The organism is Micromonospora sp. CPCC 205739, from assembly GCF_036906795.1.
Classification (GTDB): Bacteria; Actinomycetota; Actinomycetes; order Mycobacteriales; family Micromonosporaceae; genus Micromonospora.
Genome location: NZ_JBAKHS010000002.1, coordinates 226,819 through 283,700, shown reverse-complemented (window position 1 = coordinate 283,700; position 56,882 = coordinate 226,819). Strand labels below are relative to the sequence as shown.

Here is a 56,882-nt window from a genome sequence, read left to right as displayed (position 1 = left end):
TGTCCGCGCCGACCGCCGGCCAGGTCCGCGAGGAGATCCCGCCGTACGCGGCGGCGGCGCCGATCTCGTACGTGACCACGTGCGCGTCGGCGTCGCAGAGCAGCTCGTCGCCGGGGGGCACGACGAGCTGCAGGGCGATCTGGTTGGCCATCGAACCGGTCGGGGCGAACAGCGCCGCCTCGTGCCCGAAGAGCGCGGCGACCTCGGCCTCCAGCGCGGCGACGGTCGGGTCCTCGCCGTAGACGTCGTCGCCGACCTCGGCGGTGGCCATCGCCTCCCGCATCCCGGCGGTGGGCCGGGTCACCGTGTCGGACCGTAGATCAACGATCATGTCTTCGCTCGCGACTGCGGGGCTCGCAAGCTCACTCCTCACGCTCGCACCCTCAGCCACGCAGCATCTCCGCCACCAGGAAGGCCAGCTCCAGCGACTGCTGGGTGTTCAGTCGCGGGTCGCAGGCGGTCTCGTACCGATCGGGCAGGTCGAGGTCCTCGATGCCCTGGGCGCCGCCGAGGCACTCGGTGACGTCCTCGCCGGTCAACTCGACGTGCAGGCCGCCCGGGTGGGTGTCCAGGCCGCGGTGCACCTCGAAGTAGCCGAGCACCTCGTCGACGATCCGGTCGAAGTGCCGGGTCTTGTAGCCGTTGGACGACTCGTGGGTGTTGCCGTGCATCGGGTCGCACTGCCAGACGACCTTGGCGCCGGCGGCGGTCACCTTGGCCACGATCGGCGGCAGCGCGTCGCGGACCTTGTGGTTGCCCATCCGGCTGATCAGCGTGAGCCGGCCGGGGACGTTGTCCGGGTTGAGCTTCTCGCAGAGCTCGATGGCCTCGTCCGGGCTGGTGGTCGGGCCGAGCTTCACGCCGATCGGGTTGGCGATGCGGGAGATGAAGTCGATGTGCGCCCCGTCGATCTGCCGGGTCCGCTCGCCGATCCAGAGGAAGTGCCCGGACAGGCCGTACGCCCGGCGGTCGGAGACCCGGGTGAGCGCCCGGTCGTACTCCAGGGCCAGGGCCTCGTGGGAGCAGTAGAGGGTGACGGTGCGCAGCGCCTCGTCCTCGGTCATCCCGCAGGCGCGGATGAAGGCCAGCGCCCGGTCGATCTCCCGGGCGATCGCCTCGTAGCGCTCCCCGGCCGGAGAGTTCTTGACGAAGCCCTTGTTCCAGTCGTGCACGGCGTGCAGGTCGGCCAGCCCGCCGGCCAGGTACGCGCGGAGCATGTTCATCGCGGCGGCCGAGTTCGCGTACGCCCGGATCATGCGCTGCGGGTCGGCGATCCGCGCCTCCGGCGTGGCCTCCAGCGCGTTGATCATGTCGCCGCGGTACGCGGGCAGGCCGCGGGCGTCGGTCGGCAGGGACCGGGGCTTGGTGTACTGGCCGGCGACCCGGGCGACCTTGACCACCGGCAGGGACGCGCCGTAGGTCAGCACGATCGCCATCTGGAGCAGGGTGCGGGCGTTGGCCAGCAGGTGGCTCTCGGTGTTGTCGGCGAAGGTCTCGGCGCAGTCGCCGCCCTGCAGGAGGAAGGCCTTGCCCTCGCAGACCAGCGCGAGGCGCTGCCGGAGCTGGTCGACCTCGTAGGGCGCGACCACCGAGGGAACGACGTCGAGCACCTTGCAGACCTCGGCCACCTGGGCCGGGTCGGGCCAGGGCGGGGTCTGCGCCCGGGGCAGTTCCCGCCAGCGGTCCAGGCCGAGGGCCGCGTCCTCGGCGGAGTCGACGGTGGGTCGGCTGGTCTGCAGCCCGGGGCTGCTCACGGCGGGGTAGCTCAGCTGATGCCACTCATGGCGCATGAGAGAAAGCGTACGGCGACGGCCGGGGCGACCCGCCGTCGAGGGTGACGGTTCCGGCAGATGGGAGGGTCAGGGGCTGACCGACGGCTCCGGGGTGTTCCCGCCGGGCGCTTCGCCCGAGATGCACCAGTCGGCGCCGCTGCGGGTGACGGTGAACAGCAGCGGCCGGGTCAGGTCCCGCGTGCCGACCGAAACGGTCACGGAGGCGCTGACCTCCTGCCCGCGCGGGCCGGAGCGCACGTCGGTGATGGTCGCCTTGGGCACCTCGAAGTGGTCGGCGAAGTCACCGTTCGGGCCGGTGGCCGCCGCGTCGAAGGCCTCCTGCATCGGGGCGCAGAGCTGGCTGCGGCCGGCGGCGACGTCCTTGGCGGTCATCGCGTCGAGGTAGGCCTGCACCCGCTCGCGGGACTTGCTGGCCGCCTCCTCGGCGGGGGCGCGCCCGACGGCGGGGCCGGAGCCCGCGTCGTCGTCCCCGCCGATCCCGCAGCCGAGCAGGGACAGCGGCAGCAGTGCCAGCGCGGCGACGCCGGCGGCGCGGTGCCTCGGGCGCATGGGTCCTCCCCTCGCTGCGGACATCGCAAGATGCCGAGCGGCGAGTCTGTCACATCGACGACGTTGCATAGCACGCCGTCATGCCCATGACCTCGGGCAACATCCTTCACAATTGTGGACGGGCGATGAAGCCGCCGCCCCTGGCAGCGCAGGAGGTGACCCCCATCCTTCCCGTGGCGTCGGTCGACACCGCGTGGCTGCCCTCGGCCGAACGGTTCGACTTCTGGCAGGACCTGGTCGCCCGGGAGTCGGTGCCGGCCCGGATCAGCAGTGACCACGCCGCCGACTTCGCCGCCTCGGCCCACCTGGTCGACCTGGGGGTGGTCCGGCTCGGGGTGTGGCGGTACCCCTCCCTGGAGCTGCACCGCACGCCCCGGATGATCCGCAGCACGGACCCCGAGCTGTACCAGCTCGCCCTGCCGCTGTCCGGGCACGGCGAGCTGGTACAGCAGCGCCGCCAGACGCCGTTCGCGCCCTCCGGCTTCGCCTTCGTCGACACCGTCCGCCCGCACGGGTCGTCGCACCGCCCGGACGGAGCCGCCGTCGGCCCCCTGCATACGGTGACAGCGCTGGTGCCCCACGCGGCGCTGCCGCTACCGGCGCACCGGATCGAGGAGCTGCTCACCACCGAGCTGCCCGCCGACACCGGGATGGGGCTGCTGCTGGCCCGCTTCCTGCGCCAGGTCACCGACCACCCCGAGCAGTACGCGTCGGCGGACGCCGCCCACCTCGACCAGGTGGCGCTGGCCCTGATCGCCGGCACCCTGGCCGACCGGCTCGACGACGCCCGCGCCCTGCCGGTGGACGTCCGGGCCACCGGCCTGCGTACCCGGATCGAGGCGTTCGTGCGGTCGCACCTGGCCGATCCGGAGCTGGACCCCGCCGCGGTGGCCGCGGCGCACCACCTGTCGCTGCGCGCGCTGCACCGGCTCTTCGAGGGCAGCGGCACCACGGTCGCCGGTCTCATCCGCGCCCGCCGCCTGGAGCGCTGCCTGCGCGACCTGGCCGATCCCCGGCTGCGCGACATGGCCGTGCACGAGGTGGCCGCGCGGTGGGGATTCCGCGATCGGGCCCACTTCAGCCGGGCCTTCCGCGCCCGGTACGGGATGTCGCCCCGCGAGCACCGGGAGCGGACCGCACGGCGGTGAGCGCACGCGGGGCGGGGAGGGACCGTGGGTGTCCCTCCCCGCCTTGTGGGTGGTGCGTCGGCGCTCGGCTCAGCCGAGACCGCCCTTGATGGCGCCGATCAGCTCGCCGTTGCCGGTGTCACCGGAGAGCTCCCAGAAGAAGGCGCCACCGAGGCCCTGGTTGTTCGCGTAGGTCATCTTGCCGCCGATGGTGGACGGGGTGTCGTAGCTCCACCAGTTGCTGCCGCACTTGGCGTACGCCGTGCCGGCGATGGTGCCGGTGGCCGGGCAGGTGTTCTTGAGGACCTTGTAGTCCTCGATGCCCGCCTCGTAGGTGCCCGGCGCGGCGCCGGTGGCCGTGCCGCCCGGTGCGGTCTGGGTGACCCCGGTCCAGCCCCGACCGTAGAAGCCGACGCCGAGCAGCAGCTTGCTGGCCGGGATGCCCTTGGCCTTGAGCTTCTGGATCGCGGCGTCGGAGTTGAAGCCCTGCTGCGGGATGCCGGTGTAGGAGTAGAGCGGGGAGTGCGGGGCGGTGGGGCCCTGCGCGTTGAAGGCGCCGAAGTAGTCGTACGTCATCGGCATGATCCAGTTGAGGTACGACGAGGCTCCGGCGTAGTCGGTGGCGTCGATCTTGCCGCCGTTGCTGCCGTCCGCGGTGATCGCGGCGGTGACCAGGGCCGACGAGCCGAACTTCGACCGCAGCGCGCTGACCACGTTCTTGAAGGCGTTCGGGCCGCTGGTGTCGCAGGTGAGACCGCAGGCGTTCGGGTACTCCCAGTCGACGTCGATGCCGTCGAAGACGTCCGCCCAGCGCGGGTCCTCGACGAGGGCGTGGCAGCTGTCGGCGAACGCGGCGGGGTTCTGCGCGGCCTGGGTGAAGCCACCCGACCAGGTCCAGCCGCCGAAGGACCAGATCACCTTGAGGTGCGGGTACATCTTCTTGAGCTTGCGCAGCTGGTTGAAGCTGCCGCGCAGCGGCTGGTCCCAGGTGTCCGCCACACCGTCCACACTGTCGGCCGCGGTGTACGCCTTGTCGTAGTCGGCGTAGCTGTCACCGATGGTGCAGCGCCCGCCGGTGGTGTTGCCGAAGGCGTACAGGATGTGGGTCAGCTTGGCCGCGGACCCGCTGGTGTGGATGTTCTTGACGTGGTAGTTGCGGCCGTAGACGCCCCACTCGGCGAAGTAGCCGACGATCTTCTTGCCCCCGGTCGGCGGGGTGGTGGGCGGCGGGGTGGTCGGCGGCGGCGTCGTCGGCGGAGTGGTGGTGGGCGGCGTCGTGGTCGGCGGCGCGGTGGTGGTCGGCGGCGGCGTGCCGCCCCCGCCGCACGGCGCACCGTTGATGGTGCAGTTCAGCGGCGCCTTGTACGCCCCGGTGCCGTTGTAGCCCCAGCTGAAGCTGGCGCCGGGGGCGAGCGGGCCCGCCCAGCTCTTCTTGACCGCGACGTAGTGGTTGCCGCTGCTGGTGACGTCGGCGTCCCAGGAGCTGCTGATGGTGGTGCCCGCCGGCAGGTCGAACTCGATGCGCCAGGTGTCGACGCCGGCGCTGGAGCCGTTGGCGACGGTCACCCGGGTCTCGTGGCCGGTCCCCCAGTCCTGCGCCTTGGCGAACGTGGCGGTCACGCTGCCGGCGCCGAACGCCGAGGTCACCGGCACCGCAGCGACGGTCAGCGCGACCACGGCGCCGGCCCAGAGGGCGCGGCGGAGCGATCTGTTCATGTGGCACCTCCTCCAACAGTTAGGAAACTTTCCAGAAGATGGGGAGACGCTACTCACGCTGTCATCACTTCGTCAAGATGTGCATTTATCGATTTGTCGTGGGCCGCGACGGGACGCCGGCCGGGACGCGTAGCCTCGCGGCATGACCGTCTTCGACATCGAGATCGACGCCCTGGCCGGCGGCCCGGCCGACCTGGCCGCGTACCGGGGCAAGGCGCTGCTGGTGGTGAACGTGGCCTCCCGCTGCGGCCTCACCCCGCAGTACGCCGGGCTCCAGGAGCTGTACACCACGTACGCCGACCGGGGTCTGGTCGTGCTCGGGGTGCCGTGCAACCAGTTCGCCGGGCAGGAGCCGGGCACGGCCGACGAGATCGGCGACTTCTGCCAGGTCAACTACGGCGTGACCTTCCCGCTGACCGAGAAGGTCGACGTCAACGGGCCGGCCCGGCACCCGCTCTACGCGGAGCTGGTCGCCACCCCCGACGCCGAGGGGCACACCGGGGACGTGCGGTGGAACTTCGAGAAGTTCCTCGTCGCGCCGGACGGCACGGTCGCCGCCCGGTTCGCCCCCACGGTCACCCCGGACTCCGCCGAGCTGCGGGCCGGCATCGAGAAGGTCCTGCCGGCCTGAGCCGCCCACCCGGCGGTGGCACCGGCCCGGGTCGCGTGGCACCGGCCACGGTGGTCAGCAGACGAGACCGCGCCGCCCACCGGTCGGTGGGCGGCGCGGCGCGGTCGACGAGGCGGTGACCCGTCAGCCGGCCGCCGAGCGGAACACCGGGTAGTAGCCGCCGGACTGGCCGGCCGCCGTCGGGTGGTACGAGATGCCGATGTTGACGTAGTTCAACGCGTGCAGCCACTTCTCCCCGTAGCTGCACAGCTGGTGCCCGACGAAGATCGACCGTACGTCGGCGAAGGTGAAGCCGGCGGCCACGGCGGTGTTGCGGGTGATGTCGTCGACGAGGTTGATGCCCTCGTTGATCTTCGCGCGGGAGGTCGCGCTGAGCCCGACGCAGAACGTGCCGAGCTGGTAGAAGACCGGGTAGCCGACGACCACCACCCGGGCCGAGGGAGCCCGGCTCCGGATTCCGTTGTAGACGGTGGTGAGCAGGCCGGCCAGTTGCGCGCGGGCCTTGTCCTCGGCGGCCTGCACCGCGGCCACGCACTGCGTCTCGCCCTGGAGCACGCAGGTGGTCATGATGTTGGCGAAGCCGACGTCGTTGCCGCCGACGGTGACGCTGACCAGCGTGGTGCTCGCCGAGAGCGCGGAGAGCTGGGTGTTCGTCACGCTCGTGGTGGTCGCCCCGGAGCAGGCCACCGAGCGGTACGAGGCGGGCTTGACGTTGGTGTTGTACAGCGCCGGGTACGCGTTGGTGCTGCGCTGGCAGGAACCGCTCTCGGCGGTGTAGTTCCCGGCGCCGACGCCGGAGGCGTACGAGTCGCCGAGGGCGACGTACTGGTCGCTGGGGGATGCCTGGGCGGGCACCGCGAGGCCGAGCGTGACGCCGAGGGACGCGGCGAGGCTCAGGGCGAGGGTCACGAGACGGGATCTCCGCACGTCGCACTCCTGGGGGTGGGAAGTGGTGGTGAGAGATAGATATCAACGGATGCATTCCCGTCGGAAGATCACCGATTGAGCGTCAGGCGCCCATAGATCCTTACTGATACAAATCCTTGCCGGTAAGCGCGATCGGCAGTGAAGGATTCCGCCACGACGAATGCGGCGCAGGTCCGCGCGGCACCGGCCGCCGCGCGCCGCTACGCCGACAGCTGATCGTCGACGCTGCACCCTGGGCGGTGCCGGGACCGGGGAGCACCGACGCCGGGGAGCCCGGTCAGGCCGGGGAGCGCCACTCGTCGGCGAGCACCGACCAGACCTCGATGTCGATCCGCCCGGCCGGCCCCGGGTAGAGCTGCCGCAGCGTGCCGTCCCGGCGCATGCCCAGCCGCCCGGCCACGGCGATGCTGCGCGCGTTCTCGGCGTTGGTGCGCCACTCCACCCGCCGGATGCCCCGCTCACCGACCGCCCAGTCGACGATCCGGCCGACCGCGCGGGTGACCAGCCCCCGCCCCTCGGCCGCCGGCTCCAGCCAGCAGCCCGCCTCGCAGACGCCGAGCGCGGCGTCGAACGACACGAACATCACCCCGCCGACCAGGACGCCGTCGGCCCAGATGCCCCAGATGCCGCCGGCGTCACGCGCCCACAGGTCGGCGTAGCGGCGCAGCACGGCACGGGCCGAGTCGAGGTCGGTGGCCACGAAGGACGCCCCCACCCAGGGCGAGATGTGCTCCCGGGCCCGGTCCAGATGGGCGAGGAACTCCTCGGCGTGCCAGGGCGACAGCGGCCGCAGCTCGGCGGTCGCGGTCAACGGCAGGGCGAACACGGGGACTCCTCAGGACGGGGCGGGCAGGCTCAGGCGCAGGGTGGGGCCCGGGGTGTCCCGGAAGCCGAGCGAGCGGTAGAGCGGCTCGCCCGCCACCGACGCCCGCAGGTCGATCTTGCGTACGCCCCGGTTTCGGTACCAGTCCAGCAGCCCGGCCAGGCAGGCCCGGGAGTAGCCGCGCCGCCGGTACTCCGCGTCGGTGACGACGTTGAAGACGTACCCGGTGAGTCCACTGGGGTTGCCGGGGCCGCCCAGGCGGCGGTCGATGGTGCCGGTCGCGCAGGCGGCGAGCACGCCGGGCCGGTCGGGAGCGTCCACCACGAACACGGCCATCGTCTCCGCCGGGTCGGCGAGCCGCTCGCGCAGCACCTCCCGGGCGGCCGGCTGCCACGGCCCGGGCGGCGGCTCCGCCCCGTCCATCGACGCCAGCATCACCCCGCGCAGCCGGACGATCTCCGCCGCGTCCCCCGGTCCGGCCCGCCGCACCTTGATCATCCTCGGACGGTACCGCACCGTGCCGGCGCGGCCCGGCAGCCGATCCCCATCGGTCGGACACGCGGCGACACGCCCGCCCATGGTTGCGCCGAGGTCCCGCCCGCGAGACTCTACGACCCGTTCCCTTACACCTCGGAGGCGACATGTACACGCTCCGTACCGTGCTCCGCCGGCTCGTCGCCGCCACCGGGGCGCTGCTGCTCGGCGCGGCGCTGACCGCCGCCGCCGCGCCGCCCGCCCGGGCCGCCGCCGGACCGGACGTCGGGTACGTACGCCTCGCGCACCTCTCCCCCGACACGCCCGCCGTGGACGTCTACCTCTCCGCGCCGGGCGCGGCCGAGCCCCGGGTCTTCCCCGCCGTCGGCTACGGCGTGGTCTCCGAGTACCTGACCCTGCCCGCCGGGCGCTACGCGGTCGCTATGCGCGAGGCGGGCGCCCCGGCCAGCCAGCCGCCGGTGCTCACCACCGAGGTCGCCGTCGATGCCGGCGCGGCGTACACGGTGGCCGGGGTGGGCCGGCACGCCGACCTCGGCCTGCGGGTGCTCGTCGACGACCTCAGCGCCCCGGCGCCCGGGCAGGCCAAGGTCCGCGTGGTGCAGGCGTCGGTCCGGGCGCCGGTGATCGACGTCGCGGCGACCGACGGGCCGGCCATCGCCGACGCGGTCCGCTTCGCCACCACCACCGACTACCGGGAGGTCGAGCCGGGACGCTGGCGGCTGCGGCTGGGCGGCGACAACGGCCCGACCACGAATACCGAGGTCACCCTCAGCGGCGGCCGGGTCTACTCGCTGCTGGTGCTGGACGCCGAGCGCGGCGGGCTCGCCACCGAGCTGCGCGAGGACGCCCGGGGCGGGGTGGTCACCCCGGCCGGCGGGGTGCCGGCCGGGGCCGGTGGTTTGGCCGGGCGCGGGCTCGGGGCGTACCCGATGATCGCCGGCGGCCTGCTCGCGGCGGCCGTGGTGGTCGGGGCGGCGCTGCTGGTGCGACGCCGGCGGCGGCTGGTCTGGTGATCACCCGGCCCGGCTTCGCGATCCGGCGGCACCGCGACCGCCGGGTGCCGCTGGCCGCGCTGGTCGCGGCCGGCGCGGCGGCCTGCCTCGCCGCCGGCACCGGGGTCGGGCTGGCCGGCGAGGCCCGGCCGGTGCCACCGGCGAGCTGGCGGCCCGGCTGCGCCGAGGGTTGCGCCACGACCGCCGCCCCGCCGCGCGCGCCGCACGGTCCACCCACCCGGGTACGCGTCGCGCGGATCGGGGTCGACGCCGAGCTGGCGGTGCTCGGGCTGGACGCGGCCGGCCAACTGGTACCGCCGGCCGACCACGATCGGGCCGGCTGGTACGGCGGCGGCCCCGCACCGGGCGACCCGGGACCGGCGGTGATCGCCGGCCACCTCGACTCCCGCCGCGGACCGGCCGTCTTCGCCCGCCTCGGCGAGCTGCGCGCGGGCGACCGGATCGAGGTCCGGCGCGGCGACCGGCCGGTGCTGTTCCGGGTCACCGGGTCGCTGCGCACCCGCAAGGACGCCTTCCCCACCGCGCGGGTCTACGGCCCCACCCCCGGCCCGGAGCTGCGCCTGGTCACCTGTGGTGGCGACTTCGACCGGCGCACCGGCCACTACCGGGACAACGTGGTGGTCTTCGCGGTCGCCGAGGCGGCGGGCGACCCGCTGCCCCGCTCGGCGGCCGGCTGAGCGTCCGACCGGCCCGGATCCTGTTCCGCCGATCAGGACTGCGGCGGCACAGAGCGGCGGGCCCGGACGAGTGTCAGACCGGCCGGCGGCCGGCGAAGCCGCACTCGGTCCGGTGGTACCAGCGCACGTCGGTGTCCCCCTCCAGCCAGCACCAGAGCACCGCCCGGCCGTCGCGTTCGCCGGGGAAGTCCAGCAGCACCGGGGCGATGCCCTTGACCTGGATGTCGTGGCCGTTCAGCTCCTCCAGCACGGCGTGCAGCCGGGCCTCCAGCGCCTTCACCTCGGCCCGGCCGCCCAGCGCCGAAACGCCCGAGCCCGCCAGGTCGGCGCGGAGTTCGGCGAGGTCGGCGCGGAGCCGGATCAGCTCGTCGACGCGGGGACGCAGGGTGGCCACCAGGTGCCGGGCCTGGGCGAGTGTGAACACCCGGCAAGTATGGGCCACCGGGACCGCTCCCGACCGACCTGAGACCGCAGCCAGCTGGCGTGCCCCGGCTGGCGGCGGGAACGGGCCGGCTCGCGCGCCCGGTAACTCCCGGCCGGTCTCAGTCGGCCTGGGCGGCCAGCTCGCGGGCCCGGTCCCGGGCCGCCTCGAGGGCGGCCAGCAGCGCCGCGCGCACGCCGTGCTTCTCCAGCTCCCGGATGGCGGAGATGGTGGTGCCGGCCGGCGAGGTCACCGCCTCGCGCAGCTTCACCGGGTGCTCCCCGGAGTCGCGCAGCATCACCGCGGAGCCGATCGCGGTCTGCACGATCAGCTCGTGCGCCACCTGCCGGGGCAGGCCGAGCAGGATGCCCGCGTCGATCATGGCCTCGACCAGCAGGTAGAAGTACGCGGGACCGGAACCGGAGAGCGCGGTGACCGCGTCCTGCTGGGACTCGGGCACCCGGATGGTGGCGCCGAGCGGGGTGAACATCTCCTCGGCCAGCGCCAGGTGCGCGCCGGTGGCGTGCACGCCGGCCGAGATGGCGGTCATCGCCTGGTCGACCAGGGCGGGGGTGTTGGTCATCACCCGGACCACCGGGGTGCCCTCGGGCAGCCGACGGGCGAAGAAGGTGGTGGGCAGGCCGGCGCAGAGCGAGATGACCAGCTTGTCCGGCGGGACCTTGGGGCCGATCTCGTCGAGCAGGGTCGCCGCGTCCTGCGGTTTGACCGAGACCGCCAGCACCGCCGCCTCCTCGACCGCGGTGAGGTTGTCGACCACCCGTACGCCGTACCGGGCGGTCAGCTCCTCGGCGCGGGCCGGACGCCGGGCGGTGGCCAGCAGCCGCTCCACCGGCCAGCCGGAGCGCAGCAGCCCGGAGAGCATCAACTCGCCGATCTTGCCGGCGCCGATCACCGCCACGGTGTGCCTAGCCGCCACCATCCCGGCCCTCCTCCCGCCCCGCCCGTCCGGCCCGCCGTCCCGTCCGGCCCGTCCGTCCGTCCGGCCCGTCCGTCCGTCCGTCGATCTAGGGCGAATCGTCGTCTAATGATCTTCATGAACAGCGACAAGCCCTAGATCGACGGGGACGTCGACGCCGGGGCGTGGCGGCGGCGCGGCAGGGGGCCGCGCCGCCGGTCCCGACGATCAGCTGCCGAAGAAGACCTCGGCCTCGGCGTACCGCTCCAGCGGCACGGTCTTCAGCTCAGCCGTGGCCTCGGCCAGCGGCACCCGGACGATGTCGGTGCTCTGCATCGCGACCATCTTGCCCCAGTCGCCCTCGTGCACGGCGTCGATCGCCTGGAGGCCCAGCCGGGTGGCGAGCACCCGGTCGAAGGCGGTCGGGGTGCCGCCGCGCTGGATGTGGCCGAGCACGACCGTGCGGGCCTCCTTGCCGGTCTTGGCCTCCAGCTGCTCGGCGAGCCACTGGCCGATGCCGCCGAGGCGGACGTGGCCGAACGAGTCGAGCTCCTGGTTGTGCAGGATCATCTGGCCGTCCAGCGGCTGGGCGCCCTCGGCGACCACCACGATCGGGGCGTACTGGTGCTGGAAGCGCTTCTCGACGTAGCCGGCGACCTGGTCGACGTCGAACTGCCGCTCCGGCAGCAGGATCACGTTGGCGCCGCCGGCGAGGCCGGCGTGCAGGGCGATCCAGCCGGCGTGCCGGCCCATGACCTCGACCACCAGGGTGCGGTGGTGGCTCTCGGCGGTGGTGTGCAGCCGGTCGATGGCCTCCATCGCGATGTTGACCGCGGTGTCGAAGCCGAAGGTGTAGTCGGTGGCGCCGAGGTCGTTGTCGATGGTCTTCGGCACGCCGATCACGTTGACGCCCAGCTCGTGCAGCTTGGTGGCCACGCCGAGGGTGTCCTCGCCGCCGATCGCGATCAGGGCGTCGACGCCCTGCGCGGCGAGGTTCTCCTTGATCCGCTCGACGCCGTTCTCGATCTTGAACGGGTTGGTCCGGGACGAGCCGAGGATGGTGCCGCCGCGCGGCAGGATGCCGCGGACCTCCGCGATGCCCAGCGGCCGGGACAGGCCCTCCAGCGGGCCCTTCCACCCGTCCTGGAAGCCCACGAACTCGTGACCGTAAGTGGCGACGCCCTTGCGGACCACCGCCCGAATGACCGCGTTGAGACCTGGGCAGTCGCCGCCGCCGGTGAGCACGCCGATACGCATGATCTGCTCATCCTCCTGGAGCATCAGGGTGAAGCCCGGATAAGCCCCAGGATATGTGTCAGATCAGACCATCGGCGCCGTTGCCGGCCCGGGGCGGGCCGTCAGTGCGCACTGTAGTCGGCGCGGGGGTCCGCCGACACCGCGCCCCGGCCCGTCCCACCCGCCGAACCGGCTACCCGTCAGTAGCTGACCTCGTGGTTCTCCCCCACCCTCGGCGGCCTGCCGGTGACCGCCGCCTTGGCGAACCCGAGCAGGTTGACCACCGCGCCGCCCGGTGAGTCCCAGTACTCGGCGGAGCCGGCGTGCACCTTGATCAGCGTCAGCCTGGGGGTGTCCAGGCCGTCCGGGAACCAGGTCTTCAGGACCGGGGTCCACAGCCGCTCGGCCCGGGCCCGGTCGTAGCCCTCCTGCGCGGTGCCGGAGAGCGACACCCAGGCGTGGTGCTTCTGGTCGGAGAAGGCGACGTTCACCTCCGGGTTGACCCGGATCTGGCGCACCTTGGCCGAGTCGGCGTAGGCGAAGAACCACAGATCGCCGTCGAACTCGGCCTCCTGCAGCCCCATCGGCCGGCTCACCAGCCGGCCGTCCACTCCGCTGGTGGTCAGCATGCAGATCCGGGCGCGGCGGATCAGCTCGGTCACCCGGCGGCGGGCGTCGGCGACATCGGTCGGGTCACTGGACATCGGACTCTCCCTCACATCGGCTCGTCGAACCGGTGCCCAGGACAGAACGGGTCAAACCCCCGGCAGCCTCACCGGCGCGTCATCGCCCGCCAGCGCGCCAGGTTGTGCCGGGCGTCGACCAGGGCGTCGTGCCGGTCGGCGTCGGCGTCGGGCAGCTTCGGCCGACCCCGGTCGTCCCAGAGCTGACGCAACTCCTTGGTGAACCGGGGGATCTCCCGGGGCAGCGCCGGCATCGCCCCCCAGAGCTGGGCCAGCACCACGTGGTCGTAGGCGGCGTACCAGGCCCAGAGTTCGAGCTGCTCGCCCGGGCGGTCGCGGATCGGTTCCATCAGGAAGTCGTACAGGTCGTCGCGGATGCGCTCCCGGGACCGCCAGGCGCGGTCCGCCGGCGAGGGCAGCTTGTCGAGCACGTTGCGCCGCACCCAGGGCACGGCGCGGGAGTCGTCGAACTCAGTGGAGACCGCGTAGAACTCGCGGCCGTACTCGTCGACGACACCGATCGACACGAGGTCGACGATGTGCCCGTCCTCGATGAATTCGCAGTCGTAGAAATAGCGGTAGACCATCGCGTCAATCCTCGCCTACGGCCGACGGCACCCGCCGCCCGGGTGGCGTTCCCGGCCGTTCCCGGCCACCGGCCGGCGGGCGAAACCGCACCTCAGCAGGGTGACCGGTGGCCACCGGCGGCGTCACGCAGACGATTTGAGGGGTGTACAGCAAGCGACTGGACCGTCATGATCTGATGTGTACCGCTACCGGACGCCGAACCCGGTGTCAGTTCACCTCTTCAGGGGCCGTCAGGTTCACCCGGTGAGCGAGTTGTGGTCCTTGACCGGGGAGGGGTTGGGCCGTGGAGATGCGCCTGCCGGAGCCGGGTGACGCCCTCACGGGCGTGGAGATGTTCGCCGGGCTGGAGCCGGAGGTGCGGCAACGGGTCATCGCCGCGGCGGTGCCACGCACGTACCGCAAAGGCCAACTGCTCTTCGTGGAGAACGACCCGGGCGAGTCGCTGATCGTGCTGCGCCGGGGGGCGGTGGCTGTCTTCCGTACCGCGCCGACCGGCGAGCGGGCGGTGCTGTCGGTGATCCGGCCGCCGGACGTGCTCGGCGAGGTCTCGCTGCTGGACGCCTCAACCCGCTCGGCCTCGGCCGAGGCGATCGAGGACTGCGCCGCGCTGGCCCTGTCCCGGCCCGCCTTCATGGAGCTGGTGCACTCCAACCCGCGCATCCTGGACGCGGTGATGCGCTCGCTGGGTGCCCTGATCCGCCGGCTGACCGAGCAGAACGCCGACCACGTGTTCCTGGACCTGCCGGGGCGGGTGGCCAAGACCCTGGTCCGGCTGGCCGGCGAGAGCCAGGCTCCGATGATCACCATCGAGCTCAACCAGAGTCAGCTGGCCGAGATGGCCGGCGGCTCGCGGCAGAGCGTCAACCAGGCGATCGGCTCCTTCGCCAGCCGGGGCTGGCTGCGTACCGAGGGTCGCCGGATCGTGGTCACCGACGTGTCGGCGCTGCGCCGCCGGGCGGGGATGAACGACCGCTGACCGCACGACGCGGCCGGGCGCTGCTGCGCCGGCCGCGTCGCTCACCGCCGCCGGCTCACGGGGTGGTGCTGGTCGGCCCCGCCCAGTTGGTGCCGGTCGGTCCGGCCCAGTCGGTGCCGTCCTTGCCGCCACCGGACTGCTCGCTGACGATCCCCTCAGCCTGGAGCACGGCCAGCGTGGCGGCGTCGACGTCGACCGACTCCCCCGCGGAGTGGGCGACGCCGTCACCGTCGGTCCAGTCGCTCTCGAGCTTGACGTACACCATGATCTCTCCCCTTGATCATTGATGGATTTCGGCCGCCTGAATGTAGCTCCCCCAACCGGCCGGAGGAGTGTCCACAAGCCAACAGCCCGGTACCCGACAGCGGCGGCAGCGGCGATACTCGCGGTGGACGCCGGACGACGACGACCGGCAGCACACCCATCCAGTGGAGGGCGTCATCTCCGCGCAGTGTGACCGTTGTGGACGTACCGCCGCCGACGGCGACCGCTTCTGCGGTGGCTGTGGGACGGAGCTGGGCGCGCTCTGCCCGCACTGCCTGCGGCCGCTCGCCGCCGACGCGGTCTTCTGCACCTCCTGCGGAGCGCCCCGCGCCGGATCGGGGCGGCCCGTCGCCACGCCTCAGGAGGACCGTCGCCGGGTCAGCGTCCTCTTCGTCGACCTGATCGACTTCACCCCGTACGTCGAACGCGCCGACCCCGAGCAGGTCCGCGGCATGCAGACCGGCTTCTTCTCCGCCGCGAAGCGGGTCGTCGGGCAGTACGGCGGCGTGGTCGAGAAGTACATCGGCGACGCGGTGATGGCGCTGTTCGGCGCCCCGGTGGCCACCGAGACCGACGCGCTGCGCTGCGTCCGGGCCGGGCTGGAGCTGCAACGGGTGCTCACCCGCTTCGCCCCCACCGGCGCCGACGAGCTGCGGTTCCGGGTGGGCGTGGCGACCGGCGAGGCGCTGGTCGACGTGGCCGCCGCCCGCGACGGCGGGCAGGCCATCGTGGCCGGTGACGTGGTCAACACCGCCTCCCGGATGCAGTCGGTCTCGCCGCCCGGCGGGGTGCTGGTCTGCGGCACCACCCACGCGCTGACCAAGGACGCCATCCGCTACGCCGAGCAGCCGCCGGTGACCCTGCGCGGCCGTTCCTCGCCCACCGAGGTCTGGCTGGCCCTGTCCCCGGTACGCCGGCAGCCGACCGACCGGGAGCCGGACACCACCCCGCTGATCGACCGCGAACACGAGCTGGGTCTGCTGGTCAACGCCCTGCACCGGTCGTTGCGGGACCGCCGCCCCCAGGTGGTGACGCTCTTCGGCCGGGCCGGCATCGGCAAGAGCCGGCTGATCCGTGAGCTGTACCAGCACGCCGGCCGGCTGGTCGACGAGCCGCTGAGCTGGCGTACCGGGCGCTGCCCGCCGTTCGGCGAGAACGTCACGTTCGCCGCGCTGGCCGACATCGTCAAGACCGAGGCCGGCATCCTGGACACCGACCCGGCGCCCACCGCGGCGCGCCGGCTGGCCGCGGCGGTGGCCGAGCTGGTCGGCCCCAGCGAGCGGGAGCGCCTGGTCGACGCGCTGCGCCCGCTGGTCGGGCTCCCCGGCGTCGCGCTGCCCGCCGAGGAGACCGAGTCGGCCTGGCGCCGGTTCCTGCTGGCGCTGGCCGCCCGCCGTCCCACCGTGCTGGTCTTCGAGGACCTGCACTGGGCCGACGACGCGATGCTGCGCTTCGTCGAGCTGCTCGGCGCCGCCGCCCGGGAGGTGCCGCTGCTGCTGCTCTGCACCGCCCGCCCCGAGCTGGTGGACCGGGACCCGCACTGGGCGGGCACCATCACCGGCTCGGTGACGATCACCCTGCCGCCGCTGCGCGACACCGGCATCGCCTCGCTCTACGCGCACATGTTCGGCCAGGCCGCGTTCTCCGCGGACATGCTCAGCCCGCTGATCGAGGTGGCCGGCGGCAATCCGCTCTACGCCCACGAGTACGTGCGGATGCTGATCGAGCAGGGCGCGCTGCGCCAGTCCGGGCGCGGCTGGTCGCTGGAGAAGCACCTCGACCTGCCGATGCCGGAGAGCGTGCACGCGGTCATCGCCAACCGGGTGGACCTGCTCGACGCCAAGGACCGCGCGGTGCTGCTGGCCGCCTCCGTGGTCGGCGTGCAGTTCTGGCCGGGCGCGGTGGCCGCCGCGCTGGGCCAGCCGGTCGAGTCGGTGGAGCGGTCGCTGCGCCGGCTGGAGCAGCGCGACTTCGTGCACGAGCAGGCCGCGTCCACGATGGCCGGGCAGCCGGAGTTCCGGTTCCGGCACGTGCTGGTGCGGGACGTCTGCTACCAGCGGTTGCCGCGTACCGAGCGGGTCGCCCGGCACGAGCGGACGGCGGGCTGGCTGGACGCGCTGTCGCAGAGCCGGGACACCGACCTGGCCGAGGTGCTGGCGCACCACCGCTGGGCGGCCCATGAGATCGCCCGGACGCTGGGCATGCCGATCCAGCGGTACGCCGGACCCGCCCGGGCGGCGCTGCACCGGGCGGCCCGCCGCGCGTACGCGTTGCACGGGCTGGAGGCCGCGGCCAGCCACGCGGGCCGGGCGCTCGGCCTGGCCGACGACAGCGACCCGGTCGACCGGCTGCAACTGGAGCTGCTGAGCACGGAGATCTCGTTCTACCGGGACGGCAACGCGTTCCTCTCCGGCGGCGGCCCGGAGCAGTTGCACGCGCTGGCCGACCGGCTGCTCGCGCACGGCGACGACGCCTGCGCCGCGCGGGCCTGGACGCTGCTGGGCCAGGCGGCCTGGCTGCGCGCCGACCGCAGCGCCGCGGTGGCCTGCCTGGACCGGGCGGTCGCGCTCTTCGCGCCGCTGCCGGACAGCGCGCAGAAGGCGGACGCGCACGCCGAGCTGGGCCGGCTGCACATGCTCAACTACGAGCGGGACGCGGCGGTGGCCGCCGCCGAGACGGCGGCCGGGATCGGCGAGCGGCTGGGGCTGGCGGAGACCCGCACCAACGCCCGGATCACCGCGGCCACCGCCCGCTACCAGGCCGGCGACCGGGCCGGCCTGGACGAGCTGCACGCGCTGGTCGAGGCGAGCCGGGCCCAGCAGCTGCTGGCCCTGCCCCGGGCGTTGCAGAACCTCGCCTTCGCGCTGCGCGAGGAGGGCGACTGGCTGCGCTCCGACGCGCTGCTGTCGACCGCGCCGGCCGCCCGGGGCAGCGGGCAGACGTTGGCCACCAGCTACTCCGGGGAGGCGATGCGGGCGTACTTCGACGGGGACTTCGGCCGGCTGCTGGCCGCCGCCGACGCGTTCGTGGACACCCCCACCGGCGGCTGGGACATGCAGGTGCGCGGGCTGCGCTCGTGCCTGCTGGTGCTGCGGGGCCAGCCGGTGCCGCCGGCCCCGCGCCCGCTGCCGGCCGCCGGGAAGGACCGGTCGGGTCCGGACGGGGCGACGGCGATGGGCGCGGAGCGGCACCGTGACGACGTGGCGGCGGCGCTGGAGACGGCCCGCCGCAGCGGCTTCCACCGGCCGTACTGGACGATGCTGGGGATGGCCGCGCTCTGCCGGGCGTTGCAGGGCCGGCTCGACGAGGCGGCCGCGCTGGTGGACGAGCTGGCCGACGCGTGGACGGCCGTGCCGGCGCTGGCCAGCGGCGAGTGGATCGCTGCGGCGGCGTACGCGGCGACGCTGGCCGGCCGGGACGCCGCCGTGCGGGTCCGGACGATGCTGGACCAGGTCGGTCACCGCACCCCGTGGTCGGAGGCGGCGCTGCGCACGGTGACCGGGGCGCTGGCCGGGGCGGACGGCGACCACCGGCGCGCTGGCGAGCTGCACCTGGCCGGGGCGGAGATCTACGGACGTATCCCGGACGTCACCGACCGGGTGCTGGCCCTGGCGCTGGCCGCGGCGGAGCTGAGGCTGGCCGACGACCCGGCGGCCCGGGCGCCGCTGGCCGAGGTGCGCACCTTCGCCCTGCGCAACGACGCCCCGGGCCTGCTGGACCTGGCCCGTGGCCCGGTGCCGCAGGCCGGCCCCGCGCTGGCCTCCTGACCTGCCGGCCCGACCGGTCCGGCCGCCACCCGCCGGGCTCTGATCCACCCCGATTGCGGCGAGTCGGGGTGTCCGGCCGACCGGTGAGCCCGACTCGCCGCGATCCGGGGCGGTCGGCCCGCGAACCCGCCGCGGACCGGGTCGGTCGCGCGGCGGGGTGCGTCGGGGGCGCGAGCGGCCCCGCCGGTCAGGCGGCGACCGGCTCGCGGGCGACCGGCTCGGCCGGGGGCTGGTTCTTCAGCTTCGCGGCGTACATGTCGACGTACTCGCGGCCGGAGAGCTCCATCAGCTCGTACATGATCTCGTCGGTCACCGCGCGCTCGACGAAGCGGTCGCCGGCCAGCCCGGCGTAGCGGGAGAAGTCCAGCGGCGGGCCGAACCGGATCCGCACCCGGGCGATCTTGGGGATGAGCTTGCCGGGCGGCTGGATCTCGTCGAGGTTGAGCATCGCCACCGGGACCACCGGGGCGCCGCTCTCCAGGGCGAGCCGGGCCACCCCGGTCTTGCCCCGGTAGAGCCGCCCGTCCGGGGAGCGGGTCCCCTCCGGGTAGATCCCCGCGACACCGCCGGCCCGCAGCACGGTGAGCTGGGTGTCCAGGGCCGCCTGGGCGGCGCGTCCGCCGGAGCGGTCGACCGGGATGCAGCCGGTGCCGGCGAAGAACGCCTTGGTGAGCCAGCCTTTGATGCCCTTACCGGTGAAATATTCCGCCTTGGCCACGAAAGTGACTTTTCGCGGCACGATCAGCGGCGTGAAGATCGAATCCGAGAAGGAGAGGTGGTTGCTGGCGAGGATCACCGGACCGGTCTCCGGCATGTGGTGCAGCCCCTCCACCCGGGGACGGAAGATCAGCCTGAGCAGCGGGCCGAGGATGATGTACTTCATCAGCCAGTACAGCAACGGTGTCCTTCCAAAGCAGGGGTGGGCGACACCACCGTGGATTGGGTCGGCGGGCCGTCGGGGTGAACCCGGCGAACCGGCCGTCAGGTCCGTCGACGGGCGGGATCGTCGACCATGAGCCTACGAACCGGGAGCGGCACGCCACAACGCACTCCCGGAACCGGGTCCGGACGTGTCACGATTCAGGGCACGGCGTACGGGGCGCCGACACAACCGCACCGTGAGGTGCGCCGAGGAGGATGTCCGGTGTCAGCGGGTGGGGCCCGCCGGGGACGGCGGGACAACGGGCTCGACGCGAGCGAGTACGCCGTCGCGGGCGACGTCGATCCGCGCGTCGGCGAGCACCTGCTCGACGTGCTCGCCGCGGGCGGGATCGCCGCCTACCTGCAGCCGTCGGCCGATCTCAACCCGGTCACCCGCACCACCACCGTCCCGGCCCGCCCGGTCGACCGGCTCTACGTGGACCGCTCGCACCTGACCACCGCCCGGGACTACCTCACCCAGCTCGCCGAGGAGTCGACGCCGGAGCCGCCGCGCGCCGAGCCGGACGTCGACGCCGAGTGGGACCGGATCGTCGCCGGGTTCCACACCGCCCCGGTCGCCGGCAGCCACCCCTGGCCGGCCGCCGAGGACGTCGACGACGACCCGGCCGGCCGCACCGGCGCGCCGGCCACCCGCACCGACGAGGCCACCGGCCCGACCGCCACCGACGTACGGCGACTGCCGTACGCGGCGGACATCTCCGGGGTCTCGGTGGAGCGGGCACGGCCCGAGGAGCCGTCGCTGCTGGACGGCCTAGACACCTTCGGCGCCGACCTGCCGGATGACCCGGAGGAGGGTTACGTCCCGCCTCCGCCGCCGCCGCTGCCCCGGGTGTCGAAGTACGCGGTGGTCGGCGTGCTGGCGATCGTGCTCGGCTTCCTGCTCTTCCTCAACCCGGCGCTGCTGCCGGCGGACGCCTCGGTGGTGACCCTGCTCGGCTTCACCGGGATCCTGGCCGGCTTCGTCACGCTGATCTGGCGGCTGCGCCCCGGCGACGAGGACGACCAGGATCCCGACGACGGCGCGGTCGTCTGACGCCCTCCGGCCCGACCGGGCACGCTCCGCCCGCATCGCGGGACGGGCACGGCCCCGCCTCCGACGTCACAGTGGTGTAACTTACGGTCAGTAGGAATACCGCTGTCCGTCACTTCCCCCTCCGGCTGCCCGGTTGTTCCTCCCTCGCGGTGGTCGGCCCGCTGCGGATCGGAATGCCCGACATGCGACCCAAGTCCAGTTCTCTTGTGGTGGTGGCCAACCGGCTGCCCATCGACGACAGCGTGGCGCCCGACGGCGCCTGCGAGTGGCGCCGCAGCCCGGGTGGGCTGGTCAGCGCGCTGCACCCCCTGCTGCGGCACACCCCGGCCACCTGGGTCGGCTGGGCCGGCGGCACCGGCCCCGCCCCCCGGATGCCCGACATCGACGGGGTCCGCATGCACTCCGTCGCGCTCACCGCCGAGGACCTGCGCGACCACTACGAGGGCTTCGCCAACGCCACGCTCTGGCCGCTATACCACGACGCCGTCGAGCAGCCGGAGTACCACCGTCGCTGGTGGGAGGCGTACCAGCGGGTCAACCAGCGGTTCGCCGAGGCGGCCGCGGCGGTGGCCGAGCCGGGCGGCCTGGTCTGGGTGCAGGACTACCACCTGCAACTGGTTCCCGGCCTGCTCCGGGCGCTCCGGCCGGATCTGCGGATCGGCTTCTTCCTGCACGTGCCGTTCCCGCCGCCGGAGCTGTTCATGCAGCTGCCCCGGCGGGCCGAGCTGCTGCGCGGCATGCTCGGCGCCGACCTGATCGGCTTCCAGCGGGCCCAGGCCGCGCACAACTTCGCCCAACTGGTGGCGAAGGTGCTCGACCTGCCCGCCACCGACCGGCGGATCGGCGTCGACGACCGGGTGGTGCGGGTCGGGGCGTACCCGGTCTCGATCGACACGGCCGAGATGGCCGCGCTCGCCGGACGGCCCGACGTGACCGCCCGGGCCCGCCGGCTGCGCCACGACCTCGGCGACCCGCAGCAGGTGATCCTCAGCGTCGACCGGATGGACTACACCAAGGGCATCGAGCAGCGGCTCAAGGCCTACAGCGAGCTGCTGGCCAGCGGCGACGTCAAGGTCCGGGACACCGTGCTGGTCCAGGTGGCGGTGCCCAGCCGGGAGCGGGTCGGCCAGTACCAGATCCTGCGGGACCGGGTGGAACGCGAGGTCGGCCGGATCAACGGCGAGTTCGGCCGGGTCGGCGAGCCGGCCATCCACTACCTCACCCAGCCCTTCGACCGCGCCGAACTGGCCGCCCTCTACCGGGTCGCCGACGTGATGGCGGTGACCCCGCTGCGCGACGGGATGAACCTGGTCGCCAAGGAGTACGTCGCCGCCCGGATCGACGACACCGGCGCGCTGCTGCTCAGCGAGTTCGCCGGCGCGGCGGCCGAGCTGGAGCAGGCGTACCTGGTCAACCCGCACGACCTGGAGGGCCTCAAGCAGATGCTGCTCAGGGCGCTGCGGGCCGGCCCGGAGGACGTCGGCGACCGGATGCGGGCGATGCGGGCGCACCTGCACCGCCACGACATCCGGGCCTGGGCCCGCTCCTACCTCAGCGCCCTGGACCAGACCGGCTCGCTGGTCACCCGGCTGAGCGGCAGCACCGGCTGAGCCGGCCGGTCACACCCGCTGCGGGTCCTTGACCAGCCAGTCGAGGATCGCGTCCAGCGGCTCCCGCCACCGCGCGTCGAGCATCATGTCGTGCCCCATGCCGGGGAAGAGCAGCGGCGCCGAGCCGTACCGGCGCGCCGCCCGGGTCAGCGCGGCCGGCGGGACCACCCGGTCGTCCGGGCTGCCCAGCACCAGCACCGGCGGGCGGCCCACCGCCGGCTCCGCCTCCCGCCCGGCCAGCAGCTGCCACTGCGCGCGCCGCCCGGCCCGGCCGAGCCGCGCGACGTGGCGCCGGGCGTCGGCCTCGGGCAGCTCCCCGCTGAACAACTGCCGCCGGTGCAGCCGCAGGCCGCCGCCGAACAGCGCGGGCAGCGTGCCCACCGGATTGCGGCGCAGCGCCACCCCGGCCGTCGACCAGCCGCCCAGCGCCGGCGCGACCAGCACCGCGGCCCGCGCCGGGTAGCGGGCCAGCGCGTGGGTCACCACGAGCGCCCCGGCGCCGTGCCCCACCAGCACCGCCTGGCGCGGCAGGCCCGCCGCCACCTGGACCACGTCATGGGTGTACGCCCGCAGCGTCGCCTCCGGCGCCGGCTCGCTGCCGCCGTGCCCGCGCAGGCTCAGCACGTACGCGGCGAAGCCGCGCGACGCGGCGTGCTCCAGCCAGTGCTCGGCGAACGCCCAGGCCCCGTGCCCGAAGCCGGGGACGAAGAGCAGCGGCGGCCGCCCCTCCTCCAGCTCCGGGGCGACGCCCAGCACCTCCCGGCGGGCCGGCCGGACCGGGCGGGCCCACTCCCGGCCCCGCATGATCCGCAGCCGCTCGCTCATCTGCTCCGCCCTCCGTCCGCGACCGCCCGAGCCCGCCCCGCCACACTCCTCGCGCTCACCGTGCCGTCTCCGTTCGCGACTGCGGGGCTCGCAAACCCGGCTCACTCCTCGCGCTCACCGGTCGCCCTCCAGCTCGTACAGGGCGCGCTGCACGGCGCGCAGGTAGTCGGCGTGGCCCACCTCGAACCAGTGCCGGCTGCTGTCCTTGACCTTGCCGGAGTACCGCTCCCCGGCGCCGGCCTCCACCCGGGACGCGAACGCGGCGGCCCGCTCCGGGCGGCCCAGCCGGGCCTGGAGCAGCCGGGCGAAGAGCACGGTCTGCCAGTGCGACAGGGTGAAGATGCCGGAGTCCGGCTGCACCAGGCCGGCCACCGCGAGGGTCGGGTGCCCGGGGACGAAGGCGTTGAGCCAGAGCCGGGGGCGGCCCGAGGCGTCGTCGTCGCCGAGCACCTTGGGGTCGAGGAACTCGAAGCGGGGCAGGTAGCCGGTGGCGAAGACGACCAGCTCCGGGTCGATCTCCCGCCCGTCGGTGAGGGTGACCCCACCGGCGTGGAACCGGGCCAGCTCCGGCACCGGGGTGATCTCGCCGTGGCCGACGTAGTAGACCAGCTGGCTGTTGGCGATCGGGTGGGTCTCGTAGACCCGGTGGTCCGGCTTCGGCAGGCCGAACCGGGTCAGGTCGCCGACGGTCAGCCGCAGCGTCCAGTGGTAGAGCCACTGCCGGACCCGCAGCGGCACCCGCAGCGCGAGCAGCGCGTCGTTGACCTGGTCGGCCGGGCGGCCCAGGACGTACTTCGGGGCGTACCAGTAGCCGCGGCGGGTGGAGTGCCAGCAGCGGGACGCCTGCTGGGCGGCCTCGACCGCGATGTCGCAGCCGGTGTTGCCGGCGCCGACCACCAGCACCCGCTTGCCGCGCAGCTGCGCCGGGTCCTTGTAGGACGAGGCGTGCATGACCTCGCCCCGGAACTCCTCCAGCCCCTCGTACCGGGGCAGCTTCGGCGACCAGTTGTGGCCGTTGGCGACCACCACGGCGGCGTAGCGGGAGGTGCGCTCCGGGCCGTACCCGCCGGTGCTGCGGGTGGTGACGTCCCAGCGGTCGCCGGCCACCGGCTCGACCCGGACGACCTCGGTGCCGAACCAGACGTGCTGGCGCAGGTCGAAGTGGTCGGCGTAGCGCTCGAAGTAGGACAGCAGCTGGCTGTGGTGCGGGTAGTCCGGCCAGGAGTCCGGCATCGGGAAGTCGGGGAACTGGGTGAACGGCCGCGACGAGATCAGGTGGGTGCTGGCGTACACCGGGCTGCGGTCGTGCCGCCAGTTCCACGCGCCGCCGACACCGGTCTCGCGCTCGTAGCAGTCGACGCCGAAGCCGTGCTCTTTCAGGTTCTTCACGGCCGTCAGGCCGCTGGCGCCGGCGCCGATGACGCAGACCGTGTCGCCCCGGTCGGAGACCGGGCGGCCGTCCCGGCTCAGGGCGAGCGTGGTCTCCGGCTCGGGCCGGCCGTGCTCGGTGGAGGGGGGCACCGGGATATCTCCTTATGTGCGGCACGAACGCCGGTTCGACGGGCATCCTCCCCGTACCCGGAGCCGGTTGTCCAGCCCGGCGCTCCGGGCGCGGGCCGACCCGGGCCACCGCGGGGGCGGGGCCTGGGCCGACTCGCGGACGCGGTCAGCCGGTGGGCGGCAGGAGCAGGTCGGCCAGGACCGGGAAGTGGTCGCTGGCGCGGCGGGTGAGCGGGGTGTCGACCACGTCGTACCCGAGCACCGTCACCCGCGGGTCGACGAAGAGCGCGTCGATGCGCCGGCGGGGATTCGCGCAGGAGTAGGTGTGCCGGTCGGCGGCGTCGGCGGCCACCGCCGCGTCGGTCAGTCCCTCGCCGACGGTGCGCCAGGCCTCCCCGTCGGGGCCCTCGTTGAGGTCCGCGCCGAGCACCACCGGCAGCTCAGCACCGGCCAGCTCCCGCTTGAGCAGGGCGGCCTGGCCGGGACGCTCGGCCGGATCGGTGGAGAGGTGCGAGCCGGCCAGCAGGAACCGGGCGCCGCCCACGACGCACTCGGCGTACGCCGCGCCGCGCAGGTGCCGCCCGGGGGTGAGCGGGAACCGCTGGCAGCGGGTGGCCAGCACCCGCACCCGGAGGCTGGTCAGCAGCAGGTTGCCCAGCGACGGCAGGCCGCCGGCGGCGACCACCAGGCCGAAGGACTCGGCGAGGCCGGCGCAGCGCTGCCGCCAGAGGAACCGGCGGGGGGCCTCCTGCACGATCACCACGTCGGGCGCGGCCTCGCGGACCACCGCCGCCAGCGCGGCCGTGTCGTCACGCTGGCTGTGGATGTTGTACGACACCACCCGCAGTCGCACTCCGCCGCCGGGGGCCGGCGGCGCGCTCACAGCCGGCGGGCGAGGTCGGCGGCGCCGATGACGCCGGCGGTGTTGCCCAGTTCGGCGGGACGCACCTCGGCCACCGGGAGCCGGCTGCGCTGGGCCAGTGCGTCGGTGAACGAGCGCCGGGTGGGGCCGAGCAGCAGGTCGCCGGCTTCGACGACGCCACCGCCGACCACCAGGACCTGCGGGTCGAGGATCTGGGCCATGTCGGCGAGGCTGGTGCCGAGCCAGCGCCCGATCTGGGCGAACGCCTCGGTGGAGATCGGGTCGCCGGCCTGCGCGGCGGCGGTGACCATCGGGCCGGTGATCGCCTCGGCGTCGCCACCGGCCAGGTCGAGCAGGGCGGTGGCGCGCTGCGGCTCCTGCCGGGCGCCGGCCCGGGCGAAGCGGACCAGGGCGCTGCCGCTGGCGTACTGCTCGATGCAGCCGAGCCGGCCGCAGCCGCACTGGTGGCCGTCCGGGACGGTGAGCATGTGGCCCAGCTCGGCCGCGATGCCGTTGGCGCCGCGCAGCAGCTCACCGCCGAGCACGATGCCGCCGCCGACACCGGTGCCGATGGTGAACATGACCATCGAGTCGTCGGCGTCGCGGGCCGCGCCGTAGCGGAACTCGGCCCAGGCGGCCACGTTTGCGTCGTTCTCCACGATCACCGGCAGGCCGGTCGCGGTGCTGACGTACTCGCGCAGCGGCTCGTCCCGCCAGGCCAGGTTGGGGGCGAAGAGCACGGTGGAGCGGGAGGCGTCGATCCAGCCGGCCGCGCCGATGCCGACCGCGCCGATCTGGTGCCCGGTGGCCAGCTCGGTGACCAGCTCGGTGATGACGTCCCGGGTCTTGCCGACGTCGTCCGCGGGGGTGTCCCGTCGGGCCTGCACGAGAACCTTGCCGGTGTCGTCCACGACACCGCCGGCCACCTTCGTGCCACCGACGTCGACTCCGATGGTCAGCGTCACCGCTGCCACTCCCCTCTGCTGTGCTGCCCGACATCGGCCGGACCGGCCGTGCGATGTCGAATGTCCGGTGTTCAGGCCCCGTCGCCTGGTGCGTCCCCGCCCGCGTCGGCCGGCGCGCGCGAGGCGGGCACCACCGGGTGGTCGGCCGTCGGCCGGACCTGGGCCGGTGCGACCGGCCCGGCGTCGTCGCCGGGCGGGGCGGCGGCGGCCGGCACGACCACGTCCTCCGCCCGCGTGGCGGCGGACCAGACGTCCCGCTCCGGCGCCGACGGAGAATCATGCCCGGTACGGGTCGCCTCGCGCCACACGTGGTCGGCATCGGCGCCCGACCCGGCGGCGGGCCCCGGTGCGCCGGCCGGTCCGGCCGGTCCGGCCGTCCGGTCCGGGGCTTCCCCGCCCTCGGCCGGCGCGAACGCGCGCATCAGGCTGGCGATCCCGGCGGCCAGGTCACCGGCGCCGGTGGCGAGGCGCTCGGCGAATTCCGGACTCGGGTCGCGCAACGCCGCGATACCCCGACAGACCGGGCAGACGCAGCATTCGGGCGATCCGGTGGCGAATCCTCCGGCCCCCCGGCCGTCGCCGTCGGGGCGGGCACTGCCGCCACTGTGACCGAGGACACCGGAGAGAATCCCACCGAGCGGACCCCAGGGTCCGCCGCCGGGCCCGGCGTTGGCCAACCGCGCGGTGGCGAGCAGCGTGGCGACCAGCCGCTCGGCCTCTTCCCGGGCGGAACCCGGTTGCGTACCCGCCATGGTCGGCTCCTCTACCGTGCCGTCGGCTGCGACGTCACTGTGCCGCACCGGATGCTTCTACCCGGCGCTTGAGCTGCTTCAACGCCGTATCCATGATCATTTTCTCGGCCTTGCGGCGAAACATGCCGAGCATGCCCACCGACAGCTCGACCTCGAGGGTGTAGGTGACCGTCGACGTCCCGTCCGGGTTGCCGACGATGTCGTACGACCCGCGCTGGGACCGCTGCATCTTCGACGGCGCCACCAGATGCCACTCGATCCGGGACAGGTCCTCGGCGTACTCGTACGCCAGCACGTACTCGTCGGCCATCACGCCGGCGTCGATGGTGAAGTGGACCTGGCTGGCGTAGCCGTCCTCGTACTCCTCGACCACCTCGACGCGGCGCACCGCCTCGGTCCACTCGGGGTAGCTCGGAAAGTCGCAGATGACCGCCGCCACCCGGTCCGGTGACGCGCCGATGATGATCGACTGGGTGGAGGAGTCCGCCATGGGGGGGAGGCTACCCGGAGCCACCCCGGCGTGTGCCGCTCCACCCCGCCCCGGGCGGCGCGCCGGGCGCCGATGGCCGGGCGGGGCGGCGTCCCACCAGACGGGCGGGCAACCTCCCTACCTCAGTCATCTGGGCATGCGGGTAGGTTTCGACAAAGCCGATCCGCCACGGCGGCCGGCCCGGCCAGTGCGAGCACGAGGGAGTGCAGTTGCGCGAGTTCTCCGTTCCGCCGATCGTCACCGTCGGCGACGCGGCCAACCTGACCGACCCGGTCTGGGACAACGCCGAGGCCGCGCCGGACGCGGTGCAGTTCGTCCGGCCCGCCACCCCCGGCGGCCCGCCGCGGGTGGACGTGACCTGCCGGCAGTTCCGCGACGAGGTCGTCGCCGTGGCCCGTGGCCTGGTCGGCGCCGGCATCAACCCGGGTGACCGGGTCGGGCTGATGAGCCGCACCCGCTACGAGTGGACCCTGCTCGACTACGCCATCTGGGCGGCCGGCGCGGTGACCGTGCCGATCTACGAGACCTCCAGCGCCGAGCAGGCCGCCTGGATCCTCGCCGACTCCGGCGCGGTCGCCGTCGTGGTGGAGTCCAACGCGCACGCCACCCTGGTCGCCGGCGTCCACGACCGGCTGCCCGAGCTGCGCCAGGTCTGGCAGATCGAGCTGGGCGGGGTGGACGAGATCGTCGCGGCCGGTGCGTCGGTCGACCCGGATGAGGTCGAGCGGCGCCGCAAGGCGGTCCACGCCGGTGACGTCGCCACGATCATCTACACCAGCGGCACCACCGGCCGGCCCAAGGGCTGCGTGCTGACCCACCGCAACATGTACGCCGACATCGCCAACGCCGTCCCGGTGCTGCCGAACCTGTTCCGGCCCGGCGCGTCGACCCTGCTCTTCCTGCCGCTGGCGCACGCCTTCGCCCGGCTCATCCAGATCGGCGTGGTGCAGGCCCGGGCCACCATGGCGCACTGCGCCGACACCAAGAACCTGGTCGGCGAGCTGCAGGAGTTCAAGCCGACCTTCGTGCTCTCCGTGCCCCGGGTCTTCGAGAAGGTCTACAACGGCGCCCGGCAGAAGGCCGAGGCGGCCGGCAAGGGCAAGATCTTCGACCGGGCCGAGCAGGTGGCGATCGCCTACAGCGAGGCGCTGGAGACCGCCGACGGCCCGAGCCTCGGCCTGCGCGCCCAGCACGCGTTCTTCGACAGGCTGGTCTACCGCAAGCTGCGCGCCGCGCTCGGCGGCCGCTGCCGCGACGCCATCTCCGGCGGCGCGCCGCTCGGCGCCCGGCTCGGGCACTTCTTCCGGGGCATCGGGGTGACCATCTGCGAGGGCTACGGCCTGACCGAGACCTCCCCCGCCGCCGCGGCCAACCTGCCCAACGCCACCCGGATCGGCACGGTCGGCCGGCCGCTGCCCGGCGTCACCATCCGGATCGACGACGACGGCGAGATCCTGATCTCCGGCGACCTGATCTTCCAGGGCTACTGGCGCAACGAGGCGGCCACCGCCGAGGCGATCACCGCCGACGGCTGGTTCCGCACCGGCGACCTGGGCCAGATCGACGACGACGGCTTCGTCAGCATCACCGGGCGCAAGAAGGAGATCATCGTGACGGCCGGCGGCAAGAACGTCGCCCCGGCCGTGCTGGAGGACCAGGTCCGGGCGCACCCGCTGATCAGCCAGTGCGTGGTGGTCGGCGACCGGCAGCCGTTCATCGCCGCCCTGGTCACCGTCGACGAGGAGGCGCTGCCGAAGTGGCTGGCCTCGCACGGCCTGCCGGAGGACACCCCGGTCGAGCGGCTGCAGGAGCACGAGGCGCTGCGCACCGAGATCCAGGTCGCGGTGGACCTGGCCAACCAGTCGGTCTCCAAGGCCGAGGCGATCAAGGTCTTCCGGGTCCTGCCCCGCGACTTCACCGAGGCCACCGGCGAGCTGACCCCCTCGCTCAAGGTCAAGCGGCAGGTCGTGCACAAGACGTACGCGTCCGAGATCGCCGAAATCTACCGAGGCTGACTACGATCCGTCACGTGCCCGCCTCCACACCTGCCCGGCCCCAGCCGCATCCCCTCGCCGCAGCCGCGCGCGGGGTGATGCTGGCGCTGGTCGCCGCCCTCACCCTGATCGCCACCCGCGATCCCGCCCAGCTCTGGTGGATCGCCCTGCTGGCGGTCGCCGGACTGCCGGCGGTGCTCGCCCCCGAGCACCGGTTGCTCGGCCCGCTCAGCCGGGTGGCCGAGGCGGTGGTGCTGGGGCTGGCCGCCAGCCAGGTCGCCGTCGAGTCCGCCCTCGGCGGGTCGGTAGGCGGGCTCGGGGCCTCCGCGGTGCTGCCCTACCTGGCCGTGCCGGTGACGGTGACGGCGCTGCGCCGCCGCTTCCGGGAGGGAGCGGCGCTGCTCGGCGTCACCGCGGCCACCCTGCTGATCGCCGGGGGGTTCACCGAGGTGGACGGCGGGCGGCAGCTCGGCCAGCCCGGCTACCTGGCGGTCTGCGCGCAGTGGCTGATCCTGGCCGGGCTCGGCCTCTACGCGGCCGGCACGCTGCACCAGGTGATGCGGGTCCGCGGCGAGGGCAAGCCCCAGCCGTACGCGGAGGCGACCCGGCTGCTGACCCAGCTGCGTACGGTGGCCCGGCAGCTGCCCGGCGCCACCCTGGACCCGGGCGGCATCGCCGAGCACCTGCTGGAGGAGCTGCGCACGGTCGCCCCCAACAACCGGGCCGCGGTGCTCTCCGCCAGCGGCGGCGGCCGGCTGGTGGTCCTCGCCCAGGTGGGCGTGGACCGGGTCGACTGGGAGACCACGCTCGACGCCGACTCGGCCATCGCCGACGCCTGGGCCAGCCAGCAGCCGCAGACCGCCGCCCGGTCGCAGGCCCGCTCGCACCGGGGCGGGGACGTGTCCGCGCTGATCGTGCCGCTGGTCGCCGGCGTGCGTACGGTCGGGCTGGTGGTGCTGGAGGCGGACGCCGCGCAGGCGTACCCGCCGCCGGTGGTGTCCCGGGTGACCGCGCTGACCGGCCCCGCCGCGCTGCGGCTGGAGGCGGCGCTGCTCTTCGACGAGGTGCGCTCGCTGGCCACCAACGAGGAGCGCCAGCGGCTGGCCCGGGAGATCCACGACGGGGTCGCCCAGGAGCTGGTGATGGTCGGCTACGGCATCGACAACGCCCTGGCCACCGTCTACGACGACGCCGAGGAGACCGCCGAGGGGCTGCGCACGCTGCGCGGCGAGGTGACCCGGGTGATCACCGAGCTGCGGCTGAGCCTCTTCGAGCTGCGCAGCGAGGTGGACCGGCACGGCGGCCTGGCCGCCGCGATCGCCGAGTACGCCCGCACCGTCGGCGCCTCCGGCGGCCTGCGGGTGCACCTGTCGCTGGACGAGTCCACCGCCCGGCTCCCCGCCGCCACCGAGGCGGAGTTGCTGCGTATCGCGCAGGAGGCGGTCACCAACGCGCGCAAGCACGCTGGGGCCTCGAATCTCTGGGTCACCTGCGAGGTGGACCCCCCGTACGCGCAGATCGAAGTGTCGGATGACGGTCACGGCATCGGTGACCAGCGCACCGACGGGCACTACGGTCTTGCGATCATGGCCGAGAGGGCGGAACGTATCCGGGGCCGGTTGGAGATCAGGCCGCGACAGCCCAGCGGCACGACCGTGGCGGTGGTGGTCGGTTCCTCGCCCCGGCGCGATAACGTGCGTGGCAGCGCAGCAGCAGAAGGGGAGTAACCCGAGGATGACCACAAGCCCGACACCGGCCACTCGTACCAAGGTCCTCCTTGTCGACGATCACGACCTGATCCGCAAGGGCCTTCGGCACGCCTTCGAGCGCGACCGGCAGTTCGAGGTCGTCGGCGAGGCCGCCACGGCGGCGGAGGGCGTACGGCAGGCTGGCGCGCTGCAGCCGGACGTCGTGATCATGGATCTGCGCCTTCCGGACGGCAGTGGCCTGGAGGCCACCCGCGCCCTGCGCAAGTCCAGCGCGTCGATGGGGATCGTCGTGCTCACCATGTACGCCGGTGACGACCAGCTCTTCGGTGCGCTGGAGGCCGGGGCGAGCGCCTTCGTGCCGAAGACCGCGCCGGCCGACGAGGTGGTGGCCGCCGCCCGGCACGCCGCCTCCTCCCCCAGCGCGTTCACCGCGGCCGACCTGGCCGAGGCGATGAAGCGCCGGCTGGCGCCGTCCGGTCCGCAGCTCTCCCCCCGCGAGGGGCAGGTGCTGCGGCTGCTGGCCGACGGCATGAGCGTGGCCGGCATCGCCAAGCAGCTCTTCGTCAGCGAGTCCACCGCCAAGACCCACATCTCGAAGCTCTACGAGAAGCTGGGCGCGGCCAACCGGGCGCAGGCGCTGATGACGGCGCTGCGGCTGGGTCTGCTGGAGGCCCCGGACGCGCCGAAGTTCTGAGGGCTTCCGCCCGTTGGTCGAGAGGTCCGCGCCCGCCCTCCGGTCGCGGACCTCTCGCCTGTCCGGGCACCGGCGGGGGCGCCGCCGCGAGCGCCCTGCGTGAGCGCGCCGTCGCGCAGCGACCGTGGTCTTTGCACTGCGGCGAAGCGGGGGCAGAATACCCGGGTGGCCCGCGCGGGCGACGATCCTCGCGTTTGTCGTACTAAAGGGGTGGGCATGCAGCGGCCGGACTGGGCACCCGACGACATCGACATCGAGCGCCCCAGCGTCGCCCGCATGTACGACTACTACCTCGGCGGCTCGCACAACTTCGCCGCCGACCGGGCGGCGGCCCGGGCGATGATGGAGGCGGTGCCCGAGGCCCCGCTGATGGCCCAGGCCAACCGGGCGTTCATGCGCCGGGCCGTGCAGTACCTGGTCGACTCCGGCGTACGCCAGTTCCTCGACATCGGCTCGGGCATCCCCACCGTCGGCAACGTGCACGAGATCGCCCAGCGCGCCGCGCCCGACTCCCGGGTGGTCTACGTCGACGTCGACCCGGTCGCCGTGGCCCACAGCCGGGAGATCCTGCAGGGCAACCCCGGCGCCACGATCGTCCAGGAGGACCTGCGCCGGCCCGAGGCGATCCTGGGCCACCCCGAGGTGACCAGGCTGCTCGACTTCTCCCAGCCGGTCGCCGTGCTGATCGTGGCGGTGCTGCACTTCGTCCCGGACTCCGACCGGCCGGAGGAGGTCGTACGGTACCTGCGCGAGACGCTGGCGCCCGGCAGCTACCTGGTCATGTCGCAGGCCAGCGACGAGGACCGCGGCCACACCGGCGAACGGGCCGAGGCCGAGCGGGTCTACCGCCGCACCGACAGCCCGCTGTCGATCCGCAGCCGGGCCGAGCTGACCGCCCTCTTCGACGGGTTCACCCTGCTCGACCCGGGCGTGGTCTGGGTGCCGCAGTGGCGGCCGGAGTCGCCGGAGAGCGCCGAGGACGCCGCGCAGGCGGTCTTCATCGGTGGCGTCGGACGCCTCGGTGGCTGAGACGCCGGACATGTCGGGCCGCCGGTCGTGCCCCGGCACGTTCGCCCGCGCCTGGGCCAAGGCGGTCTCCGGCACCAGCTACCTGCCGATGACCCAGGCGCAGCTGGAACTGCTGCTGCAACAGCTCACCGAGCGGCTGGCCGGGGCGCTGCGGGCCGAACCGTTCGACCCGCGGGTCGGGCACCAGGTGGGCGCGGAACTGGTCGCCGCCCACATCGCCTCGGCCGAGGGGCTCGGCCGCACGGTGGAGGTCATACAGCTCCGCCTGATCCGCGACCTGGGGCTGGTCGCCGACGACGTCGAGGACCGGATGGCCCGGCTGCTGGCCACCGTCGCCACCGGGTACGCGCGGGCGCTGCGCGACCGGACGCTCGACGAGCAGGAGTCGATCCGCCGGGCCGCGATGGTGGCCCGGGCCCAGGCCGAGCGGGCGCTGCGCGACAGCGAGGCCCGGTTCCGCCACCAGGCCACCCACGACCCGCTGACCGACCTGCCCAACCGGGTCCTGTTCACCGAACGGCTCACCGCGGCCATCGGCGCGCCGGGCCGGGGCGCCGACCGGGTGGCCGTCTGCTTCCTCGACCTCGACCGGTTCAAGGTGATCAACGACTCGCTCGGGCACCAGGTCGGCGACGCGCTGCTGGTGTCGGTGGGCCGGCGGCTGCGCGCGGCGCTCGGCGAGCACCTGGTCGCCCGCCTCGGCGGCGACGAGTTCGTCATCCTGGTCGAGCGCACCGCCCGGATCGACGACGCGATCGCGGTCGCCGAGGCGGCGCTGGCCGCGCTCGCCGATCCGGCGCTGGTCGACGGGCACGAGCTGACCGTCACCGCCAGCATCGGCATCGTGGAGCGCCCGGTGGCCGGCACCACCCCCGGTGAGCTGATGCGGGCGGCGGACAGCACGCTGCACTGGGCCAAGGCGGCCGGGGGCGCCCGCTGGTCGGTGTTCGACCCGGACCGCCACCGCGCCGACCTGGCCCGGTACGCCCTCGCCGCGGCGATCCCCGCCGCGATCGACCGGGGCGAGTTCTTCCTCGACTACCAGCCGCTGACCTCGCTGCGCGACGGCACGGTGCTGGGCGTGGAGGCGCTGGTCCGCTGGCGCCACCCGGAGCTGGGGGTGCTCCGGCCGGGCAGCTTCATCGGGCTGGCCGAGGAGACCGGCCTGATCGTCCGGCTCGGCGGCTGGGTGCTCGCGGAGGCGTGCCGCGAGGCGGAGAGCTGGGGCGCCCGGGCCCCCTTCGTCAGCGTCAACCTGGCGGTCCGCCAGGTGCAGCGGCCCGACCTGGTGCAGAAGGTGCGGGGCCTGCTGACCGCCACCGGCCTGCCCCCGGAACGGCTCCAGCTGGAGATCACCGAGAGCACCATGATGAGCACCGCCGAGGACCCGGTCCGGGCCCTGCGGGTCCTGGCCGACCTCGGCGTACGGATCGCCATCGACGACTTCGGCACCGGCTACTGCAACCTGGCGTACCTGCGGGACCTGCCGGTGACCGAGCTGAAGGTGGCCGGCGAGTTCGTGGCCGGGCTGCGCGCGCCGGCGGCCGACCCGGCGAGCCGTACCGACGAGCGGATCCTCGCCTCGCTGGTGTCGCTGGCCCACGCGCTGGACCTGACCGTCACCGCCGAGGGGGTGGAGACGGCCGGGCAGGCCGACCGGCTGCGGGCGATCGGCTGCGACGCCGGCCAGGGCTGGTACTTCGGTCGGCCGGGCCCGGCCGAGGGCTGCCTCGGCCGCTCCCCCGCGCTGTCCACGGTGGCCGGCGCCGAGCCGGTCGCCTCAGCCGGGTAGCGCCGGCCCGGCGGCGGTACGCCGCGGCACCCGGCCCGGCACCGGCAGCTGACTGTCGTCCCCGTTGAGGTACGTCAGCACCGCCAGCACCCGCCGGTTGTCGTCGTCCGACGGCGGCATCCGCAGCTTGCTGAAGATGTTGTTGATGTGCTTGCTGACCGCCTTCTCGGTGACGAAGAGTCGTGCGGCGATCGCCGCGTTGGACCGCCCCTCGGCCATCAGGCCCAGCACCTCGCGCTCCCGGGCGGTCAGCTCCTGCAACGGCTCGGCCCCGGAACGGCTGGCCAGCAGCTGGGAGACCACCTCCGGGTCCATCACCGTGCCGCCGCCGGCCACCCGGCGTACCGCGTCGACGAACTGGGCCACGTTGGAGACCCGGTCCTTGAGCAGGTAGCCGACGCCACCGGCACGGTCGGAGAGCAGCTCCCGGGCGTAGAGCTGCTCGACGTGCTGGGAGAGCACCAGGATCGGCAGGCCGGGGATCTCGGTGCGGGCCTGGATGGCCGCCTGCAACCCTTCGTCGGTGAAGGTCGGCGGCAGCCGGACGTCGAGGACCGCCACGTCCGGGCGGTGGGTCACCAGGGCCGACAGCACCGACGGTCCGTTGTCGACGGCCGCGACCACCTCGAAGCCGAACGCCTCGAGGATGCGGGTCAGCCCGTCCCGGAGGAGGGCGAGGTCTTCGGCGATGACAACTCGCAAGGCAGCTCCATGGTCACGACTGTGGGCCCGCCGGGCGGACTGGTCACCACCATCGTTCCATCAAAGGCCGCGAGCCGTCGTCCGATACCGGCCAGTCCGCTGCCCCCCGCCGGATCGGCGCCGCCCCGGCCGTCGTCACCCACCTCGATGGTCAGCCGCCCGTCGTCGTGGCCCAGGTGGATCCAGGCGTGCGCGGCGCCGCTGTGCTTGGTGATGTTCGCCAGCCCCTCGGCCACCGCGAAGTACGCCGCGGACTCCACCGGCGCCTCCGGGCGGCCGGGCAGGTCGACCTCGACCTCCACCGGCAGCGGCACGGCCAGCGCGAGCGCGCGGACCGCGCCGTCGAGTCCGCGCTCGGCGAGCACCGGCGGGTGGATGCCGCGTACCAGGTCGCGCAGCTCGACCAGGGCCTGGCCGCTGGTCTCCCGCGCCTCGGCCAGCAGCTTCCCGGCGGCGGCCGGGTCCTGTGCCAGCAGCTGCTCGGCCAGGCCGATGCTCATGCTCAACGCGACCAGCCGGGCCTGCGCCCCGTCGTGCAGGTCCCGCTCGATGCGACGCAGTTCGGCCGCCTGGGCGTCGACGGTGTCGGCCCGGGTGACGGTGAGCTGGCGGACCCGCAGCGCCAGCTCCGCCGCCCGGGTGGGGGCCAGGAAGAGCCGGGCGAACTGCAGGTGCAGCCAGACCAGCCAGGGGGCGACGGCCAGGCCGCCGAGCAGCAGCAGCCAGCCCTGCGGCAGCGCGGCCAGCGCCTCGGCGAGGTTGGTCATCGGCCAGAACAGGCCGTAGCCGTACGAGTCGGCGATCAGGTAGAGCAGCAGCGGCACCCCGAGCGAGCCCTCCAGCCCGTACAGCGGCAGGGCGAAGGCGAGCAGGCACGCCCCGCCGGTGACCGCGCCGGGGACCAGCCAGGCGAAGTCCCGCCAGGTGGCCGGGTCGCCCACCACCCACCGGAAGCGGCGCCAGGTGCCGAACTGCGCCCCCGGCGGCAACGGCCGGTACGGGGTGGCGATGGGCACGCCGGCCCACCGGGCGAGCCGGCGCTGCAGCCCGGTCGAGAGCCGGACCAGCGCGGTCGTCATCGGAAAGAGCGCGAAGCCGATGCCGAAGGCGGGGATGAGCAGCAGCGACACCAGCGACAGCGCGAACAGCGCGAGGTTGGTGGTCAGGGAGAGCACGGCCACGGCCAGGCCCTGGAGGGCGGCGGTCGCGCCGGGCCGGAGCGTCTGGCGGGCGAACTCTCGTACGGGGCTGTCCACGAGTTCCATTCTCGGGCACGACCGCCGCGGGTTCGGTGGTGCTAGGACCACCGGCGTCGGGGACGTGACACTCCTGTCCGCACGCCCGCGGGCCAGAAGGATCGAAGGCAGGAAGCGAACCCGATCCTCGGAGGAACCCGACATGTCCCGGCAAAGACTGGCCGGTCTGCCGTCCGGCCGACGCAGCAAGTACGCCCTGATCGTCTTCTGGCTGGTCCTCGTCGCGGTGGCCGGCCCGCTCTCCATCAAGCTGAGCGAGGTGCAGGACAACGACACCCTCGGCCTGCTCCCCGCCGGCGTGGAGAGCAGCCGGGCCGTCGCGCGGGCCGAGGCGGCCTTCCCCGAGTCGGAGAAGCCGGTGGCGATCGCCGTCTACGTCCGCGACAGCGGCCTCACCGACGCCGACCGGGCCAAGGCCGAGGCCGACCGCGCCGTGTTCGCCCGGTACGCCGACGGCGGGGCGGTGTCGCCCCCGGTGCCCAGTGAGGACGGAAAGGCGCTGCTGGTGTCCTTCCCGGTCGCCGGCGACGACACCCAGCGCCCGGAGGCGGTGACCGACGTCAAGGAGCGGCTCGCCGTCGACCAGCCGGCCGGCCTGCGCACCGCGCTGACCGGTGACGCGGCGGCGGAGAGCGACGTCTTCGACGCGTTCGGCGGGATGGACGTCACGCTGCTGCTGGCGACCGCGGCCACCGTCGCGGTGCTGCTCCTGGTCACCTACCGCAGCCCGGTGCTCTGGCTGATCCCGCTGATCACCGTCGGCATCGCCAACCAGTTCGCCGGCGGCATCGTCTACCTGATGGCCAGGTACGGCGGGGTGACGGTGGACTTCCAGAGCCAGACCATCCTGACCGTGCTGGTCTTCGGCGTCGGCGTGGACTACGCCCTGCTGCTGATCGCCCGGTACCGGGAGGAGCTGCGCCGGCACGCCGACCGGCACGAGGCGATGCAGGTGGCGTTGCGCCGGTCGTTCGGCGCGATCTGCGCCTCGGCGGCGACCGTCGCGATCGGACTGCTCTGCCTGCTCGCCGCCGAGCTGCCCTCCACCCGCGGCCTGGGCCCGGTCGGCGCGGTCGGCATCGGCGCCGCCCTGCTCGCCATGACCACCCTGCTGCCGGCGGTGCTCGTCCTCTGCGGACGGTGGCTCTTCTGGCCGTTCGTGCCGCGCTACACGCCGACCGCCGTCACCGCCGACGTGACCACCGACCACGGGATCTGGCGCCGGATCGCGGCGCTGGTCGGGGGCCGGCCCCGCGCGGTCTGGATCGGCACCGCGGCGGCGCTCGTCGCGCTGACCTTCGGCATCGGCAACCTGAGCATCGGTCTGCCCAACGAGGAGTCCTTCACCTCGGAGGTCGGCTCGGTGACCGGCCAGCGGCTGATCGCCGCGCACTACCCGAGCGGTTCCGCATCGCCGGCCGAGATCCTGGCCACGGCCGGTACGGCCGACCAGGTGATCACCGCCGCCCGGGCGGTGCCCGGCGTGGCCCGGGTCGACGAGCCGGAGCGTTCCGCCGACGATGCCTGGGTGCGGATCCCGGCGGTGCTGGCCGATACCCCGGACAGCGACGCCGCCCTGGCGACCGTGCAGCGGCTCCGCACGGCGGTGCACGAGGTGCCCGGCGCCCAGGCGCTGGTCGGCGGCAGGACCGCGGTCCTGGTGGACGAGGAGCGCGTCGTCAGCCGGGACAACCGGGTGGTCATCCCGCTCGTGCTCGCCGTCGTCCTGGTCATCCTGGTGCTCCTGCTGCGGGCGCTGGTCGCGCCGCTGCTGCTGATGGTGAGCGTGGTCCTGTCGTACGCCGCCGCGATGGGGGCCGCCGGCCTCATCCTGGACGCGCTGGGCTACACCAAGCTCTTCGTGGGCATCCCGCTGCAGGCGTTCCTGTTCCTGGTCGCCCTCGGCGTCGACTACACGATCTTCCTGATGACGCGGGCCCGGGAGGAGACGGCGCGGCTGGGGCACCGGCCGGGCGTGCTGCGCGCGCTGACCGTCACCGGCGGCGTCATCACCAGCGCGGGGGTCGTGCTGGCGGCCACCTTCGGCGCGCTGGGCGTGCTGCCGCTGGTGCCGTCGATGCAGACCGGGGTGATCGTGGCCGTCGGCATCCTGCTCGACACGCTGCTGGTCCGCAGCCTGCTCATCCCGGCGCTGGCGCTCGACCTGGGCGCCCGCACCTGGTGGCCGGGGAAGCTGTCCCGCCGGGCCGCCGGAACCGCCCCGGCCGCCCCGGCCGAGCCGGTCCCCGTCGGAACCTGACCGCGACCGCACCTGCGAGCCGCCACGCGCGGGTCGTGCCGGACGGCCGTCAGTGAACGAGCGTGATACCTCAGAGGCATATTGATGCCGCTGAGGTATCACGCTCGCGGTGGTGTCCCGCCCCAAACCGGCGCGACCGGACCGGCGCGACCGGACCGGTCGTCAGTGGCCGAGCAGGGCGGCCATCCGCTGCGCCTGGGTCTCCCAGCGCCACTCCCGCTCCACCCAGGCCCGGCCGGCCGCGCCGAGCTGCCGGGCCAGGTCCCGGTCGGCGAGCAGGGTGGCCACCCGGTCGGCGAGCTGGGCCACGTCCCGGCCGCGCACCACGTACCCGGTCTCCCCCTCGCGGACCGCGTCCGGCGCGCCCCCGGAGTCACCGGCGACCACAGGCAGGCCGGTCGCGGAGGCCTCCAGGTAGACGATGCCGAGCCCCTCGACGTCCAGCCCCCGGTTGCGGGTGCGGCAGGGCATCGCGTAGACGTCGCCCGCGGCGTAGTGCGCGGGCAGCTCCGCCGAGGGCACCGAGCCGGTGAAGACCACGTCCCGCTCCACGCCGGTCTGCCGCGCCAGCTTCTCCAGCGCCGCCCGGTACGGCCCGCCGCCGACCACCAGCAGCGCCGCGTCGGGCACCCGGCGGCGGATCTCCGGCATGGCCCGGATCAGCATGTCCTGCCCCTTGCGGGGCACCAGCCGGGACACGCAGACCACCACCGGGCGGTCGGCCAGGCCCAGCCGCAGGCGGACCGGCTCGCCGTCGACCGACGGGTGGTAGGTGTCCACGTCGACGCCGGGCGCCAGGCGACGCAGGTCGGTCACCCCGTGCAGCGCCCGTTCCAGGCGTACCCGGGTGTAGTCGCCGAGGTAGGTGACCACGTCGGTGCCGCGGCCGATCCGGCGCAGCGCGGCCCGGGCGGCGGGCAGCGCCGCCCAGCCGATCTCGTGGCCGTGGGTCTGCGCGACCACCCGGCGGATGCCCGCCCGGCGGCGCAGGCCGGCCGCGAGCAGGCCCAGCGGGGCGGCGGCGCCGAACCAGACGGTGTCACAGTCGTGCTCGCGGGCCAGCCGGGCGGCCCGGCGGGCCACCAGCGGGGTGGGCAGCAGCACCCTGGTCCGCTCCCGGACCACTTCGAAGGGCTGGTCGGCGTCGAACTTCGCCGCCCCGCGCCAGCTGGAGGCGTAGACCACCACCGAGCCGGTGGGCTGGCGGACGGCCAGGTTGTGCACGAAGGACTGGATGCCGCCGGGACGGGGCGGGAAGTCGTTGGTGATCAGCAGCGTCCGGCTCATCCGCCGGCCTCCCTGGCGTAGGCGCGGGCGGCGGCCATCCGCTCCACGGTGGACGGGTGCGAGGCCGACCAGAGGTACTCCCAGCGCGGCGGGTCGGGATCGGCCAGGTTGATCCCGGCCAGCCGGCGCTGCATCGCCTCGAAGGTGGCCGGGTCACCGGTCAGCGCGAGCGCGTGCGCGTCGGCGCGCGCCTCGACCCGGCGGGAGACCAGCGCCTGCGCCGGCGCGGCGATCAGCCCGGCGACCGTCACCAGGGCGATCAGCAGCGGGAACGCGCGCGGCTCGGCCACCGAGTCGACGCCGGCCAGCCGCAGCAGCGGCCCCCAGGAGCCGAGCAGGTAGAGCGCGACCACCGCCAGGGCGGCGCCGAGCGCGCCGGTCAGCGTGCCGGTCCAGACGTCCCGGTCCTTCGCGTGCCCCAGCTCGTGGGCGACCACGCTGGTCACCTCGGCGGGGGTCGCCTCGCGCAGCAGGGTGTCGTAGACCACCACCCGCCGGGTCGGCCCCAGCCCGGACACGTACGCGTTGACCGCCTTCGTCCGCCGGGAGGCGTCGGCGACCAGCACGTCGCGCACCGGCACCCCGTCGCGGGCGGCCATCGCCATCAGCTCGGTACGCAGCGGGCCCTGCTCCATCGGGGTGAACCGGTTGAACACCGGCTCCACCAGCACCGGCAGCACGAACGACAGCAGCACGACCAGCCCGGCCGCACCGGCCGCACCGAACGCCCACCACCAGCGCGGGGCCAGCCGGGTCACGGTGTAGAAGCCGAGCAGCGCGATCGCGCCGATCACCGCGCTGACCGCGTACGACTTGAGCAGGTCGACGGCCCAGCCGCTCCAGCCGTGCGTGCTCAGCCCGTACCGGGTGAGCACGGACTGCCGCCAGGCGGCGAAGGGCAGGGTGAGCAGGTCGGCGACGAGCACCACGGCGAGTCCGCCGAGCACCGCGCGGGCCGTCCAGTGGCCGCCGAAGGGGCGCCCGGCCAGCTCGACCAGGCGGGCGCCGAGCGGGGTGAGGCCGAGCAGCAGCGCCACCAGCAGCCCGATCACCAGCGCGCCGTACGCGCCGGGGCGCAGCGCGGCGCGGAACTCGCGGGCGTGGGCCACCTGGTCGGCGGGGAGGTCGCCCAGCGCGGCGACCTGGTCGGCCCGGGGCGCCGGCGGCCGGCTCCAGGGCACCAGCACGACGCTGGCGACCAGCAGCGCCAGCAGCAGCCCGCCGAGGGTCAGCACCGCCCACCCGCGGGGGGTCACGCCGGCACCTCGTCCGCCGGCCCGCCGCCACCACGCCGTAACCGCGTCATGCCGCCGCTCCTCCCGCCGTGAGCGACCATCCTAGTGCCCCCCGCCGCGGGGCCCGGCGCGGTGCCGTGCCCGTGCCGGACGGCGGACGCCGACCACCACGAGGGCCGGCTCGGCGGGCGTGTGACGCGCCCGGTCAGGCCACCCGGCGCCGGCGGACGGGACGGGCCGGCTCGCTCTCGTGGGCCAGCACCTCCACCTCGAAACCGGCCCGGGCGAACACCTCGATCGCCCGGTGCTCGGCGTCCCCGAGGCCGGCGGCCGGCGAGTCGGTGTCGAGCAGGGCGGTCACCAGACAGCCGGCGCAGCCCGCGCCCCGGATCCCGCACCTGCCGCAGTCGATGAGCATCGTGCCTCCCTGACGGAGTGCGGTGCGCGGGGGCGACGCTCACGTCACCGCCCGAGCACCGTCGGTCAGGTCGGACACTAGTCACCGGGTACGACAGAAACGGACAACAGTGATCAAGAGTCAGGAACGGGCCAGCCGGCGCAGCAGCGAGTCCGCGCCCAGCGGGTACGCGCCGTGCCGGCGTACCCCGTCGGCGACCTCCCGGTCGGAGGAGACCACCACCACCGGCCGGCCGGCCGGTTCGGCCCGGACCAGGCGTCGGATCAGCTCGTCGGCGGTCTCCCCCTTGCGGGAGAAGAGCACCCGCACCCCGCGCGGGGTGGGCGGCAGCCCGTGCATCCGCTCGGCGCCGTCGAAGACCACGGTGACCTCGTCGCCGGTCTGCGCGGCGATCCCGCCGAGCCCGGTGATCAGGCGTTTGCGCTGCTGTTCCAGGGACATCTCGCCGAAGCCGCGCTTGGTGACGTTGTAGCCGTCCACCACCAGGTGCGCCCGGGGCAGGGCGAGCAGCTGGTCCAGCCGGGCGGGGTCGTCGGTGTCCCGGGCCCGGGCGGCGGTGCCGGCGGGCGTGGTGGCCGACGAGTCGGCGAACGCGTCGGCCACGAAGTCGGCCGGCAGCTTCTCCACCGGGTCCAGCGCCAGCTCCCGGCGCAGCCCGACGGCGGCCTGCCCGATGGTCTCCAGCAGCAGCCAGAGCCGGGCGTCGTCGACCGAGCGGGCCTCCTTCGCACTGGCCCGGGCCACCCCGGCCGCCGCCTCCGCCTCGGCCAGCCGGGCCCGGGCGCGGCGCAGCTCGGCGTCGCTGTCGGCGGCCGCCCGGGCGGCCCGGCCCCGCTCGGTGGCGAGCAGCTCGTTGGCCCGGCGCTCGCGCGCCTGCGTCTCCCGCAGCGTCCGCTGGAGCTGGCGGTTCTCCTCCCGCAGCTGCCCCAGCTCCTCGCGGACCCGGGCCAGCTCGTCGCGGAGCTTCTCCGCCTCGACCCGGGCCACCGCCCGGTCGTGCTCGGCGCGGCCGGCCCGCTGCTCGGCCTCGCGGACCAGCTCGGCCACCACGGCGCTGTCCGCCTCGGCGCGCACCGCCGCCCCGCTGGCCTCGATCAGCTCCCGCCAGCCCCGGGGCCGGGCCAGGTACGCCAGCGCGGCCACCTCGACCGGGTCGGCGGCGCCCGGCGCGGTGCCCTCGACCACGGCGGCGCCGAGGTCGCCGGCGTCGACCAGCACCCGGGCGGTGACCCGCTGGCGGAACAGCGGGTCGGCGGTGAGCTGGGCGGCGATCACCGACCCGCCCAGCCGGGCACGGCGGTTCGGGGCGAACTTGGCCACCCGGCGCAGCGGCACCGGCACCTCGTCGGCGGGCAACCCGGGCAGCACCGCCGCGGTGAGCGCGACGATGCGCTGCCGGACCGGCTCGGGAAGGGTGGGCTCCGGCTCGGGCGCCCCCGCACCCGGTCCCGCGCCGGCCTCGGGCGCGGCGGCGGACGACCCCTCCTCGGGGAGGTGGTCGTCGTACGGCTCGGTGAGGGGCATGGGGCAAGTCTCCCACCGCGACCGGGCCCACCGCCGGTTGAGTGAGCCGATCTCTCATCCTAGACCAGAGCGTGACGGTTGGTACCGCTGCGACGGGAGTGTCGGACCGGCCCGCTAGCCTGCCGCGCGTGGCACCTGGGGAGTACGTCCAGCAGACGCTGGCCGGTCTGGATCCGACAGCGGGCGGCGGGGTGGACCCGGCGCTGCCGCTCTACGCGACGACCTTCGTGGTGGTCGACCTGGAGACGACCGGGGGCGCCCCGGACGGCGGCGGCATCACCGAGATCGGCGCGGTCAAGGTGCGCGGCGGCGAGGAGCTGGGCGTGCTGGCCACCCTGGTCAACCCCGGGGTGCCGATCCCGCCGTTCATCACCGTGCTGACCGGCATCACCCAGGCCATGCTGCTGCCGGCGCCGCCGATCGAGCAGGTGCTGCCGAGCTTCCTGGAGTTCATCTCCGACGCCGTGCTGGTCGCCCACAACGCCCCCTACGACGTGGGCTTCCTCAAGGCCGCCTGCGCCAAGCACGGCTACCGCTGGCCGAACCCCCGGGTGCTGGACACCGCCGCCCTGGCCCGGCGGGTGCTCACCCGCGACGAGGTGCCCAACCGCAAGCTCGGCACGCTGGCCGCCTACTTCCGCACCGCCACCCAGCCCACCCACCGGGCGCTGGACGACGCCAAGGCCACCGTGGACGTGCTGCACGGTCTGATCGGCCGGCTCGGCGGGCACCGGGTCGACACCGTCGGCGAGGCGATCGAGTTCGCCCGCGCGGTCACCCCCACCCAGCGGCGCAAGCGGCACCTCGCCGAAGGGCTGCCCAAGGTCCCCGGGGTCTACATCTTCCGGGCCGCCGACGACCGGCCGCTCTACGTCGGCACCTCCGGCGACATCGCCACCCGGGTGCGCAGCTACTTCACCGCCGCGGAGAAGCGGGCCCGGATCTCCGAGATGCTCGCCGCCGCCGAGCGGGTGGAGGCGGTCGAGTGCGCCCATCCGCTGGAGGCCGAGGTCCGCGAGCTGCGGCTGATCGCCGCGCACGCGCCGCCGTACAACCGCCGCTCCAAGTTCCCGGAGCGGATGGTCTGGCTGAAGCTGACCGACGGTCCCTATCCGCGCCTGTCGGTGGTGCGCAGCCTCGCCCCGGGCGACACCGCCTACCTGGGCCCGTTCCGCTCCAAACAGGCCGCCGAGCTGGCCGCCGCCGGCTTCCACGACGCCGTCCCGCTGCGCCAGTGCACCCACCGGCTCTCGCTGCGCACGGTCACGCCGGCCTGCGCGCTGGCCGAGCTGGGTCGCTGCCCGGCGCCCTGCGAGCACCGGATCACCCCCGAGGAGTACGACCACTGCGCCGCCGCCCCGTTCCGCACCGCGACGGCGAGCGACCCGCAGGTGGTGGTCGACGCCCTGCTGGCCCGGATCGAGACGCTGTCGGCGAGCCGGCGCTACGAGGAGGCGGCGGTGGTGCGCTCCCGGCTGGCGGCGGTGCTCCGGGCGGCCGTACGCATGCAGCGGCTGGCCGGGCTGACCCGGATCGCCGAGCTGACCGCGGCCCGGCGTGCCCCCGGCGGCGGCTGGGAGCTGGCGCTGGTCCGGCACGGCCGGCTCGCCGGTGCCGGGGTCTCCCCGCCCGGGGTCCACCCGCGACCGACCATCACCGCGATCCGGGCCACCGCCGAGACGGTGGAGCCCGGGCACGGGCCGGTGCCGCGCGCCTCCGCGGAGGAGACCGAACGCATCCTGTCCTGGTTGGAGCGGCCGGAGACGCGGCTGGTGGAGATGTCCTCCGAGTGGTCGTCGCCGGTGTCCGGCGCGGGGCGTTTCCGCGATCTGCTGGCCAAGGCCGAGAACGGCGGATCCCACCAACTCTCGACCGAACGCTCATGAGCAAGTGACCGATCGGACGACCGTGACTGACTTAGGCTGTTAAGGGAGTGCAGTCCTGCCCGTTTCGTGGGCCTGCTTCCGGTTACCTGAGATGGTGATCGCGAAGCCTGGGTGAGGAGGTGTCCCTCGTGGACGTCGACGCCGGACACGGCGCCGCCCTGGGGGGCGCGCTCCCGACCCAGCCCGGGGAGCTGCCACTGGCCCGCCGGCTGCGGTCCTTGCTCACCTGGCCCACCAACGACACCGACCCGGTCAACCAGCTGGTCCGCACCCACCGCGGCATCCACCCGAGCGCGGAGGCGTCGGTGCTGCGCCGGGCGTACACGATCGCGGAGAACATGCACCGCGGCCAGTTCCGCAAGAGCGGCGAGCCGTACATCACCCATCCGCTGGCGGTCGCCCAGATCTGCGCCGACCTCGGCATGGACACCACCACCCTGGTGGCGGCGCTGCTGCACGACACGGTGGAGGACACCCGCTACACGCTCCAGGCGCTCAGCGAGGACTTCGGCCACGCGGTGGCCCACCTGGTCGACGGGGTGACCAAGTTCGACAAGGAGTTCTACGGCAAGGCCGCCGAGGCGGAGACGATCCGCAAAATGATCATCGCGGCGGGCAAGGACGTCCGGGTGCTGATCATCAAGCTGGCCGACCGGCTGCACAACATGCGCACCCTCGGGGTGCGCTCGGCGGCGTCGCGCGAGCGGATCGCCAGCAAGACCCAGGAGGTGCTCGTCCCGCTCTGCGACCGGCTGGGCATCCAGACCCTCAAACGCGAGCTGGACGACGTGGTGCTGCTGCACCTGCACCCCGAGGAGCACGCCCGGATCGCCCGGCACGTGCACGACCGGCCCGGATGGGACGCCTACCTGGACGACGTGGTCGCCCAGACCAGGACGGCGCTGCGTCGCAGCCGGGTCGACGCCGAGGTGAGCCCCCGGCCCCGGCACCTGTACTCGATCTGGAAGGACACCGTCGCCGGCGGCCACACCGCCCCGTTCGACCTGCCCCGGATCGTGCTCGTGGTGGACGGCCCGGCCACCGACTGCTACGCGGCACTGGGCGCGGTGCACGGCCGCTGGCGGCCCGTCCCCGGCCGCTTCAAGGACTTCATCGCCTCCCCCAAGAACAACCTCTACCGGTCGCTGCACACCAGCGTGCTCGGCCCGCAGGACCGCACGGTGGAGGTGCTGATCCGCACCCGCGAGATGCACCGCTCCGCCGAGTACGGCGTGGCCGCCGACTTCCGCTTCCCGCACTCCGCCGACTCCGCGCGCACCGAGCAGTTGGGCTGGCTGCGCCGGGTGCTCGACTGGGAGCAGGAGGCACCCGATCCGGCCCAGTTCCTCCAGTCGCTGCGCTGCGACCTGGCCGAGACCCAGATCCAGGTGGTCGCCGACGGCCGGCAGGTCGTGCTCCCGTCCGGGGCCACCCCGGTCGACCTGGCGTACGAACTGGGCACCGAACGCGGCGACCACTGCCTGGCCGCGCGGATCAACGGCCGGCTGGCCCCGCTCTCGTCCGAACTGGACGAGGGCGACGTGGTGGAGATCTTCACCGAGGACGACGCGGAGAGCGGTTTCGAGGCCGACGCCGCGCCACGCGGGCCCCGCCGCGAATGGCTCGGCTTCGTCAAGTCCCCGCACGCGCAGATGCAGATCAGCCGCTGGTTCGCCGAGCACACCGAGCCGGGCATCTCGATCGCCGACAAGGTACGCCTCGGCCGGGCCACCATCGGCCTGGCGCTGCGCAAGCACGACCGGGGGCTCGCCAGCGACCTGCCGTTGCTGCGCCTCTCCGAGGAACTCGGCTACCCCGACCTGGAGACCCTGCTGGTGGCGGTCTTCGACCGGGCGGTCGAGCCGGACTCCGTCGTCCAGCAGCTCATCGACCTGGTCGACCACCGCCAGTGACCGCCGCCGCCTCCGGCATCGCCGATGGTGGGGCCGGAGGGCGGGTGGGGGGCCGAGGGCCTAGCCTGGAGTCATGATCCCCCGCTCGCGCGCCACCGGCCGGGCCGTCGCCTACAAGGTCTTCTACCGGCTTCCGGTGGGGATGCGCCGCCGCCTGGTCCGGCTCGCCGTGCCGAAGTACGTCGTCGGCGCGGTCACCCTGGTCCGGGACAGCGAAGCCGAGGGGACCGGCCGGCTCCTGCTGCTGCGCCAACCGCCCGGCTACAGCTGGACGCTCCCCGCCGGCCTGCTCAACCGCGCCGAGGCCCCGGTCGTCGGCGCGGCCCGCGAGCTGTACGAGGAGTCGGGCATCCGGCTCTCCCCGGACCGGCTCCGCCCGGCGGTGCCGAACGCCCTGGTGCACGCCAAGGGCTGGGTCGACATGGTCTTCGAGACGGAGGTGCCGGCGTCGACCACCGCGCTGACGGTGGACGGCGCGGAGGTGTTCGAGGCCGCCTGGCACCCCCTCGACGACCTGCCCCGGCTCAGCCGGGCCACCGCCTTCCTGCTCGGCCACTACGGCATCGGGCCGCTGGCCGGGAAGGTCCCGCCCCCCGGCCGGCCGGCGTGAGCGCGCCCCCGCCGCCGACCGACGGCCCGGCACCGGCGCCGCCGGAGGGGATCTGCGCCGTGGTGCTCGCCGCCGGCGAGGGGACCCGGCTGCGGCCACTCACCGAGCGGGTGCCCAAGGCGCTCTGCCCGGTCGGCAACGTGCCGCTGCTGGACCGGGCGCTGGCCCGGCTCGCCGGGCTGGGCCTGACCGGCCCGGAGCGGGTCGCGGTCAACGCCTCCTACCTCGCCGACCAGGTGGTCGCCCACGTCGGTGGGCGGGCCCACCTCTCCGTGGAGCCGGGCGACCCGTTGGGCACCGCCGGGGGCGTGGGCAACCTGCGGGACTGGATCGCCGGGCGCGGCGTGCTCGTGGGCAACGCCGACGCGTACCTCGCCGACCCGGCCGCGGCCCCGGGGCCGGACGTCGCCGCGCTGCTCGACGGCTGGGACGGGCGGAGCGTACGCCTGCTCGGCCAACCCGCGCCGGACCCGGCGGCCCCCGGCACGTTCGACGGGCACTGCTTCGTCGGGTTCTCGCTGCTGCCCTGGCGGCTGGTCCGCGAACTGCCGGCCACCTTCGGTGATCTGGTCCGGGCGATGTGGCGGCCGGCGGAGGCGGCGGGCGCGCTCGAGGTGATCGCCTATCCGGGCACGTTCTACGACACCGGCACCCCCGCCGACTACCTGGCGGCCAACCTGCACGCGGCCGGCGACGGCGAACTGGTGGACGCCGGCGCCACGGTGACCGGCCGGGTGCGCCGGTCGGTGGTCGGGGCGGGCGCGGTGGTCCGCGGCGACGTGGAGCGCACGGTGGTCTGGCCGGGCGCCACCGTCGAGGAGGGCGAACGGCTGCGCGACGTGGTCCGGGCCGACGACGGGCGCACGGTGCCGGCGGCGACCGGCTGACCCGGGCTCGCGGGGCGGGGCCGCCGGGAGTCCGCGCCGCAGTCCCACTCCGGGTGATTCGGCGGGCCTCTAGCATGGTCATCGACGCCACGCGGCGTCGCGCCGGGCACGACGAACGGAGAATCGTCCAGTGATCACCGCGATCGTCCTGATCGACTGCGCCACCGACTCGATTCCCGAGGTGGCCGAGACCCTGGCCAACCTGCCCGGCGTCAGCGAGGTCTACTCGGTGGCCGGGCACGTCGACCTGATCGCCATGGTCCGGGTCCGGGAGTTCGAGCAGATCGCCCAGGTCATCGCCGGCAGCATCTCGAAGGTGCCCGGCGTGCTCAACACCGAGTCGCACATCGCGTTCCGCGCGTACTCCCAGCACGACCTGGAGGAGGCGTTCGCGATCGGGCTGGCCGGCGCCGACTGACCGGCGTACGCGCGGTGGCCGGCCCGTCCCGGAGGACGGACCGGCCACCGTCGGCCGTGTTGCTGACGTCAGCTGGTACCCGGAGCCGGCGTCCCGGTGTTGCCCGGAGCCGGCGACTCGGTCGGGCCGCCCGGCGCCGGCGTGGTGCCGCCCGGGCTGGGCGTGCCGGTGACGCTGGCCTGCGGGACCGGGATGCCCAGCTGCTGGGCCAGGTTCACCAGCTCGTCGTAGTGCGCCTGGAGCACCGGCAGCGCGTTCTGCGCCAGCTGGATCACCGACTGCTCCTGCCCCTGCGAGATCTCCGTCTGGGTGGCCTGGATCGACTGGACGTGCGCGTTGAGCTGCGCGGTCACCCACTGACGGTCGAACTCCTCGCCGCTGGCGTTCCGCAGCTGGTCGAGGACCTGCTGCTGGTCGGCGGTCGGCTCATCCGGCAGTTGCACACCGAGCTGGGAGGCGGTCTGCCGGACCGTCTGGTCGAACTGGGTGTGGTCGGTCTTGAACATCTGGCCGAGTCGCTTGACCTCCTGGTTCTGGCCCTTCTCCTCCGCCAGGTCCCCCGCCCGGATCTCGAACAGGTTCGACTGGTGCGCCGCCTGCAGGTACTGGGTGTCCTGCGTCGACGGCTGTGCCGCAGCCTGCACGGCCGCGGCAGGCGCCAGCCCGACCAGCACCAGCGCGGCCAGCAGGCCGAGACGTTTGATTCCCAACATGTTTCCTCCCCGTTGACGTTGGACCGCACGGATACCCGGCTGGCGCGGGTTATTCCTGCGTGTCCACCCGTCGGTGGGCGAGTCGCGCGGTGGGCGACGCCGTCGGCGGATGGTGGTCCCGAAAACGGACGTGGCGCCCGCCGGAAACTCCGGCGGGCGCCACGGTCGGGTACGGCGTCAGCGACGGCTCTCGCCGCTGCTGATCTCCTCGCGCTCGGCGCGGGGCTCGACGGGCGGGTGCCCCGGCGAGACCGGCGCCTCGGCCGGCTTCTCGATCGGGTAGAAGAAGCCCCGGATGGCCGGGCCGAGGGCACCGAGCCGGTTCATCTTCTTCGGCACCACCCAGCCGACGTAATCCAGCTGGGCGTGCCCGTCGTGGCCGTCGGCCGCGGTGAGCGGCTGGTGCACCTCGACGAACCGGCCGTCCGGCAGGCGCCGGATGATGCCGGTCTCCACGCCGTGCGCCAGCACCTCACGGTCGTGCTGCTGCAGACCGAGGCAGAGCCGGTACGTCACGTAGTACGCCAGCGGCGGGAGCACCAGCAGGCCGATCCGGCCGGCCCAGGTCATCGCGTTGAGGCTGATGTTGAACTTGTCCGCGATGACGTCGTTCGCACCGGACAGGGTCAGCACCACGAAGAACGCGACGGCCATGGCGCCCACCGCGGTACGGGCCGGAACGTCCCGCGGCCGCTGGAGCAGGTTGTGGCTCTTGCGGTCCTTGAGGTGCCGGGCCTCCAGGAACGGGTAGAGCGTGGAGAGACCCACGAGGATGCCGGGCAGCACCACGGTCGGCCAGAACAGCGGCGGAATGATGTAACCGTCGCCGAGCGGGATGTTCAGGTCCCACGCCGGCATCAGTCGCGTCGAGCCGTCGAGGAACATGACGTACCAGTCGGGCTGGCTGGCCGCGGAGACCACCCACGCCTCGTACGGGCCGAAGTACCAGATCGGGTTGATCTGGAAGAGACCACCCATCAGGGCGACAACCGCGAAGACGAGCATGAAGAACCCGCCCTGCTTCAGGGCGTAACGCGGGAACATCCGCTCGCCGACCACGTTGTCGTTGGTCCGGCCGGGGCCGGGCCACTGGGTGTGCTTCTGCTTGAAGACCAGGCCCAGGTGGACGCTGATCAGCGCCACCAGCAGGCCGGGGATCAGCAGCACGTGGGCGATGAAGAACCGGCTGATGATGATCTCGCCCGGGAACTCCCCGCCGAAGACCGACGAGGTGACCCAGGAGCCGATCACCGGGATGGAGAGCATGATCGCGGAGGCGATCCGCAGACCGGTGCCGGAGAGGCCGTCGTCGGGCAGCGAGTAGCCGGTGAAGCCGGCCAGGAAGCCGACCCAGAACAGCAGCGAACCGATGATCCAGTTCGCCTCCCGCGGCTTGCGGAACGCGCCGGTGAAGAAGACCCGGAGCATGTGCACCACGATCGCGGCCATGAACAGCAGCGCCGACCAGTGGTGCATCTGCCGCATGATCAGACCGCCCCGGACGTCGAACGACAGGTCCAGGCTGGAGGCGTACGCGGCCGACATCGGCGTGCCCCGCAGCGGGGCGTAGCTGCCGTTGTAGACGACCTCGGTCATCGCCGGCTCGTAGAAGAAGGTCAGGAAGACACCGGTCAGCAGCAGGATCACGAACGAGAAGAGCGCGATCTCGCCGAGCAGGAACGACCAGTGGTCGGGGAAGACCTTGTTCAGCAGCCGGCGCAGGGGGGTGGCCACCTGGAAGCGGTCGTCCACTTCCCGTGCGGCCTTGCCCGGCACCGCTGCTACGTCAAACTTACGGCGCTTCATGCGGGGCGCTCCCAGAAGTCCGGCCCGACCGGCTCCTGATAATCCGTCCGTGCCACGAAGAAGCCCTCCTCATCCACCTCGATGGGCAGCTGCGGGAGCCTCCGGCTGGCAGGACCGAAGATGGGGCGGGCGTTGTCAGTGATCAGGAACTGCGACTGGTGGCACGGGCAGAGCAGGCGGTTGGTCTGCTGCTCGTACAGGCTGGCGGGGCAGCCGGCGTGGGTGCAGATCTTCGAGTACGCGATGTAGTTGCCCCACATGAAGTCGGGCTTCTTCTCGCGCTCGTTGTTGCGCCGCGCGTCCTGGGCGTCCGAGTCCCGCAGGTGGATCAGCAGCGTCGGCGAGTCGGCGTGCTTGTTGCTCACGCCGTGCTCGATGCCGGGGAAGACGGTGAGCTGACCACCGCTGCTGATGTCCGCCGGGCGGACCGGCCGGCCGTCCTCGCGGACCAACCGGACCTTCTCGCCCTCGTTGGCCGCGGCGAAACCGGTGCGGAACATCTGGTTGTTCTTGTGCGGGTCGGAGATCAGACCGCCGACCAGCGGGGCCGCGGCGACCGCCGCGACCGGCGCCAGACCGGCCAGCAGGGAGACACCCAGCAGCGGACGACGGCGCACGTTGAGCTCGTCGGCCATGTAGAGCATCGTCTGGCCGACGATGCGCTGCTCCTCCGGCGAGGAGGACTGCCCCTGGTGGCGGTCCTGGATCGAGACCTCCTTGGGCAGCACCTTCTTGCCCCAGACCAGGATGCCGAAGCCCAGCGCGCCGAGCGCGACACCCAGGGTCAGGCCGAGCAGCGGGGTGAAGAGCTTGTCGCCGCCATGGGTGCCCTCGTACTGCCAGGGCCACCAGATGTAGACGACCAGGAAGGCGGTCGCCGCCAGGCCGGTCAGCAGGAAGAGGAACGCGACGAGGCGGACCATCCGCCGCTCCGCCTTGGTGCCCTCGGCGAACTGCGGCTCGTAGTGGACGATCTCGATGTCGTCGCGGCGGGCGCCCTCCACGACGATGTCGAACCGCGTCGTGCGGGGGTCGTCGATGTCGAAGGACTTCTCGCCGGCCTGGCCGGCCGTCTTGTCCGTGTGGGTGCTCACGCCCTCACCTCGCTCGGGGCGGTGCCGAGCCGCGGCACCACAGCGCTGAACCGAATGATCCGCCGGGTCACGACTTGCCCGCAATCCACAGGCTCGCGAAGACCAGCGCGACCATGCCGACGAGGAAGATCGCCAGGCCCTCGGTCGAGGGACCGTACCGGCCGAGGTTGAACCCGCCGTGGTCCTCGCCCTGCTTCAGGGTCTCCTGGATGTAGGCGATGATGTCCGCCTTCTGCTCCGGAGTGATCTGGTTGTCACCGAAGACCGGCATGTTCTGCGGGCCGCTCAGCATGGCGGCGTAGATCTGCCGGTCGCTCGCCGGGCGCAGGCTCGGGGCGAACTTGCCGGAGGAGAGCGCGCCGCCGCCACCGCCGAAGGCGTGGCACTGCGAGCAGTTGACCCGGAACAGCTCACCGCCGGCGGCGACGTTGGCGTCCTGGTGCAGGTTGTCACCCGACGGCACGACCGGGCCGCCACCCAGCTCCTGGACGTACTGCGCCAGCTGGCGGACCTCCTCGTCGGTGAAGAGTTCCGGCTTGCGCCAGGCCTGCGCCTCCTGCCGGGCCATCGGCATGCGGCCGGTGCCGACCTGGAACTCCACCGAGGCCGCGCCGACTCCGACCAGGCTCGGTCCGCGTCCCTCGACACCCTGCGCGTTGCGACCGTGACAGGTCACACAGCTCACGTCGAACAGCGCCTTGCCCTCTGCGGCGGCGCCGGTCAGCGGCGGGTTTTCCTGCGCCTGCACGCCGGGGGCGAAGACGGTGTAGGCGCCGCCGGCCAGCATCAGCGCGGCGAACAGCCGGACCGCGGCGCCCAGCCGGCGGCGGCCCCTGCTGCGCGCTACGGGCCGCCCACGCAGGCGCGCGAGCAGACCGCGTCGGCGGTCGTTGTCAGAAGTCATGACCTGTGTCCTTAACCGGTTGGACCTTGTCTCAGGGGACGGAGCAGCGGCGCGATACGTGACGCGCCAAGATCACTGAAGCCAGTAGATCATGGCGTAGAGCCCGATCCACACCACGTCGACGAAGTGCCAGTAGTACGACACGACGATCGCCGAGGTGGCCTGGGCGGGAGTGAACCGGCCCATGGTGGTGCGGATCATGAAGATGACGAAGGCGACGAGACCGCCGGTCACGTGCAGGCCGTGGAAGCCGGTGGTGAGGTAGAACATCGACCCGTAACCGTCTTCGTTGATCTTGATGCCCTCGTGCACCAGCTCGCGGTACTCGTTCACCTGGCCGAGCACGAAGATCAGGCCCATCACGAAAGTGATCGTGAACCAGCGCCGCAGGGCGTGGACGTCACCCTTCTCCGCCGCGAAGACGCCGAGCTGGCAGGTCACCGAGGACAACACCAGGATCACCGTGAAGGTGGTCGCATAGGGGATGTTGAGGTGCTCGGTGTGCTTCGCCCACTGCTCCGGCGCCGCAGCGCGGATGGAGAAGTACATCGCGAACAGCGCCGCGAAGAACATGAGTTCGCTGGAGAGCCACACGATCGTCCCGACGCTGACCATGTTGGGTCGGGTCAGGGAGTGGATCCGGCTCTTGTCAATGGCTGGGGCCGCAGTCACGCGGTCATTATTGCCCTTGACCGGGGCGGGCGATCAGCGGGGTGCCCAAACCAACGTGAGGGATGGCCCGATCGTGGTGGTCCGGTTCGCCTGGCCTAGCCTGAAAAGCGTGCTGCACGTCGATTCGATCTTCGCCGCGACCTCGGCGGGCCCGTCGGCGGTCCTCGCCGCCGGGGGCGACGCCGTCCCGCCGCCGTTCACCGTCGCCCGGGTCTTCACCGAGACCCGCCTGGACAGCTGGCTCGCCCTCGGGCTGGTGCTGGCAGCCGGACTCTACCTCTACGGGGTGTACCGGCTGCGGCTGCGCGGGGACGCCTGGCCGATCGTGCGGACGATCTGCTTCCTCGGCCCGGGCCTCGGCGGGATCGCCGCGGTCACGGTCAGCGGCCTGCACGCGTACGACACGTCGCTGGTGTCGGTGCACATGGTGCAGCACATGGTGCTGTCGATGGTCGCGCCGATCTTCCTCGCCCTGGGCGCCCCGGTCACCCTGGCCCTGCGCACGCTGCCGGTACGCCCGCGCAAGCGGCTGCTGGCGCTCGTGCACAGCCGGTTCGCCAAGGTCTACAGCTACCCGCTGGTGGCGTTCAGCATCTTCGTGGTGAACCCGTTCGCGCTCTACTTCAGCGGCCTCTACGAGTACACGCTGGAGCACGCCTGGGCGCACGAGCTGGTGCACGCGCACTTCATCGCCACCGGCTGCGTGTTCTTCTGGCCGCTGCTCGGCCTCGACCCGCTGCCGGGACGGTGGCCGTACCCGGGGCGGGCGCTGCTGATGCTGCTCTCCGTGCCGTTCCACACGGTGCTCGGGCTCACCATCATGCAGAGCACCACGCTGCTCGGCGGCGACTGGTACCCCTCGCTCAACCTCTCCTGGTCGAACCCGTGGGACGACCAGGTGGTCGCCGGCGGCATCCTCTGGGCCGGTGGCGAGTTCGTCAGTGTGACGATGCTCGCGGTGCTGGTCCTGCAGTGGATCCGGCAGTCCGAGCGGGAGGCCCGCCGGCTCGACCGCGAGCTGGACCGCCAGGAGGCCCGCGAGCGGGCGGCCGACGCCGCCGCGACCGCGGCCCCGACTGCGGCCCCGGCCCCCGGCACCCCGGCCTGAGCTGCGCCGACGCGGCGTGCGCAGCGCGCCGCCGGGCGGGATGTCAGCTACGCCACACCGGCGGGTACGATCAGCGGGCAGCTACGAGGTGGGAGCCAGTCCAGCGATGAGCGATCGTCTTTGCACCGTCCTGCTCTACAGCGACGACCCGCAGGTCCGTGACCGGATGCGGCTGGCCGTCGGCACCCGCCCCGCGCCCGGCCTCCAGATCGAGTTCGTCGAGGCGGCCACGTACGCCGAGTGCATCCGGCTGGTCGACGACTACGAGATCGACCTCATGCTGCTCGACGGCGAGGCCAGCCCGGGCGGCGGCATCGGCATCGCCCGCCAGATCAAGGACGACCGGGACGACGCCCCGCCGACCTGCGTGGTCATCGCCCGCTCCGCCGACCGATGGCTCGCCGCGTACGCGCAGGTCGACGCCACGCTGGTGCACCCGCTCGACCCGGTGACCACCGGCACCACCGTCGCCGAGCTGCTGCGTACGCACGCCGCCGCCTGAGTCCGCGCGCTCGGCGGCGCCTCCGGCGCCCGGGCTGACGGGCGCCGCCCCCGTCCCACCCGCACCCACGCCCGCTCGGGAGGCCCACGATGGGCGAACGGACCTGGCCGCACCTGCTCAACACGCTGTTGCGCGGCGGGGAGCTCTCCACCGCCGACACCGCGTGGGCGATGGACGAGATCATGACCGGCGCCGCCGCCCCGTCCCAGGTCGCCGCCTTCGCGGTGGCCCTGCGGGCCAAGGGCGAGACCCCCGCCGAGCTGGCCGGGCTGGTCGAGGCGATGCTCGGCCGGGCGGTCCCGGTGGAGCTGCCCGAGGAGTTGCGGCAGACCGCGCTGGACGTGGTCGGCACCGGCGGTGACCTCGCCCACACCGTGAACATCTCCACCATGACCGCGCTGGTGGTGGCCGGTGCCGGCGTCCGGGTGGTCAAGCACGGCAACCGCGCCGCCTCCTCGCTCTGCGGCACGGCCGACCTGCTGGAGTTCCTCGGGGTGCCGCTGGACCTCGCGCCCGAGCAGGTCGCCCGCTGCGTCGAGGAGGCCGGGATCGGGTTCTGCTTCGCCGGCCGGTTCCACCCCGGGATGCGGCACGCCGGCCCGGTCCGCCGCGAGATCGGCGTGCCCACCTTCTTCAACTTCCTCGGCCCGCTGACCAACCCGGCCCGGCCCAGGGCCGGCGCCGTGGGCTGCTTCGACGCGCGGATGGCCCCGGTGATGGCCGCGGTCTTCGCCGGGCGGGGCGACTCGGCGATCGTGATGCGCGGCGAGGACGGCCTGGACGAGTTCACCACCGCCGCCCCGACCCGGGTCTGGGTAGCCCAGCAGGGCACCGTCAGAGAGGCGCTGCTGGACGCGCGGGACCTCGGGGTACCCCGGTCCACCCTGG

At 73.7% G+C, this 56,882-nt stretch carries 53 protein-coding genes (2 of these 53 only partly in view); 22 read left to right on the top strand and 31 right to left on the bottom strand.

Annotated features, from left to right (window positions below):
• The 3 genes from V6U88_RS05275 to V6U88_RS05265 all read right to left on the bottom strand — a co-directional run.
• Positions 1–328, bottom strand: the 5' end (the start) of a protein-coding gene (locus tag V6U88_RS05275; RefSeq protein ID WP_334450612.1) for a threonine aldolase family protein. The gene continues 692 nt to the left of window position 1, outside the view; 328 of the gene's 1,020 nt are visible here — the first part of the coding sequence; the start codon lies at positions 326–328; its stop codon lies beyond the left edge, outside the window.
• A 55-nt stretch (positions 329–383) separates the two neighbouring features.
• A complete protein-coding gene (locus V6U88_RS05270; protein WP_334450333.1) occupies positions 384–1,790 on the bottom strand; it encodes a class II 3-deoxy-7-phosphoheptulonate synthase in 1,407 nt (468 codons plus the stop codon).
• 69 nt (positions 1,791–1,859) lie between these two features.
• Entirely contained in the window at positions 1,860–2,342 is a 483-nt protein-coding gene (locus V6U88_RS05265) for a hypothetical protein (protein WP_334450331.1), read from the bottom strand.
• 80 nt (positions 2,343–2,422) lie between these two features.
• On the opposite strand from V6U88_RS05265, the gene V6U88_RS05260 reads away from it, so the two are divergent.
• Positions 2,423–3,490, top strand: coding sequence for a helix-turn-helix domain-containing protein (locus tag V6U88_RS05260; protein ID WP_334450329.1), 1,068 nt, complete (start codon positions 2,423–2,425; stop codon positions 3,488–3,490).
• Positions 3,491–3,559: 69 nt separating this feature from the next.
• Here the strand turns inward: V6U88_RS05260 and V6U88_RS05255 are convergent, their stop codons facing one another.
• Positions 3,560–5,185, bottom strand: a complete 1,626-nt coding sequence (locus V6U88_RS05255; RefSeq protein WP_334450327.1) for a glycosyl hydrolase family 18 protein — start codon at positions 5,183–5,185, stop codon at positions 3,560–3,562.
• A 142-nt stretch (positions 5,186–5,327) separates the two neighbouring features.
• Here V6U88_RS05255 and V6U88_RS05250 point away from each other — a divergent pair, with 142 nt between their 5' ends.
• On the top strand, positions 5,328–5,816 hold the full coding sequence (locus tag V6U88_RS05250; protein WP_334450325.1) for a glutathione peroxidase: 489 nt from the start codon (positions 5,328–5,330) through the stop codon (positions 5,814–5,816).
• A gap of 123 nt (positions 5,817–5,939) precedes the next feature.
• Here the strand turns inward: V6U88_RS05250 and V6U88_RS05245 are convergent, their stop codons facing one another.
• From V6U88_RS05245 to V6U88_RS05235, 3 genes are all read right to left on the bottom strand, one after another.
• Complete coding sequence (locus V6U88_RS05245; protein WP_334450323.1) at positions 5,940–6,743, bottom strand: SGNH/GDSL hydrolase family protein; 804 nt, start codon at positions 6,741–6,743, stop codon at positions 5,940–5,942.
• 277 nt (positions 6,744–7,020) lie between these two features.
• Complete coding sequence (locus V6U88_RS05240; RefSeq protein ID WP_334450321.1) at positions 7,021–7,569, bottom strand: GNAT family N-acetyltransferase; 549 nt, start codon at positions 7,567–7,569, stop codon at positions 7,021–7,023.
• Between the two features lie 9 nt (positions 7,570–7,578).
• Positions 7,579–8,064 (bottom strand): GNAT family N-acetyltransferase, encoded by a 486-nt coding sequence (locus V6U88_RS05235; protein ID WP_334450319.1) that lies wholly within the window; start codon positions 8,062–8,064, stop codon positions 7,579–7,581.
• Between the two features lie 143 nt (positions 8,065–8,207).
• Between V6U88_RS05235 and V6U88_RS05230 the strand changes: the two genes are divergently transcribed.
• Together V6U88_RS05230 and V6U88_RS05225 are read left to right on the top strand one after the other, a co-directional pair.
• Entirely contained in the window at positions 8,208–9,074 is an 867-nt protein-coding gene (locus V6U88_RS05230) for a DUF4397 domain-containing protein (RefSeq protein WP_334450317.1), read from the top strand.
• Positions 9,071–9,751, top strand: coding sequence for a class F sortase (locus V6U88_RS05225; protein ID WP_334450315.1), 681 nt, complete (start codon positions 9,071–9,073; stop codon positions 9,749–9,751). The genes V6U88_RS05230 and V6U88_RS05225 overlap by 4 nt, the downstream gene beginning before the upstream one ends.
• 73 nt (positions 9,752–9,824) lie before the next feature.
• Here the strand turns inward: V6U88_RS05225 and V6U88_RS05220 are convergent, their stop codons facing one another.
• The 5 genes from V6U88_RS05220 to V6U88_RS05200 form a co-directional block, all read right to left on the bottom strand.
• Positions 9,825–10,175: a DUF2203 domain-containing protein gene (locus V6U88_RS05220; RefSeq protein WP_334450313.1), complete on the bottom strand. Its 351-nt coding sequence runs from the start codon at positions 10,173–10,175 to the stop codon at positions 9,825–9,827.
• 118 nt (positions 10,176–10,293) lie between these two features.
• Positions 10,294–11,112, bottom strand: coding sequence for a pyrroline-5-carboxylate reductase (gene proC / locus V6U88_RS05215; protein ID WP_334450311.1), 819 nt, complete (start codon positions 11,110–11,112; stop codon positions 10,294–10,296).
• A gap of 204 nt (positions 11,113–11,316) precedes the next feature.
• The gene (locus V6U88_RS05210) at positions 11,317–12,345 is read right to left on the bottom strand and encodes a 6-phosphofructokinase (RefSeq protein ID WP_334450610.1); all 1,029 of its coding nucleotides are present in this window, start codon (positions 12,343–12,345) and stop codon (positions 11,317–11,319) included.
• A 179-nt stretch (positions 12,346–12,524) separates the two neighbouring features.
• Positions 12,525–13,028, bottom strand: coding sequence for a pyridoxamine 5'-phosphate oxidase family protein (locus V6U88_RS05205; RefSeq protein WP_334450309.1), 504 nt, complete (start codon positions 13,026–13,028; stop codon positions 12,525–12,527).
• 68 nt (positions 13,029–13,096) lie between these two features.
• Positions 13,097–13,594, bottom strand: coding sequence for a polyadenylate-specific 3'-exoribonuclease AS (locus V6U88_RS05200; RefSeq protein WP_334450307.1), 498 nt, complete (start codon positions 13,592–13,594; stop codon positions 13,097–13,099).
• 284 nt (positions 13,595–13,878) lie between these two features.
• Between V6U88_RS05200 and V6U88_RS05195 the strand changes: the two genes are divergently transcribed.
• A complete protein-coding gene (locus V6U88_RS05195) occupies positions 13,879–14,571 on the top strand; it encodes a Crp/Fnr family transcriptional regulator (protein ID WP_334450305.1) in 693 nt (230 codons plus the stop codon).
• 55 nt (positions 14,572–14,626) lie between these two features.
• Here V6U88_RS05195 and V6U88_RS05190 read toward each other — a convergent pair whose 3' ends face one another.
• Positions 14,627–14,836 (bottom strand): hypothetical protein, encoded by a 210-nt coding sequence (locus V6U88_RS05190; RefSeq protein WP_334450302.1) that lies wholly within the window; start codon positions 14,834–14,836, stop codon positions 14,627–14,629.
• A gap of 163 nt (positions 14,837–14,999) precedes the next feature.
• Between V6U88_RS05190 and V6U88_RS05185 the strand changes: the two genes are divergently transcribed.
• Entirely contained in the window at positions 15,000–18,602 is a 3,603-nt protein-coding gene (locus tag V6U88_RS05185; protein ID WP_334450301.1) for an ATP-binding protein, read from the top strand.
• Between the two features lie 187 nt (positions 18,603–18,789).
• Here the strand turns inward: V6U88_RS05185 and V6U88_RS05180 are convergent, their stop codons facing one another.
• Positions 18,790–19,500 carry a lysophospholipid acyltransferase family protein gene (locus V6U88_RS05180; RefSeq protein WP_334450300.1) on the bottom strand — a complete coding sequence of 237 codons (711 nt, stop codon included), beginning with the start codon at positions 19,498–19,500 and terminating at the stop codon, positions 18,790–18,792.
• A 246-nt stretch (positions 19,501–19,746) separates the two neighbouring features.
• Between V6U88_RS05180 and V6U88_RS05175 the strand changes: the two genes are divergently transcribed.
• Both V6U88_RS05175 and V6U88_RS05170 read left to right on the top strand, forming a co-directional pair.
• Positions 19,747–20,577, top strand: a complete 831-nt coding sequence (locus V6U88_RS05175) for a DUF308 domain-containing protein (protein WP_334450299.1) — start codon at positions 19,747–19,749, stop codon at positions 20,575–20,577.
• 173 nt (positions 20,578–20,750) lie between these two features.
• On the top strand, positions 20,751–22,187 hold the full coding sequence (locus V6U88_RS05170; RefSeq protein WP_334450298.1) for an alpha,alpha-trehalose-phosphate synthase (UDP-forming): 1,437 nt from the start codon (positions 20,751–20,753) through the stop codon (positions 22,185–22,187).
• 9 nt (positions 22,188–22,196) lie between these two features.
• On the opposite strand, the gene V6U88_RS05165 is transcribed toward V6U88_RS05170, so the two are convergent.
• From V6U88_RS05165 to V6U88_RS05140, 6 genes are all read right to left on the bottom strand, one after another.
• Complete coding sequence (locus V6U88_RS05165; RefSeq protein ID WP_334450297.1) at positions 22,197–23,012, bottom strand: alpha/beta hydrolase; 816 nt, start codon at positions 23,010–23,012, stop codon at positions 22,197–22,199.
• 114 nt (positions 23,013–23,126) lie between these two features.
• The gene (locus V6U88_RS05160) at positions 23,127–24,533 is read right to left on the bottom strand and encodes a flavin-containing monooxygenase (protein ID WP_334450296.1); all 1,407 of its coding nucleotides are present in this window, start codon (positions 24,531–24,533) and stop codon (positions 23,127–23,129) included.
• Between the two features lie 145 nt (positions 24,534–24,678).
• Positions 24,679–25,395, bottom strand: coding sequence for an endonuclease/exonuclease/phosphatase family protein (locus V6U88_RS05155; protein ID WP_334450295.1), 717 nt, complete (start codon positions 25,393–25,395; stop codon positions 24,679–24,681).
• On the bottom strand, positions 25,392–26,339 hold the full coding sequence (locus V6U88_RS05150) for an ROK family glucokinase (protein ID WP_334450294.1): 948 nt from the start codon (positions 26,337–26,339) through the stop codon (positions 25,392–25,394). Before V6U88_RS05150 ends, V6U88_RS05155 begins: the two co-directional genes overlap by 4 nt.
• Before the next feature lie 71 nt (positions 26,340–26,410).
• Positions 26,411–27,091, bottom strand: coding sequence for a hypothetical protein (locus V6U88_RS05145; RefSeq protein ID WP_334450293.1), 681 nt, complete (start codon positions 27,089–27,091; stop codon positions 26,411–26,413).
• 34 nt (positions 27,092–27,125) lie between these two features.
• On the bottom strand, positions 27,126–27,581 hold the full coding sequence (locus V6U88_RS05140) for an SRPBCC family protein (protein WP_334450292.1): 456 nt from the start codon (positions 27,579–27,581) through the stop codon (positions 27,126–27,128).
• A 209-nt stretch (positions 27,582–27,790) separates the two neighbouring features.
• On the opposite strand from V6U88_RS05140, the gene V6U88_RS05135 reads away from it, so the two are divergent.
• From V6U88_RS05135 to V6U88_RS05115, 5 genes are all read left to right on the top strand, one after another.
• Positions 27,791–29,596: an AMP-dependent synthetase/ligase gene (locus V6U88_RS05135; protein ID WP_334450291.1), complete on the top strand. Its 1,806-nt coding sequence runs from the start codon at positions 27,791–27,793 to the stop codon at positions 29,594–29,596.
• Positions 29,597–29,610: 14 nt separating this feature from the next.
• Positions 29,611–31,302 (top strand): sensor histidine kinase, encoded by a 1,692-nt coding sequence (locus V6U88_RS05130; RefSeq protein ID WP_334450290.1) that lies wholly within the window; start codon positions 29,611–29,613, stop codon positions 31,300–31,302.
• Between the two features lie 7 nt (positions 31,303–31,309).
• Complete coding sequence (locus V6U88_RS05125; RefSeq protein ID WP_007072219.1) at positions 31,310–31,978, top strand: response regulator transcription factor; 669 nt, start codon at positions 31,310–31,312, stop codon at positions 31,976–31,978.
• Between the two features lie 216 nt (positions 31,979–32,194).
• The gene (locus V6U88_RS05120) at positions 32,195–33,007 is read left to right on the top strand and encodes an SAM-dependent methyltransferase (RefSeq protein ID WP_334450253.1); all 813 of its coding nucleotides are present in this window, start codon (positions 32,195–32,197) and stop codon (positions 33,005–33,007) included.
• Between the two features lie 10 nt (positions 33,008–33,017).
• Complete coding sequence (locus V6U88_RS05115; protein ID WP_334450608.1) at positions 33,018–34,799, top strand: putative bifunctional diguanylate cyclase/phosphodiesterase; 1,782 nt, start codon at positions 33,018–33,020, stop codon at positions 34,797–34,799.
• Here V6U88_RS05115 and V6U88_RS05110 read toward each other — a convergent pair.
• The gene (locus V6U88_RS05110; protein WP_334450251.1) at positions 34,788–35,501 is read right to left on the bottom strand and encodes a response regulator transcription factor; all 714 of its coding nucleotides are present in this window, start codon (positions 35,499–35,501) and stop codon (positions 34,788–34,790) included. The genes V6U88_RS05115 and V6U88_RS05110 overlap by 12 nt on opposite strands.
• Positions 35,453–36,766 (bottom strand): sensor histidine kinase, encoded by a 1,314-nt coding sequence (locus tag V6U88_RS05105; protein WP_334450249.1) that lies wholly within the window; start codon positions 36,764–36,766, stop codon positions 35,453–35,455. The genes V6U88_RS05110 and V6U88_RS05105 overlap by 49 nt, the downstream gene beginning before the upstream one ends.
• Positions 36,767–36,899: 133 nt before the next feature.
• Here V6U88_RS05105 and V6U88_RS05100 point away from each other — a divergent pair, with 133 nt between their 5' ends.
• Positions 36,900–39,017 (top strand): MMPL family transporter, encoded by a 2,118-nt coding sequence (locus V6U88_RS05100; RefSeq protein ID WP_334450247.1) that lies wholly within the window; start codon positions 36,900–36,902, stop codon positions 39,015–39,017.
• A 162-nt stretch (positions 39,018–39,179) separates the two neighbouring features.
• Here V6U88_RS05100 and V6U88_RS05095 read toward each other — a convergent pair whose 3' ends face one another.
• The 4 genes from V6U88_RS05095 to V6U88_RS05080 form a co-directional block, all read right to left on the bottom strand.
• On the bottom strand, positions 39,180–40,304 hold the full coding sequence (locus V6U88_RS05095) for a glycosyltransferase family 4 protein (RefSeq protein ID WP_334450245.1): 1,125 nt from the start codon (positions 40,302–40,304) through the stop codon (positions 39,180–39,182).
• Positions 40,301–41,560: a M48 family metallopeptidase gene (locus V6U88_RS05090; protein ID WP_334450243.1), complete on the bottom strand. Its 1,260-nt coding sequence runs from the start codon at positions 41,558–41,560 to the stop codon at positions 40,301–40,303. Before V6U88_RS05090 ends, V6U88_RS05095 begins: the two co-directional genes overlap by 4 nt.
• 184 nt (positions 41,561–41,744) lie before the next feature.
• A complete protein-coding gene (locus V6U88_RS05085) occupies positions 41,745–41,957 on the bottom strand; it encodes a hypothetical protein (protein WP_334450241.1) in 213 nt (70 codons plus the stop codon).
• 120 nt (positions 41,958–42,077) lie between these two features.
• Positions 42,078–43,481, bottom strand: coding sequence for an NYN domain-containing protein (locus tag V6U88_RS05080; protein WP_334450238.1), 1,404 nt, complete (start codon positions 43,479–43,481; stop codon positions 42,078–42,080).
• A 128-nt stretch (positions 43,482–43,609) separates the two neighbouring features.
• On the opposite strand from V6U88_RS05080, the gene V6U88_RS05075 reads away from it, so the two are divergent.
• The 5 genes from V6U88_RS05075 to V6U88_RS05055 all read left to right on the top strand — a co-directional run bounded on the left by V6U88_RS05075 (position 43,610) and on the right by V6U88_RS05055 (position 49,195).
• Positions 43,610–45,367 carry a DEDD exonuclease domain-containing protein gene (locus V6U88_RS05075; RefSeq protein ID WP_334450236.1) on the top strand — a complete coding sequence of 586 codons (1,758 nt, stop codon included), beginning with the start codon at positions 43,610–43,612 and terminating at the stop codon, positions 45,365–45,367.
• Positions 45,368–45,495: 128 nt separating this feature from the next.
• Positions 45,496–47,280, top strand: coding sequence for a RelA/SpoT family protein (locus tag V6U88_RS05070; protein ID WP_334450606.1), 1,785 nt, complete (start codon positions 45,496–45,498; stop codon positions 47,278–47,280).
• 73 nt (positions 47,281–47,353) lie between these two features.
• Positions 47,354–47,890 (top strand): NUDIX hydrolase, encoded by a 537-nt coding sequence (locus V6U88_RS05065; protein WP_334450234.1) that lies wholly within the window; start codon positions 47,354–47,356, stop codon positions 47,888–47,890.
• A complete protein-coding gene (locus V6U88_RS05060) occupies positions 47,887–48,777 on the top strand; it encodes a sugar phosphate nucleotidyltransferase (RefSeq protein WP_442934569.1) in 891 nt (296 codons plus the stop codon). Before V6U88_RS05065 ends, V6U88_RS05060 begins: the two co-directional genes overlap by 4 nt.
• Before the next feature lie 130 nt (positions 48,778–48,907).
• Positions 48,908–49,195, top strand: a complete 288-nt coding sequence (locus V6U88_RS05055) for an Lrp/AsnC family transcriptional regulator (protein ID WP_088961047.1) — start codon at positions 48,908–48,910, stop codon at positions 49,193–49,195.
• 68 nt (positions 49,196–49,263) lie between these two features.
• On the opposite strand, the gene V6U88_RS05050 is transcribed toward V6U88_RS05055, so the two are convergent.
• The 5 genes from V6U88_RS05050 to ctaE all read right to left on the bottom strand — a co-directional run bounded on the left by V6U88_RS05050 (position 49,264) and on the right by ctaE (position 54,384).
• Positions 49,264–49,908, bottom strand: coding sequence for a DUF4142 domain-containing protein (locus V6U88_RS05050; protein ID WP_334450231.1), 645 nt, complete (start codon positions 49,906–49,908; stop codon positions 49,264–49,266).
• A gap of 177 nt (positions 49,909–50,085) precedes the next feature.
• The gene (gene qcrB / locus V6U88_RS05045; protein ID WP_334450229.1) at positions 50,086–51,714 is read right to left on the bottom strand and encodes a cytochrome bc1 complex cytochrome b subunit; all 1,629 of its coding nucleotides are present in this window, start codon (positions 51,712–51,714) and stop codon (positions 50,086–50,088) included.
• The gene (qcrA, locus tag V6U88_RS05040) at positions 51,711–52,808 is read right to left on the bottom strand and encodes a cytochrome bc1 complex Rieske iron-sulfur subunit (RefSeq protein WP_334450227.1); all 1,098 of its coding nucleotides are present in this window, start codon (positions 52,806–52,808) and stop codon (positions 51,711–51,713) included. The genes qcrB and qcrA overlap by 4 nt, the downstream gene beginning before the upstream one ends.
• Positions 52,809–52,875: 67 nt before the next feature.
• Entirely contained in the window at positions 52,876–53,712 is an 837-nt protein-coding gene (qcrC, locus tag V6U88_RS05035; RefSeq protein WP_334450225.1) for a cytochrome bc1 complex diheme cytochrome c subunit, read from the bottom strand.
• A 72-nt stretch (positions 53,713–53,784) separates the two neighbouring features.
• On the bottom strand, positions 53,785–54,384 hold the full coding sequence (ctaE, locus tag V6U88_RS05030; protein ID WP_334450223.1) for an aa3-type cytochrome oxidase subunit III: 600 nt from the start codon (positions 54,382–54,384) through the stop codon (positions 53,785–53,787).
• Between the two features lie 109 nt (positions 54,385–54,493).
• On the opposite strand from ctaE, the gene V6U88_RS05025 reads away from it, so the two are divergent.
• The 3 genes from V6U88_RS05025 to trpD all read left to right on the top strand — a co-directional run.
• Positions 54,494–55,492, top strand: coding sequence for a cytochrome c oxidase assembly protein (locus V6U88_RS05025; RefSeq protein ID WP_442934568.1), 999 nt, complete (start codon positions 54,494–54,496; stop codon positions 55,490–55,492).
• A 106-nt stretch (positions 55,493–55,598) separates the two neighbouring features.
• Positions 55,599–55,994 (top strand): hypothetical protein, encoded by a 396-nt coding sequence (locus V6U88_RS05020; RefSeq protein WP_334450221.1) that lies wholly within the window; start codon positions 55,599–55,601, stop codon positions 55,992–55,994.
• Positions 55,995–56,083: 89 nt separating this feature from the next.
• Positions 56,084–56,882, top strand: the 5' portion of a protein-coding gene (gene trpD, locus V6U88_RS05015) for an anthranilate phosphoribosyltransferase (protein WP_334450219.1). 248 nt of this gene lie beyond the right edge of the window; 799 of the gene's 1,047 nt are visible here — the first part of the coding sequence; its start codon is at positions 56,084–56,086; its stop codon lies beyond the right edge, outside the window.

Bases quoted from the DNA above. Each gene is read 5' to 3' on its own strand.
- V6U88_RS05095 (WP_334450245.1), bottom strand. From the start codon at position 40,304: ATGAGCCGGACGCTGCTGATCACCAACGACTTCCCGCCCCGTCCCGGC.
- V6U88_RS05115 (WP_334450608.1), top strand. From the start codon at position 33,018: ATGTCGGGCCGCCGGTCGTGCCCCGGCACGTTCGCCCGCGCCTGGGCC.
- V6U88_RS05140 (WP_334450292.1), bottom strand. From the start codon at position 27,581: ATGGCGGACTCCTCCACCCAGTCGATCATCATCGGCGCGTCACCGGAC.
- V6U88_RS05020 (WP_334450221.1), top strand. From the start codon at position 55,599: ATGAGCGATCGTCTTTGCACCGTCCTGCTCTACAGCGACGACCCGCAG.
- V6U88_RS05270 (WP_334450333.1), bottom strand. From the start codon at position 1,790: ATGCGCCATGAGTGGCATCAGCTGAGCTACCCCGCCGTGAGCAGCCCC.
- V6U88_RS05260 (WP_334450329.1), top strand. From the start codon at position 2,423: ATGCCCATGACCTCGGGCAACATCCTTCACAATTGTGGACGGGCGATG.
- V6U88_RS05165 (WP_334450297.1), bottom strand. From the start codon at position 23,012: ATGAGCGAGCGGCTGCGGATCATGCGGGGCCGGGAGTGGGCCCGCCCG.
- qcrB (WP_334450229.1), bottom strand. From the start codon at position 51,714: ATGAAGCGCCGTAAGTTTGACGTAGCAGCGGTGCCGGGCAAGGCCGCA.
- V6U88_RS05170 (WP_334450298.1), top strand. From the start codon at position 20,751: ATGCCCGACATGCGACCCAAGTCCAGTTCTCTTGTGGTGGTGGCCAAC.
- V6U88_RS05120 (WP_334450253.1), top strand. From the start codon at position 32,195: ATGCAGCGGCCGGACTGGGCACCCGACGACATCGACATCGAGCGCCCC.
- V6U88_RS05105 (WP_334450249.1), bottom strand. From the start codon at position 36,766: ATGGAACTCGTGGACAGCCCCGTACGAGAGTTCGCCCGCCAGACGCTC.
- V6U88_RS05050 (WP_334450231.1), bottom strand. From the start codon at position 49,908: ATGTTGGGAATCAAACGTCTCGGCCTGCTGGCCGCGCTGGTGCTGGTC.
- qcrC (WP_334450225.1), bottom strand. From the start codon at position 53,712: ATGACTTCTGACAACGACCGCCGACGCGGTCTGCTCGCGCGCCTGCGT.
- V6U88_RS05230 (WP_334450317.1), top strand. From the start codon at position 8,208: ATGTACACGCTCCGTACCGTGCTCCGCCGGCTCGTCGCCGCCACCGGG.
- V6U88_RS05100 (WP_334450247.1), top strand. From the start codon at position 36,900: ATGTCCCGGCAAAGACTGGCCGGTCTGCCGTCCGGCCGACGCAGCAAG.
- V6U88_RS05085 (WP_334450241.1), bottom strand. From the start codon at position 41,957: ATGCTCATCGACTGCGGCAGGTGCGGGATCCGGGGCGCGGGCTGCGCC.
- V6U88_RS05205 (WP_334450309.1), bottom strand. From the start codon at position 13,028: ATGTCCAGTGACCCGACCGATGTCGCCGACGCCCGCCGCCGGGTGACC.
- V6U88_RS05250 (WP_334450325.1), top strand. From the start codon at position 5,328: ATGACCGTCTTCGACATCGAGATCGACGCCCTGGCCGGCGGCCCGGCC.
- V6U88_RS05255 (WP_334450327.1), bottom strand. From the start codon at position 5,185: ATGAACAGATCGCTCCGCCGCGCCCTCTGGGCCGGCGCCGTGGTCGCG.
- V6U88_RS05145 (WP_334450293.1), bottom strand. From the start codon at position 27,091: ATGGCGGGTACGCAACCGGGTTCCGCCCGGGAAGAGGCCGAGCGGCTG.
- V6U88_RS05210 (WP_334450610.1), bottom strand. From the start codon at position 12,345: ATGCGTATCGGCGTGCTCACCGGCGGCGGCGACTGCCCAGGTCTCAAC.
- V6U88_RS05190 (WP_334450302.1), bottom strand. From the start codon at position 14,836: ATGGTGTACGTCAAGCTCGAGAGCGACTGGACCGACGGTGACGGCGTC.
- V6U88_RS05080 (WP_334450238.1), bottom strand. From the start codon at position 43,481: ATGCCCCTCACCGAGCCGTACGACGACCACCTCCCCGAGGAGGGGTCG.
- proC (WP_334450311.1), bottom strand. From the start codon at position 11,112: ATGGTGGCGGCTAGGCACACCGTGGCGGTGATCGGCGCCGGCAAGATC.
- V6U88_RS05125 (WP_007072219.1), top strand. From the start codon at position 31,310: ATGACCACAAGCCCGACACCGGCCACTCGTACCAAGGTCCTCCTTGTC.
- V6U88_RS05200 (WP_334450307.1), bottom strand. From the start codon at position 13,594: ATGGTCTACCGCTATTTCTACGACTGCGAATTCATCGAGGACGGGCAC.
- V6U88_RS05065 (WP_334450234.1), top strand. From the start codon at position 47,354: ATGATCCCCCGCTCGCGCGCCACCGGCCGGGCCGTCGCCTACAAGGTC.
- V6U88_RS05235 (WP_334450319.1), bottom strand. From the start codon at position 8,064: ATGATCAAGGTGCGGCGGGCCGGACCGGGGGACGCGGCGGAGATCGTC.
- V6U88_RS05265 (WP_334450331.1), bottom strand. From the start codon at position 2,342: ATGCGCCCGAGGCACCGCGCCGCCGGCGTCGCCGCGCTGGCACTGCTG.